The organism is Brevibacterium salitolerans (assembly GCF_039531405.1).
GTDB lineage: Bacteria > Actinomycetota > Actinomycetes > Actinomycetales > Brevibacteriaceae > Brevibacterium > Brevibacterium salitolerans.
Window position 1 is genome coordinate 171,624 of record NZ_BAAAPZ010000008.1, and the last position, 55,553, is coordinate 227,176.

55 protein-coding genes and 1 riboswitch (2 of these 56 cut by a window edge) are annotated in these 55,553 nt (G+C 71.1%); of the genes, 32 read left to right on the forward strand and 23 right to left on the reverse strand.

What is annotated here, in order from left to right:
• The 17 genes from ftsH to ABD240_RS10750 form a co-directional block, all read left to right on the forward strand.
• Positions 1-718 carry the 3' portion of an ATP-dependent zinc metalloprotease FtsH gene (gene ftsH / locus ABD240_RS10670; RefSeq protein ID WP_291797515.1) on the forward strand. 1,571 nt of this gene lie to the left of the window's left edge, so only the last 718 of its 2,289 coding nucleotides appear in the window; the start codon falls outside the window, past its left edge; its stop codon occupies positions 716-718.
• Positions 715-1,281 carry a GTP cyclohydrolase I FolE gene (gene folE, locus ABD240_RS10675; RefSeq protein ID WP_291797518.1) on the forward strand — a complete coding sequence of 189 codons (567 nt, stop codon included), beginning with the start codon at positions 715-717 and terminating at the stop codon, positions 1,279-1,281. Before ftsH ends, folE begins: the two co-directional genes overlap by 4 nt.
• A gap of 5 nt (positions 1,282-1,286) precedes the next feature.
• Positions 1,287-2,294, forward strand: coding sequence for a dihydropteroate synthase (gene folP / locus ABD240_RS10680; RefSeq protein ID WP_344337146.1), 1,008 nt, complete (start codon positions 1,287-1,289; stop codon positions 2,292-2,294).
• Positions 2,291-3,334 carry a 2-amino-4-hydroxy-6-hydroxymethyldihydropteridine diphosphokinase gene (gene folK / locus ABD240_RS10685; RefSeq protein ID WP_291797523.1) on the forward strand — a complete coding sequence of 348 codons (1,044 nt, stop codon included), beginning with the start codon at positions 2,291-2,293 and terminating at the stop codon, positions 3,332-3,334. Before folP ends, folK begins: the two co-directional genes overlap by 4 nt.
• A complete protein-coding gene (locus ABD240_RS10690) occupies positions 3,331-3,828 on the forward strand; it encodes a DUF3180 family protein (protein WP_291797526.1) in 498 nt (165 codons plus the stop codon). Before folK ends, ABD240_RS10690 begins: the two co-directional genes overlap by 4 nt.
• The gene (locus ABD240_RS10695; protein ID WP_344337149.1) at positions 3,825-4,610 is read left to right on the forward strand and encodes a PH domain-containing protein; all 786 of its coding nucleotides are present in this window, start codon (positions 3,825-3,827) and stop codon (positions 4,608-4,610) included. Before ABD240_RS10690 ends, ABD240_RS10695 begins: the two co-directional genes overlap by 4 nt.
• The gene (locus tag ABD240_RS10700; protein WP_291797529.1) at positions 4,607-6,466 is read left to right on the forward strand and encodes a PH domain-containing protein; all 1,860 of its coding nucleotides are present in this window, start codon (positions 4,607-4,609) and stop codon (positions 6,464-6,466) included. The genes ABD240_RS10695 and ABD240_RS10700 overlap by 4 nt, the downstream gene beginning before the upstream one ends.
• Positions 6,463-7,371 (forward strand): Rossmann-like and DUF2520 domain-containing protein, encoded by a 909-nt coding sequence (locus ABD240_RS10705; protein WP_291797531.1) that lies wholly within the window; start codon positions 6,463-6,465, stop codon positions 7,369-7,371. The genes ABD240_RS10700 and ABD240_RS10705 overlap by 4 nt, the downstream gene beginning before the upstream one ends.
• A gap of 69 nt (positions 7,372-7,440) precedes the next feature.
• Entirely contained in the window at positions 7,441-8,946 is a 1,506-nt protein-coding gene (gene lysS, locus ABD240_RS10710) for a lysine--tRNA ligase (protein WP_291797533.1), read from the forward strand.
• A 75-nt stretch (positions 8,947-9,021) separates the two neighbouring features.
• Positions 9,022-9,273 (forward strand): hypothetical protein, encoded by a 252-nt coding sequence (locus ABD240_RS10715; protein ID WP_291797535.1) that lies wholly within the window; start codon positions 9,022-9,024, stop codon positions 9,271-9,273.
• Entirely contained in the window at positions 9,242-9,583 is a 342-nt protein-coding gene (locus ABD240_RS10720) for a histone-like nucleoid-structuring protein Lsr2 (RefSeq protein WP_344337154.1), read from the forward strand. Before ABD240_RS10715 ends, ABD240_RS10720 begins: the two co-directional genes overlap by 32 nt.
• A gap of 199 nt (positions 9,584-9,782) precedes the next feature.
• Positions 9,783-12,395 carry an ATP-dependent Clp protease ATP-binding subunit gene (locus ABD240_RS10725; RefSeq protein ID WP_291797542.1) on the forward strand — a complete coding sequence of 871 codons (2,613 nt, stop codon included), beginning with the start codon at positions 9,783-9,785 and terminating at the stop codon, positions 12,393-12,395.
• 203 nt (positions 12,396-12,598) lie between these two features.
• Positions 12,599-13,165 carry an amino-acid N-acetyltransferase gene (locus tag ABD240_RS10730; protein WP_291797545.1) on the forward strand — a complete coding sequence of 189 codons (567 nt, stop codon included), beginning with the start codon at positions 12,599-12,601 and terminating at the stop codon, positions 13,163-13,165.
• Positions 13,166-13,200: 35 nt separating this feature from the next.
• Positions 13,201-13,902, forward strand: coding sequence for a hypothetical protein (locus ABD240_RS10735; RefSeq protein WP_291797548.1), 702 nt, complete (start codon positions 13,201-13,203; stop codon positions 13,900-13,902).
• A 165-nt stretch (positions 13,903-14,067) separates the two neighbouring features.
• On the forward strand, positions 14,068-14,646 hold the full coding sequence (locus tag ABD240_RS10740; RefSeq protein WP_291797550.1) for a dihydrofolate reductase family protein: 579 nt from the start codon (positions 14,068-14,070) through the stop codon (positions 14,644-14,646).
• Between the two features lie 278 nt (positions 14,647-14,924).
• Complete coding sequence (locus tag ABD240_RS10745; RefSeq protein ID WP_344337158.1) at positions 14,925-15,158, forward strand: hypothetical protein; 234 nt, start codon at positions 14,925-14,927, stop codon at positions 15,156-15,158.
• 6 nt (positions 15,159-15,164) lie between these two features.
• The gene (locus tag ABD240_RS10750) at positions 15,165-16,196 is read left to right on the forward strand and encodes a type 2 periplasmic-binding domain-containing protein (protein WP_344337159.1); all 1,032 of its coding nucleotides are present in this window, start codon (positions 15,165-15,167) and stop codon (positions 16,194-16,196) included.
• Positions 16,197-16,278: 82 nt separating this feature from the next.
• On the opposite strand, the gene udk is transcribed toward ABD240_RS10750, so the two are convergent.
• Entirely contained in the window at positions 16,279-16,887 is a 609-nt protein-coding gene (gene udk, locus ABD240_RS10755) for a uridine kinase (protein ID WP_291797555.1), read from the reverse strand.
• A 118-nt stretch (positions 16,888-17,005) separates the two neighbouring features.
• On the reverse strand, positions 17,006-18,052 hold the full coding sequence (locus ABD240_RS10760; protein ID WP_291797557.1) for an HhH-GPD family protein: 1,047 nt from the start codon (positions 18,050-18,052) through the stop codon (positions 17,006-17,008).
• 38 nt (positions 18,053-18,090) lie between these two features.
• Between ABD240_RS10760 and ABD240_RS10765 the strand changes: the two genes are divergently transcribed.
• Positions 18,091-18,909 (forward strand): hypothetical protein, encoded by an 819-nt coding sequence (locus ABD240_RS10765; protein ID WP_344337160.1) that lies wholly within the window; start codon positions 18,091-18,093, stop codon positions 18,907-18,909.
• A 107-nt stretch (positions 18,910-19,016) separates the two neighbouring features.
• Here the strand turns inward: ABD240_RS10765 and radA are convergent, their stop codons facing one another.
• Positions 19,017-20,390, reverse strand: a complete 1,374-nt coding sequence (radA, locus tag ABD240_RS10770) for a DNA repair protein RadA (protein ID WP_344337162.1) — start codon at positions 20,388-20,390, stop codon at positions 19,017-19,019.
• Between the two features lie 53 nt (positions 20,391-20,443).
• Between radA and ABD240_RS10775 the strand changes: the two genes are divergently transcribed.
• From ABD240_RS10775 to ABD240_RS10785, 3 genes are all read left to right on the forward strand, one after another.
• Positions 20,444-21,103, forward strand: a complete 660-nt coding sequence (locus tag ABD240_RS10775; protein ID WP_344337164.1) for a hypothetical protein — start codon at positions 20,444-20,446, stop codon at positions 21,101-21,103.
• A gap of 194 nt (positions 21,104-21,297) precedes the next feature.
• The gene (locus ABD240_RS10780; protein WP_291795862.1) at positions 21,298-22,164 is read left to right on the forward strand and encodes an enoyl-CoA hydratase/isomerase family protein; all 867 of its coding nucleotides are present in this window, start codon (positions 21,298-21,300) and stop codon (positions 22,162-22,164) included.
• Positions 22,165-22,205: 41 nt separating this feature from the next.
• Positions 22,206-23,399 carry an acetyl-CoA C-acetyltransferase gene (locus tag ABD240_RS10785; RefSeq protein ID WP_291795860.1) on the forward strand — a complete coding sequence of 398 codons (1,194 nt, stop codon included), beginning with the start codon at positions 22,206-22,208 and terminating at the stop codon, positions 23,397-23,399.
• Positions 23,400-23,591: 192 nt separating this feature from the next.
• Here ABD240_RS10785 and ABD240_RS10790 read toward each other — a convergent pair whose 3' ends face one another.
• The 3 genes from ABD240_RS10790 to ABD240_RS10800 form a co-directional block, all read right to left on the reverse strand.
• Entirely contained in the window at positions 23,592-25,157 is a 1,566-nt protein-coding gene (locus ABD240_RS10790; RefSeq protein ID WP_291795858.1) for a GMC family oxidoreductase, read from the reverse strand.
• Positions 25,158-25,172: 15 nt separating this feature from the next.
• Complete coding sequence (locus ABD240_RS10795; RefSeq protein WP_291795856.1) at positions 25,173-25,838, reverse strand: hypothetical protein; 666 nt, start codon at positions 25,836-25,838, stop codon at positions 25,173-25,175.
• 119 nt (positions 25,839-25,957) lie between these two features.
• Positions 25,958-26,761: an IclR family transcriptional regulator gene (locus ABD240_RS10800; protein ID WP_291795852.1), complete on the reverse strand. Its 804-nt coding sequence runs from the start codon at positions 26,759-26,761 to the stop codon at positions 25,958-25,960.
• 199 nt (positions 26,762-26,960) lie between these two features.
• Between ABD240_RS10800 and ABD240_RS10805 the strand changes: the two genes are divergently transcribed.
• Positions 26,961-27,281, forward strand: a complete 321-nt coding sequence (locus ABD240_RS10805) for a putative quinol monooxygenase (RefSeq protein WP_291795849.1) — start codon at positions 26,961-26,963, stop codon at positions 27,279-27,281.
• A gap of 207 nt (positions 27,282-27,488) precedes the next feature.
• Here ABD240_RS10805 and ABD240_RS10810 read toward each other — a convergent pair whose 3' ends face one another.
• Entirely contained in the window at positions 27,489-28,517 is a 1,029-nt protein-coding gene (locus ABD240_RS10810) for an AraC family transcriptional regulator (protein ID WP_291795847.1), read from the reverse strand.
• A 114-nt stretch (positions 28,518-28,631) separates the two neighbouring features.
• On the opposite strand from ABD240_RS10810, the gene ABD240_RS10815 reads away from it, so the two are divergent.
• Positions 28,632-29,897, forward strand: a complete 1,266-nt coding sequence (locus ABD240_RS10815; protein WP_344337170.1) for a type 2 periplasmic-binding domain-containing protein — start codon at positions 28,632-28,634, stop codon at positions 29,895-29,897.
• A gap of 41 nt (positions 29,898-29,938) precedes the next feature.
• On the forward strand, positions 29,939-30,991 hold the full coding sequence (locus ABD240_RS10820; protein ID WP_344337172.1) for an alcohol dehydrogenase: 1,053 nt from the start codon (positions 29,939-29,941) through the stop codon (positions 30,989-30,991).
• Positions 30,992-31,089: 98 nt separating this feature from the next.
• Here ABD240_RS10820 and ABD240_RS10825 read toward each other — a convergent pair whose 3' ends face one another.
• The 6 genes from ABD240_RS10825 to ABD240_RS10850 form a co-directional block, all read right to left on the reverse strand.
• Positions 31,090-31,926, reverse strand: a complete 837-nt coding sequence (locus ABD240_RS10825) for an energy-coupling factor transporter transmembrane component T family protein (RefSeq protein ID WP_344337174.1) — start codon at positions 31,924-31,926, stop codon at positions 31,090-31,092.
• On the reverse strand, positions 31,919-33,460 hold the full coding sequence (locus ABD240_RS10830) for an ABC transporter ATP-binding protein (RefSeq protein ID WP_344337176.1): 1,542 nt from the start codon (positions 33,458-33,460) through the stop codon (positions 31,919-31,921). The genes ABD240_RS10825 and ABD240_RS10830 overlap by 8 nt, the downstream gene beginning before the upstream one ends.
• Positions 33,457-34,209: an ECF transporter S component gene (locus ABD240_RS10835; RefSeq protein ID WP_344337178.1), complete on the reverse strand. Its 753-nt coding sequence runs from the start codon at positions 34,207-34,209 to the stop codon at positions 33,457-33,459. The genes ABD240_RS10830 and ABD240_RS10835 overlap by 4 nt, the downstream gene beginning before the upstream one ends.
• Positions 34,210-34,419: 210 nt before the next feature.
• The gene (locus tag ABD240_RS10840; RefSeq protein ID WP_291791346.1) at positions 34,420-35,019 is read right to left on the reverse strand and encodes an ECF transporter S component; all 600 of its coding nucleotides are present in this window, start codon (positions 35,017-35,019) and stop codon (positions 34,420-34,422) included.
• Positions 35,020-35,047: 28 nt separating this feature from the next.
• Positions 35,048-35,154: riboswitch (TPP riboswitch) on the reverse strand.
• 227 nt (positions 35,155-35,381) lie between these two features.
• On the reverse strand, positions 35,382-35,723 hold the full coding sequence (locus ABD240_RS10845) for a hypothetical protein (RefSeq protein ID WP_344337182.1): 342 nt from the start codon (positions 35,721-35,723) through the stop codon (positions 35,382-35,384).
• A complete protein-coding gene (locus ABD240_RS10850) occupies positions 35,689-36,297 on the reverse strand; it encodes a winged helix-turn-helix transcriptional regulator (protein WP_344337184.1) in 609 nt (202 codons plus the stop codon). Before ABD240_RS10850 ends, ABD240_RS10845 begins: the two co-directional genes overlap by 35 nt.
• Before the next feature lie 65 nt (positions 36,298-36,362).
• Between ABD240_RS10850 and ABD240_RS10855 the strand changes: the two genes are divergently transcribed.
• On the forward strand, positions 36,363-36,926 hold the full coding sequence (locus ABD240_RS10855) for a dihydrofolate reductase family protein (RefSeq protein WP_344337186.1): 564 nt from the start codon (positions 36,363-36,365) through the stop codon (positions 36,924-36,926).
• Positions 36,927-36,934: 8 nt separating this feature from the next.
• Here the strand turns inward: ABD240_RS10855 and ABD240_RS10860 are convergent, their stop codons facing one another.
• The 4 genes from ABD240_RS10860 to ABD240_RS10875 form a co-directional block, all read right to left on the reverse strand.
• The gene (locus ABD240_RS10860; RefSeq protein WP_291791336.1) at positions 36,935-37,474 is read right to left on the reverse strand and encodes a DUF4916 domain-containing protein; all 540 of its coding nucleotides are present in this window, start codon (positions 37,472-37,474) and stop codon (positions 36,935-36,937) included.
• 141 nt (positions 37,475-37,615) lie between these two features.
• Positions 37,616-38,194, reverse strand: a complete 579-nt coding sequence (locus tag ABD240_RS10865) for a hypothetical protein (protein WP_291791333.1) — start codon at positions 38,192-38,194, stop codon at positions 37,616-37,618.
• Positions 38,191-38,952, reverse strand: a complete 762-nt coding sequence (locus ABD240_RS10870; protein ID WP_344337189.1) for a response regulator — start codon at positions 38,950-38,952, stop codon at positions 38,191-38,193. Before ABD240_RS10870 ends, ABD240_RS10865 begins: the two co-directional genes overlap by 4 nt.
• Positions 38,949-40,412, reverse strand: a complete 1,464-nt coding sequence (locus tag ABD240_RS10875) for a sensor histidine kinase (protein WP_291798421.1) — start codon at positions 40,410-40,412, stop codon at positions 38,949-38,951. The genes ABD240_RS10870 and ABD240_RS10875 overlap by 4 nt, the downstream gene beginning before the upstream one ends.
• Before the next feature lie 112 nt (positions 40,413-40,524).
• On the opposite strand from ABD240_RS10875, the gene ABD240_RS10880 reads away from it, so the two are divergent.
• Entirely contained in the window at positions 40,525-41,136 is a 612-nt protein-coding gene (locus tag ABD240_RS10880; RefSeq protein WP_291798424.1) for a class I SAM-dependent methyltransferase, read from the forward strand.
• A gap of 78 nt (positions 41,137-41,214) precedes the next feature.
• The gene (locus ABD240_RS10885) at positions 41,215-41,862 is read left to right on the forward strand and encodes a GyrI-like domain-containing protein (RefSeq protein ID WP_344337193.1); all 648 of its coding nucleotides are present in this window, start codon (positions 41,215-41,217) and stop codon (positions 41,860-41,862) included.
• A gap of 12 nt (positions 41,863-41,874) precedes the next feature.
• On the opposite strand, the gene ABD240_RS10890 is transcribed toward ABD240_RS10885, so the two are convergent.
• The 5 genes from ABD240_RS10890 to ABD240_RS10910 form a co-directional block, all read right to left on the reverse strand.
• A complete protein-coding gene (locus ABD240_RS10890; protein WP_291798430.1) occupies positions 41,875-43,110 on the reverse strand; it encodes a cysteine desulfurase family protein in 1,236 nt (411 codons plus the stop codon).
• Between the two features lie 111 nt (positions 43,111-43,221).
• Positions 43,222-44,181 (reverse strand): carboxylating nicotinate-nucleotide diphosphorylase, encoded by a 960-nt coding sequence (nadC, locus tag ABD240_RS10895; RefSeq protein ID WP_291798433.1) that lies wholly within the window; start codon positions 44,179-44,181, stop codon positions 43,222-43,224.
• A 50-nt stretch (positions 44,182-44,231) separates the two neighbouring features.
• Complete coding sequence (nadA, locus tag ABD240_RS10900; protein WP_344337196.1) at positions 44,232-45,566, reverse strand: quinolinate synthase NadA; 1,335 nt, start codon at positions 45,564-45,566, stop codon at positions 44,232-44,234.
• A 77-nt stretch (positions 45,567-45,643) separates the two neighbouring features.
• Positions 45,644-46,597: an NUDIX hydrolase gene (locus tag ABD240_RS10905; protein ID WP_344337197.1), complete on the reverse strand. Its 954-nt coding sequence runs from the start codon at positions 46,595-46,597 to the stop codon at positions 45,644-45,646.
• A 124-nt stretch (positions 46,598-46,721) separates the two neighbouring features.
• Positions 46,722-47,780 carry an Lrp/AsnC family transcriptional regulator gene (locus ABD240_RS10910; RefSeq protein ID WP_344337199.1) on the reverse strand — a complete coding sequence of 353 codons (1,059 nt, stop codon included), beginning with the start codon at positions 47,778-47,780 and terminating at the stop codon, positions 46,722-46,724.
• A gap of 137 nt (positions 47,781-47,917) precedes the next feature.
• Between ABD240_RS10910 and ABD240_RS10915 the strand changes: the two genes are divergently transcribed.
• On the forward strand, positions 47,918-49,642 hold the full coding sequence (locus ABD240_RS10915; protein ID WP_344337201.1) for an ABC transporter substrate-binding protein: 1,725 nt from the start codon (positions 47,918-47,920) through the stop codon (positions 49,640-49,642).
• Here the strand turns inward: ABD240_RS10915 and ABD240_RS10920 are convergent.
• The gene (locus ABD240_RS10920; RefSeq protein WP_344337203.1) at positions 49,539-50,603 is read right to left on the reverse strand and encodes an Lrp/AsnC family transcriptional regulator; all 1,065 of its coding nucleotides are present in this window, start codon (positions 50,601-50,603) and stop codon (positions 49,539-49,541) included. The genes ABD240_RS10915 and ABD240_RS10920 overlap by 104 nt on opposite strands.
• A gap of 164 nt (positions 50,604-50,767) precedes the next feature.
• On the opposite strand from ABD240_RS10920, the gene ABD240_RS10925 reads away from it, so the two are divergent.
• From ABD240_RS10925 to ABD240_RS10940, 4 genes are all read left to right on the forward strand, one after another.
• On the forward strand, positions 50,768-52,366 hold the full coding sequence (locus ABD240_RS10925) for an ABC transporter substrate-binding protein (protein ID WP_291793172.1): 1,599 nt from the start codon (positions 50,768-50,770) through the stop codon (positions 52,364-52,366).
• Positions 52,367-52,487: 121 nt separating this feature from the next.
• Positions 52,488-53,516 (forward strand): ABC transporter permease, encoded by a 1,029-nt coding sequence (locus ABD240_RS10930; protein ID WP_344337206.1) that lies wholly within the window; start codon positions 52,488-52,490, stop codon positions 53,514-53,516.
• Entirely contained in the window at positions 53,509-55,206 is a 1,698-nt protein-coding gene (locus ABD240_RS10935) for a dipeptide/oligopeptide/nickel ABC transporter permease/ATP-binding protein (protein ID WP_344337208.1), read from the forward strand. The genes ABD240_RS10930 and ABD240_RS10935 overlap by 8 nt, the downstream gene beginning before the upstream one ends.
• Position 55,207: 1 nt before the next feature.
• Positions 55,208-55,553, forward strand: partial view of an ABC transporter ATP-binding protein gene (locus ABD240_RS10940; RefSeq protein WP_344337210.1) — the beginning only. It continues 452 nt past the right edge of the window; the window shows 346 of its 798 coding nt (coding positions 1-346); the start codon lies at positions 55,208-55,210; its stop codon lies off the right edge, out of view.

Genomic DNA, 55,553 nt, shown 5'->3' on the forward strand with positions numbered 1-55,553 from the left:
GATGGTCACCCAGTACGGCATGAGCGGCCGGATCGGCATGGTGAAGATCGGCGGCGACACCTCGGAGCCGTTCGCCGGACGCGGTGCCGGGGGCGGGGGAGACGGTGCCGCGGACGCCACCCGCTTCAGCATCGACGAGGAGATCCGCCTGCTCATCGACGCCGCGCACGAGGACGCCTACAACGCGCTCAACGCCAACAGGGACGTGCTGGACGCCCTGGCCTACGAGCTCCTCGAGAAGGAGACACTGGACCAGGCGGAGCTCTCCGCGATCTTCGCCCCCGTCGTCAAGCGCGCGCCGCGCGACGTGTGGCTGGCGCACGGCGACCGTCCCGTCTCCTCGCGCGGTCCCATCGACCCGCCCGCGCCGCGTGCGCACAACGGCGACGAGGCCGAGGCCGGGGGAGCCGCCGGGGTCGCCGAACGCTCCACTGCCGCTGAGCAGACCCCGGGCGCGGAGACCGCAGCGGCACCCGGGCAGGCTCCGGGCGCGGAGGCCGGCGCACCCGCGCAGGGCGCGGACGCTCCGGGGACGGCCCCGGACTCCGGGGCGGAGTCCCCGGACGACGACTGGCGGTCCAGGATCCTGGGCACCGCGGGCACCGGGAGCACACGGACCTTCGGTGAGCAGCCGCAGGATGCGGACGAGGAGCCGACCCAGGACGACCGGCACCCCGGTGACGGCCGTGACGACGAGCAGGAGGGCCCGCGCGCATGAGCGTCGACCACGCACGCATCGAGGCCGCCGTCCGGGAGATCCTCGCCGCGGTGGGCGAGGACCCGGACCGGGACGGCCTCCAGGACACCCCCGCGCGGGTGGCGCGCGCCTACGAGGAGGCCTTCTCCGGACTGGCCCAGGACGCGGGCGAGGTCCTCGGGACGCAGTTCGACATCGGCTTCGACGAGATGGTCCTGGTCCGCGACATCGCCATGTACTCCACGTGCGAGCACCACCTGGTGCCCTTCCACGGCGCGGCCCACATCGGCTACATCCCCGGTCCGGAGGGCAAGGTCACCGGCCTGTCCAAGCTCGCGCGTCTCGTGGAGGTGTTCGCGCGGCGCCCGCAGGTGCAGGAGCGCCTCACCACGCAGATCGCGGACGCGCTGGTGGAGCACCTGGACCCGCGCGGTGTGATCGTGGTGGTGGAGGCGGAGCACCTCTGCATGTCGATGCGCGGGGTGAAGAAGCCCGGCTCCTCGACCATCACGTCCGCGGTGCGCGGACAGCTGCGCGACGCCGCGTCCCGTTCCGAGGCGATGAGCCTCATCCTCCGGAGGTGAGTTCCGTGCCCCAGCCGCAGGCAGCCGTCGCCGCTCCCGCACCGGGGGAGCGCACGCAGATCATGGGCGTCCTCAACGTCACTCCGGATTCGTTCTCCGACGGCGGACGCTGGTACAACCACGCCGACGCCGTGGACCACGGCTTCTCCCTGCTGGCCGGGGGCGCTGACATCATCGACGTGGGCGGCGAGTCCACGCGCCCGGGGGCCGCGCGCGTCTCCGAGGAGGAGGAGCTGGGCCGCGTGGTGCCGGTGGTCCGCGAACTCGCCCGCGACGGCGCCGTCATCAGCGTCGACACGATGCGTGAGACGGTGGCGCGGGCAGCGCTGGATGCCGGGGCCGCGATCGTCAACGACGTCTCCGCGGGGCAGAGCGAGCCGGGTATGCTCGCGCTCGCGGCCGAGGCCGGGGTCCCGATCATCCTCATGCACTGGCGGGGGCATCTGGGGGACACCTCTGTGAAGCCGCACTACGCGGACACCGTCGCCGAGGTCGCGGGAGAGCTCGAGGACCGCGTGCGCGCGGCGCTGGCCCAGGGCGTGTCGCGTGAGCAGATCGTGCTGGACCCGGGACTCGGGTTCTCCAAGAACGCCCGGCACAACTGGGACCTGGTGAGCAGACTGGACGTGTTCGCAGGCATGGGCATGCCGCTGCTCGTCGCCGCCTCCCGCAAGCGCTTCCTGTCCGCGCTGGTCGCGCCGGACCCGTCCGAGACGGCTGCGCTGGAGGACAGGGACTCGGCCACCGCCGCGCTCACGGTGCTCGCCGCGCAGGCCGGTGCGTGGGCGGTGCGCGTCCACGAGCCGCGCTCCTCGCGGATCGCCGCGGACGCCGTGCACCAGGCGCAGCTCGCGTACGCCCGCACGGCCGCGAGCGCACGGGTGCGGGAAGCCGGCACACGCCTGGCCGGCTCGGAGGCGGGTACGGTGCCGGAGGCGGAGCCCGGACCCGCGCCGCGCGGTTCTGCGGCAGAGCGGGGTCCGGGAGCACAGCCGGGGGACGAGGCGCGATGAGCGACGATGTCATCACCCTCACGGGCCTGACCGCCCGCGGCCGTCACGGCGTGTTCGAGTTCGAGAAGCGCGAGGGCCAGGACTTCCGTGTGGACGTGGAGCTCCACGGCGATCTCTCCGCGCCGGCGGCGAGCGACGACCTGGCGGACACGGCGGACTACGGTGCCTTGGCCGACGCCCTCGTGGAGATCGTCACGGGGGAGCCCTACGACCTCATCGAGGCGCTGGCCGGGGCGCTGGTGGACAGGTGCCTCGAATTCGCGCCCGAGGCCCGGGTCACCGTCCACAAGCCGCAGGCGCCCATCGCCCACGAGTTCGCGGATGTGTCCGTGTCTCTGCACCGGCGGCGGGGGATGCGCGCGGGAGCTGCGGCCTCGGGCTCCCGCGAGACGACCGCGGAGGGCGTGGCACCGGCCGGGCCTGCCCCGGACGGCGGTCCGGCGCGCAGTGCGAGCGGCACGTCCGGGCACGTCTACGAGGCGGTCGTGGCCCTGGGTGCGAATCTGGGGGATGCCTGCGCCGCACTGCAGGATGCCGCGCACGCGCTCTCCCTCCACCCGCGCATCGACCTGCGGGCCGGCTCCTCCGTCTATGTGACGGCACCGGTGGGCGGAGTGGAGCAGCCCGACTTCCACAACGCCGCCGTGGTCGTGCGCACTGCGCTGCCCCCGCGCGAGCTGCTCTCCGTGTGCCAGGGCATCGAAGCGGCCGCCGGCCGGACGCGGGAGATCCGCTGGGGCCCGCGCACCCTCGACCTCGATCTCATCAGTGCGCGGACGCTCCCCGCCTCTGGTGCCGCGGAGGAACCGGTCACCTGGCGGGACGAGGTCCTCGTCCTGCCGCATCCGCTGGCCGGGGAGCGTGCCTTCGTGCTGGCACCGTGGGCGGAGCTGCAGCCGGACGCCGTCGTGGAGACGCCGGCCGGCGTGCGCACGGTGGCAGAGGCATGCGCCGCGGCTCCGGACGCGGCAGGGATCCGGCGCACGGGGGAGAGCGTGCTCGCGTCCGCCCGGCCGTTCACGGAGCAGGCGGAGACATGAACCGCACGCGCGTGAGCCAACTGGCCCTCTGGGGTGCGGTGGGCCTCGTCGCGGACCTCGGGGTCCACATCCTCCTGGAGCGCTCCGGAGCTGCGCTGCCGCAGGTGCCGTGGCCGGCGATCGTGGGGATGGTCGCGCTCTCGCTGGTCCTCCTCCTGCTGGGGTGGCCCATCAAGCAGTGGCGCGACGGGGACCGGGAGACGGAGATCGATCCCGTCAAGGCCGCACGTGTGGCGATGCTGGCCAAGGCGGCCGCTCTCGCGGGGGCCGTCCTCACGGGTTGGTACGCTGGCGCTTCCGTCTATCTCCTCGCCTCGGCCTCCGGGGTGCGCGCCGGGGAGGGGCTGGGGATGCTCGCCGCGGTGGGCGCGGCGGCCCTCCTCATGATGACAGGGCTCATCGTGGAGTCCTTCTGCTCCCTCCCGCCGGGCGGCCCGCGCTCCGGCGGCCCCGACGACCGACCGCACACAGACCCACCGGAGGTTCCGGCATGAGCACCCCGCAGCCCTTCCCGCAGCAGGGACCGCACCAGGGCGCGGTGCCGCACGGCGCACCGCAGAATCCGTCACAGCAGCAGGACCCGCCGCCGCACGGCGCACCGCAGCCGCAGCACGGCTCACCGCAGCCGCCGCTGGGACAGTCACCGCAGTTCAGCGCCGCGCAGCACGCAGGAGGTGTGCAGCCGCAGCACGCCGCACCGCAGCCGCCGCACGCGGCACCCGCGCAGCCCGCGGCACCACAGCAGCCGGCGGCACCACAGCAGCCGGCATCGCGGCCCCGGACGCCCGCCGGTACGGGCGCACTGAACCCGGTGAGCCCCGCGTACGTGAAGGTGAAGCTGCTCGGGTCCGCGATCGGCTCGGGGATCTGCGTGCTCGTCACGGCAGGGGCCGGAGTGGCCGGGATCATCGCCTCTCTCACGTGGCTCACCTGGCTCGGCTTCGCGCTGGCTGCGGCGTTCGTGATCGGCTTCGTCATCGAGGCCGTCGTCACCGTGCGCCAGGTGAAGGCGATCGGATACCTGCAGCGGCCCGGCGACCTCCTCATCCAGCGCGGCATCCTCTTCCGTCAGACGACGGTGGTGCCCTACGGCCGTCTCCAGTACGTGGAGGTGAGCGCCGGACCGCTCCTGCGCGCCGCCGGTCTCGCCTCCCTGGAGCTGCACACGGCCTCGGCCTCGACCGATGCCTCGCTCCCGGGCCTGCCGCGGGCGGAGGCGGAGGCGCTCCGCGACTCCCTCGCCGAACGCGGCGCATCGAAGCTGGCGGGGCTGTGAGCGCCGCGGCCGGGCCCCCGCAGAGCGAGGGGGAGTGGAAGCACGTCCATCCGCTCACGCCGGTCCTCAAGGGCGGAGCCGGCATCGTGGCGGCTTTCGGTGTGGCGTTCTACATCGTCCTGCAGAATCTGCAGGACATCGCCCAGTCGCTCGTGGTGGACGCCGTCGGAGGGGAGTCCGAGGACACCGGCTTCTTCGAGGGCATCGGCCTGCTCGGCCCGTTCTTCCGCGAGCACCCGGGCTATGTGCTCGCCGGCCTCGGTGTGCTCCTCCTCGTCCTGGCGGTCATCGGCCTGGGCCTCTGGCTCAGCTGGAGGGCCATGCGGTATCGCATCGACGCCGCCGGAGTGCACCTGCGCACGGGAGTGCTGTCCAAGAAGGAGAAGTCGGCCTCGCACGACCGGGTGCAGTCCGTGGACATCTCGCTCCCCTTCCTCCCTCGCCTGCTGGGGCTCGCGTCGCTGGTCTTCGACGTGGCCGGCGGCGCGGACTCGGACGTGACGATCTCCTACCTCAAGCGGAGCCGGGCGGAGGAGCTGCGGGAGGAGATCCTCTCCCATCTCCGCGGACTGCGCGCCGGTCCTCAGGGCACCTCGCAGCCGGGAGCCTCTTCCCGGGCCGGAAGATCTGCCGAGGCCGGAGCCGGTGCGGGGGCAGCCCCCGGCGCCGCGGACGGCACGGAGGGCGAACAGCCGGGCACGGGTCCGGTCGCCCCCGGGAGCGCGGGACCGGGGCACGAGGATGCGCAGACCCCGGGCGACGACGCGCGCGCCGCTGCTGCGGCGGACGCACCGCTCGGCCAGCGCCTCGTGAGCCGCCGGAGGCTGCAGGACCTGCAGCACGGTCTGCAGCACGAGGCCACAGGGGTGGCCGAGGACCTCAGCGCCACTCTTGCGGAGCTGCTCGCGCCCTACCGGCTGCAGCCGCAGGCGGAGGCGGAGGGCCGCCTGGTGCGGGTGCCCTTCCACCGGCTCATGGCCTCGGCGGCGCTGTCGACGGTGATGCTGATGAGCGTGCTGGGCATCGTCCTCCTCGCCGTGCTCGTCATTCTCCTCTTCGTGTTCGTGGGCCCGGAGGCGGGCGGGCCCACGCTGGGCGGTCTCATCCCCGCCGTGATCGCGATCGCGAGCGTCTTCCGCAGCGAGGCCTCGCTCGCGAACTTCTCCGTGGCCGTCACGCAGGACGGCCTGCGTGTGAGCCACGGGCTGGCCTCGACGACCAACAGGATCATCCCGCTGGACCGGATCCAGGCCGTCAAGCTCACCCAGCCCGTGCTGTGGCGGATCCCCGGCTGGTGGCGGGCGACCTTCACCCTGGCCTCGGAGGGCAGATCCGACGACCAGGCGCAGTCCGTGCTCCTGCCGGTGGGAGGCGTGGACGACGTCATGCTCATGCTCGGACTGGCGATGCCGGACCCCCGCACCGCGCCGGGTACGGATGCACGGGAGCTCGTGCTCGCGGGGATGCAGGGGCCGATGGCGGGGGAGGCGCCTGGCGGCGCCGAGTCGCAGTTCTGCGGACGGCCGCGGGCCTCCCGCTGGCTGGACCCGTTCACCTGGAGGCGGAACGCCCATGCGCTCACCGGGACCTTCGCGCTCATCCGCTCCGGGCGACTGACGCGGACGCTGGAGTTCGTCCCTCACGCCCGGGTGCAGTCCATGCGCCTGCACCAGGGCCCGCTGCAGCGGGGACTGGGGCTCTCGAGCATCCAGCTCCACATCTCTCCCGGGCCCATCACACCCCAGCTGTTCCACCTGGAAGCCGCGGACGCCGCCCGGCTGTTCGAGGAGCACGCCCAGCGGACGCGGCTCGCGCGTGAGGAGCTGGACACGGAACTGGAAGGACGGAAGCGATGAATCACGAGGACGGCACCCGCCTGGGCGTGGGGATCGTGGGCGTGGGCAGGGTGGGCGCCGTCATGGGTGCCGCCCTGCGCGAGGCCGGTCACCAGATCGTGGGGGTGAGCGCAGGCTCGGAGGCGAGCCGGGAGCGCGCGGACGCCCTGCTGCCCGGTGCGCCGATCCTGGACGTGGAGACCCTCGTGGGCCGGTCCGAGCTGATCCTGCTCACCGTCCCGGACGACGAGATCGCCCCGCTGGTGGAGGGCCTCGCCGCGCTGGGCCGCTTCAGCGCGGGGCAGATCGTCATGCACTGTGCCGGACGGCACGGACTCGACGTGCTCGCTCCCGCCGCCGCGGCGGGCGCGATCCCGCTGGCGCTCCACCCCTCACTGGCGTTCACCGGGACGAGCATGGATCTGCCGCGGCTGCGGGAGGCGACGATCGGTGTGACGGCGCCCCGGCACGTGCTGCCCATCGGGCAGGCGCTCGTCGTGGAGATCGGCGCAGAGCCGGTGGTGCTCAAGGAGGCGGACCGCGCCCTCTACCACGCCGCGATCGCCCACGCGGCCAATCACACGGCGGTGATCGTCGCCCAGGCGATGGACGTCCTGCGGGAGGTGGGGGTCGAGGACCCGGCCCGCGTGCTGAGCTCCCTGGTGCACGCGAGCGCCTCCAACATCCTGCAGTCCGGGCCGCAGGCGCTCACCGGCCCCGTGAGCCGCGGCGACGTCGGCACGGTGCGCGCCCACATGGAGGCCCTCGCGGAGTACGCCGTGAGCGCGGATTCTGCGGAGGTGAGGGACTCCTACGCGGCGATGGGCAGGGCGACCACCGCTCGGGCACTGGCCAACGGCACCGTGGACGAGCCGCGTGCGGCCGCGCTCATGGACGTGCTGGGCGAGGGCGGGCCCCGGGACTGAGAGCCCGCGCGGCTGCGTGCCCCCTCGCCGTTTACCGTGCGGAGGAGTCCGCGCGGTAGCCTTGGCCCCATGCCGGAGAACGTTCCCACACCTGAGACCCACGACGATCCTGAGCAGCTGCGGATCCGCAAGGAGAAGCGGGCGGCTCTCCTCGCGGAGGGCCGTGAGCCGTATCCGGTGGCAGTCCCCCGGACCCACACCCTCGCGCAGGTCCGCAGCGCGCATCCGGACCTGGAGCCGGGTGCGGAGACCGAGGACGTGGTGGGCGTCGCCGGTCGTGTGGTCTTCCAGCGCAACACCGGCAAGCTCTGCTTCGTCACCCTCCAGGCCGGCGACGGCACGCGGCTCCAGGGCATGCTCTCGCTCGCGGAGGTGGGTGAGGAGAGCCTCGACGCCTACAAGCGCGACGTGGATCTGGGCGACCACCTGTTCCTGCACGGACGCGTGATCATGTCCAAGCGCGGAGAGCTCTCCGTCATGGCCGACGAGTGGCGGCTGGCCGCCAAGGCGCTGCGCCCGCTGCCCACGCTCCACACCGAGCTCACCGACGAGACGCGCATGCGCCAGCGGTACATCGACCTCATCACGCGTGAGCAGGCGCGGGAGAACGTGCGCGTGCGCGCGGAGGTCATGAAGTCGCTGCGCCGCACCTTCGATGCGCGCGGCTACACGGAGATCGAGACTCCCATGCTCCAGACGATGCACGGGGGAGCCTCTGCGCGGCCATTCGTCACGCACATCAATGCCTATGACATCGATCTCTATCTCCGCATCGCCCCGGAGCTCTTCCTCAAGCGGGCGCTGGTGGGCGGCCTCGACAATGTCTTCGAGATCAATCGGAACTTCCGGAATGAGGGCGCGGATTCCACGCACTCGCCGGAATTCGCAATGCTCGAGGCCTATGAGGCGTACGGCGACTGCCATTCCATCGCGGAGCTGACGCGCACTCTCGTGCAGAATGCCGCGATGGACGCATTCGGTTCGCACGTGGTGACTTTGGCGGACGGGACGGAGTACGATCTCGGCGGCGAATGGCGCGTCATTCCTATGTACTCCTCCCTGTCCGAGCGCCTGGGTGCGGAGATCACGCCGGAGACCTCCGTCGAGGAGCTCGCCGCACTCGCAGAGGAGCACGGCATCGATCTGGGCGGCGTCTTCGCCGGCCACGGCAAGTACGTCGAGGAGATGTGGGAGCACTTCTTCGCGGACGACCTCTACGAGCCCACCTTCGTCACCGACTTCCCGGTCGACACCTCGCCGCTCACCAAGAGCCACCGCTCCGTGCCCGGGGTGGTCGAGAAGTGGGACCTCTACGTCCGCGGCTTCGAGCTCGCCACGGGATACTCCGAGCTCAACGATCCCGTGGTCCAGCGTGAGCGCTTCGAGGCGCAGGCCCGTGACGCCGCCCGCGGCGACGACGAGGCGATGGGTGTGGACGAGGATTTCCTCACGGCAATGGAATACGGCATGCCCCCCGCAGGCGGAATGGGAATGGGCATCGATCGTCTTCTCATGGCTCTCACCGGACTGGGCATCCGCGAGACCATACTTTTCCCGCTTGTGAAGCCCGTGTGATCCGAATGATCACTCGAATGGTCTTCCGGAAGGTCATTCGATTGCTCTTCCCTTCGACGACAAGGTAGTGTGACAGTGGAGTACATCAAGGTTCTATTGCCCTCCATCGGTGTCGGACTTCTGTTCTGGTATGTGATGCGAGGCATTCTCCGTTCGGATTCGACTGAACGTGAGGAGATGGAGAAGTACTACCAGCAGATCGACCGGGACGGTGCTCACGAGGAAGCCGTCGAGGGGCAGCTGCAGAATGCGCCCGCCGGTTCCGGAGGCCACAGCGAACAGGAGGGTGCAGCAGATGGCACGCGAGATGAAGGTCGTCCTGACTGACGACATCGACGGCTCCGAGGCGGCCGAGACCGTCCGCTTCGGAATCGACCAGGGAACGTACGAGATCGAGCTCTCCTCCGAGAACGCGGAGAAGCTCCGCGGGGTGCTGGCCCCCTACATCGCCAAGGGCCGTCGCGTCGCCGCCTCCTCCCGCCCGGCGCGCGCCCGGCGCAGCAGCGGTGCGGCAGCGGGCTCCGGCAACCTCAACGCGACGATCCGCGAGTGGGCCAAGGAGAACGGCATCGAGGTCTCCGAGCGCGGCCGCATCGCGCAGAGCGTGATCGACTCCTATCACCAGGCTCACGCCTGAGCGGAGCCGCAGCAGCGTCCCATGGCCGCGCGCTGAGCGGAGCGGCCTGCCCGCGCCCCGGAGGGAATCCTCCGGGGCGCGATGCGTTCCGTGCGTGAATTCGCTCGTGGCGAACACGTTTCGGCCCACGGCGAACAGCGCAATACATGCCACCGGCGCCTGGTTACAGTGCTAGGAATCAGACCACGAGGAGGGCCACATGTTCGAAAGGTTCACCGACAGAGCCCGGCGCGTCGTCGTGCTCGCACAGGAGGAGGCCAAGCTCCTCAAGCACAACTACATCGGCACGGAGCACATCCTGCTCGGCCTCATCCACGAGGGCGAGGGAGTCGCGGCCAAGGCGCTCGAGGGCATGGGCATCTCCCTGGAGCAGGTGCGCGCCCAGGTGACGGAGATCATCGGCGAGGGCCAGCAGGCCCCCTCCGGTCACATCCCGTTCACCCCGCGCGCCAAGAAGGTCCTCGAGCTCAGCCTGCGCGAGGCGCTGCAGCTCGGCCACAGCTACATCGGCACGGAGCACATCCTCCTCGGTCTCATCCGCGAGGGCGAGGGAGTCGCGGCGCAGGTGCTCGTGAAGCTCGGAGCGGATCTGGCGCGCGTGCGCCAGGAGGTCATCAAGCTGCTCTCCGGCTACCAGGGCAAGGAGCCGGCCTCCACCGGCGCCCGTGAGGAGGGCACGCCGTCCGGCTCGCTCGTCCTCGACCAGTTCGGCCGCAACCTCACCGCTGCCGCCCGTGAGGGCAAGCTGGACCCCGTGGTGGGCCGTGAGCTGCAGATGCAGCGCGTCATGCAGATCCTCTCGCGCCGCACCAAGAACAACCCCGTCCTCATCGGCGAGCCCGGTGTGGGCAAGACGAGCGTCGTCGAGGGGCTGGCACAGGCCATCGTCAACGGCGATGTGCCGGAGACGCTGCAGGACAAGCAGCTCTACACGCTGGACCTCGGTTCGCTGGTGGCCGGCTCCCGGTACCGCGGCGACTTCGAGGAGCGCCTGAAGAAGGTGCTCAAGGAGATCCGCACCCGGGGCGACATCATCCTCTTCATCGACGAGATCCACACGCTGGTGGGAGCGGGTGCAGCAGAGGGCGCGATCGATGCGGCGAGCATTCTCAAGCCCATGCTGGCGCGCGGCGAGCTCCAGACGATCGGTGCGACCACGCTGGACGAGTACCGCAAGAACATCGAGAAGGACGCCGCGCTGGAGCGTCGCTTCCAGCCCATCCAGGTGCCGGAGCCCACGCTCGCGGACGCGATCCTCGTGATGAAGGGGCTGCGGGACAAGTACGAGTCGCACCACAAGGTGACGATCACGGACGGTGCCCTCGCAGCCGCGGTCAACCTCTCCGACCGCTACGTGAATGACCGCTTCCTCCCGGACAAGGCGATCGACCTCATCGACGAAGCGGGTGCGAAGCTGCGCATCCGCCGCATGTCCGCCCCGCCGGAGCTCAAGGAGCTCGACGAGCAGATCGTCGCCGCGCGCCGCCGCAAGGAGGCCGCGATCGACGCGCAGGACTTCAACCTCGCGCAGTCCGAGCGCGACGCGGAGATGGCGCTGAACAAGCAGAAGGAGGAGAAGGAGGCCCGCTGGAAGTCCGGCGACCGCGGTGCGGCCGTCGTGGACGAGGAGCTGATCGCGGAGGTTCTCGGCGACGCCACGGGCATCCCGGTCTTCAAGCTCACGGAGGAGGAGTCCGCCCGTCTGCTCCGCATGGAGGACGAGCTGCACAAGCGGATCATCGGCCAGGATGACGCGATCAAGTCCGTCTCCAAGGCGATGCGCCGCACCCGTGCGGGCCTCAAGGACCCCAAGCGCCCCTCGGGCTCGTTCATCTTCGCCGGTCCCACTGGCGTGGGCAAGACGGAGCTGGCGAAGGCGCTCGCAGAGTTCCTGTTCGGTGACGAGAACTCGCTCATCAGCCTGGACATGTCCGAGTACGCGGAGAAGCACACGGTCTCCCGCCTCTTCGGTTCGCCCCCCGGATACGTGGGCTACGAGGAGGGCGGCCAGCTGACGGAGAAGGTCCGCCGCAAGCCGTTCTCCGTGGTGCTGTTCGACGAGGTGGAGAAGGCCCACTCGGACATCTTCAACTCGCTGCTGCAGATCCTCGAGGACGGCCGTCTGACGGATTCGCAGGGTCGTGAGGTGGACTTCAAGAACACCATCATCATCATGACCACGAACCTGGGCACCCGGAACATCTCCCAGGGCCAGCAGATCGGCTTCCAGGTCGAGGGCGATCCCACGACGGACTACACGCGGATGAAGCAGCGGGTGAACGAGGAGCTCAAGCAGCACTTCCGCCCGGAGTTCCTCAACCGCGTGGACGACACCATCGTGTTCCCGCAGCTGAAGAAGAAGGAGATCCTCGAGATCGTCGATCTCTTCATCACGCGTCTGGACAAGCGCCTCGCGGACCAGGGCATGAGCATCGAGCTCACGCAGGCGGCCAAGGAGCTGCTCGCGGATCGCGGCTACGATCCGGTGCTGGGCGCGCGTCCGCTGCGCCGGACGATCCAGCAGGAGATCGAGGACCAGCTCTCCGAGCGCATCCTCTTCGACGAGCTGCACTCCGGAGAGCGCGTCTTCGTGGACGTCGAGGGAGAGGGCCTGGACAAGACCTTCACCTTCCGGGGCGAGGAGGATCCGCGGATCCTCGAGCGCCTGGACGCGGCTGCGGAGGACACCGGATCCGGCACCGGGGCGTTCCCCGAGGCCGGTGCGGCGAACTCCTCCGCGAGCCTCCCGGACGCCGGCCCCGGCGGGGCGGAGGCCCACGCGGCCGTCGCCGAGTCCGCGGACTCTGAGTGAGGTAGCGCCCGGCTGAGCACGCAAGCGCCGCCGGCGAGGTTCTCCTCGCGGGCGGCGCTTCGTCGTGTGTGCGGGGGCCGGCAGACGAGAGCGGCCTCGACTTTCGTTCCCGTCTGCGGATTCGCCAGATTCCGCGGTGCTGTGCGGCGAATCCGCAGACGGGAGGCGAAACAGTCAGGGCTGACGTCTGGGAGAATGGGGGAATGCCTTTCGCAGACGATCTCATCAGCGCTCAGTACCGTTCGCACGAGCTCCCGCACGGTCTCGTGCTGCGCCGCGCCCGCGCCACGGACGTGCCTGCGCTCGTGAAGCTGCTGCAGCCCATGGTGGAGCAGAGGATCCTCGTGGCGAAGGAACGGGTGGACTACTACGAGGCCATCCACGAGTTCTGGCTGGTGGTGGACCCGCAGGCCGAGGGCGGGGAGGCACTCGTGGGCTGCGCCGCCTGCCACGTCATCTGGGAGGACACGGCGGAGGCCCGCACCATCGCGACGGACCCGGCATACCGGGGCCGAGGCGTGGGCCGGGTCCTCGTCGAGCAGGTGCTCGCGGATGCACGGGCACAGGGCGTGCGGCAGGTCTTCTGCCTCACCTTCGAGACGGACTTCTTCTCGGCCCTGGGCTTCGAGATCATCGAGGGCACGCCGGTGTCGCAGGAGGCGTACGGGGAGATCCTGCGCTCCCGCGACGAGGGCACGGCGGAATTCCTCGACCTCTCCCGGGTGAAGCCCAACACGCTCGGCAACACCCGCATGCTCCGCAGGCTCTGACGGACTGAGCTGATTGCGGACGAGGGAGCACGGTTGTGAGCGTACGAGGCGCCGTCCGTCGGCACCGCGACGAACTCGGCGAGGCACTGGCTGTCTACCGGGATCCTCCGGGTCCGCGGACGCTGGTCTCGTTCGGGCTGGCCTTCCTGATCGTGTGCGCGCTGAGCCTCATCAACCCGCCTGAGAGCCCGGTCATGATCGTGACCCTGTTCGCCGCCTACGCAGTGATGGCAGGGCTGCCGCTGATTCTGATGGGCAGCGAGACGCTGGTGGTCTGCGAGCGCGGGCTGATCCTGGGCGCCACCGCACTGGGCTTGCGCCCGTACGTGATCCGCTTTGACCAGATGACTCCCGGCGGGGTGGCACCGTTGCGCGCAGGCAGGTGGGCGGCGCGCCACCTCGGCCTGCCTCTGACCGGATCCAGTGTGCGGCCGTCGTGGTGGACGGACAGGGCTGTGTACCTCGTGGGGCCGAGCGCCGCTGAGGCGCGCCGTCACCGAGGGACATTCGCCAGGCTGCAGGACCTTCCGCCGCTGACGGTGGACCAGCGGTGGGTCTGGGTCGCAGGGGTGAACCGCGATCCCCGCGAGGTGGTGGGACGGATCGCCCAGGCCGCCCAGGCCGCCGGGTGCGAGGCCCTCGCCCGGGCGAGCTGGGCCGCGCGTGAGCCGGTGCGGGTGCTGACGAAGGATCCGCGTGAGGCGGCGGAGCGGCTTCCGGGACTCGAGCGCCGCTAGCCGGGGCGGCGCGGCGCGATCGTTCCGGCCGAGTCGTCGGCATCGTTCCCAGGCACCGCCGCGTGCGGATGCCGGTCATGATGCGCGCGCCGGAACCGTTGTGCCCCGGAACCCGTGGGCATACTCTGAGACGGCAGCGCCGCACGAGGCCGGAAGGGGCCAGCCATGGGAGAGCTCGTCGTCTGGAACGTCATGTCGCTCGACGGGCGGTTCGAGGGCCCCGAGAAGTGGGACCTGAGCTTCCACGAGCACATCTGGGGTGAGGACCTGCGGCAGCTGAGCCTGGGATTCGGTGAGAGCCTGGGCCTGCTGGTCTTCGGCCGCGTGACGTACGAGGGCATGGCCGCGCACTGGTCCTCGGACGAGGACGACCCGGAGATCGCCGCCTACATGAACGCCGCCCCCAAGCTCGTCGCCTCGCACACGCTCACCTCCGCCGCGTGGGAGAACACCGAGGTGACCGCGGACATCGTCGGCGAACTCCGGCGGCGCAAGGCGGAGCTGGACAGGCCGATCTACGTCTTCGGCAGTGCCGACCTCACGGACTCTCTGCTCGCCGCAGGACTGGTGGACGAGCTTCTCGTGGGCATCGCCCCGGTGCTCCTGGGCGAGGGGACGCCTCTGTTCCGGCCCGCCGGAGGGCTGCGTCCGCTCACACAGCTGGAGTGCCAGACACTGGACTCCGGCGGCGTGCTGCTGCGTTACGCGGTGCCGTGGGCCGGGGCCGGACTCGCGGCGGAGTGAGGCGCGTGCGCCTCGGCGGAGATCGTCCGTCCGGTCCTTGACACGTCTCCCGATGCTTCTATGATCGAGACAACCGGCCAGTGCTGATCGGTCGTTCGACAGGTCATGACTCCGCAGCTCTGAAGGCTCGCCGTCTTCCGGGCTGCGAAGACGGACGGCCACGGCGCGGACGGATCCCGTGCCGGTCCGGCGGCCGGACGCGGCCCCGCTCAGAGACGAGCGAGCCCGCGCCTGCCGCGGGAACGGATGTTCCGAACCTGTGAAGGAGAAGGCCGACGATGGTGTCGACGTTCAGGAGAGCACTCGTGTGTGCGGCTCCGCTGCTCATGGTGCTCTCCGCGTGCGGCGGAGCGGTGGGGAAGGGCGATGGCGGAGGCGGAGGCTCCGGCGGCTTCGAGTTCGGCGCCGCGCAGGAGGAGGTGGACGCAGCCGTGGCGGACCTGGATCCCGTCACCCTGACGATCCAGCCCTATGCCGCATCCCCGGACGCCGCGGCCGCCGTGGCGGAGTAGTCGTTCATGGACGCCGTCGAGGAGCGGTCCGGCGGCAAGATCGGCTTCGACGTGGCGTGGGGACAGTCCATCGCCGCATATCCGGAGGTGGACGATGCGCTGGCCGACGGGCGCCTCGACCTCGCATACACCGTGCCGGTCTACTTCGTCGCCGAATACCCGCGGATCGACGCGTACAACAAGCTGAGCCAGTACGTCTCCGGCAGCCCGCTCGCAGGGGAGGCCGCCATGCAGGCGCAGATGAGCGAAGCGGCCTGGAACGATCCGGAGCTGCTCGAGGAGTACACCTCCAAGGGGCTGGTGCCGCTCAACCCCATGGTGACGTCCGGCAACTACTGGACGGCCTGTGGCGACGAGGGCACCGCACTGGACGACTGGCAGGGGCGGCAGATCCGGATCGGCGGATCGGTGCAGACCCCCATCGCCCAGAATCTGGGGGCGAGCCCGGTCTCGATGGAGTACGGGGAGGCGTTCGAGGCGCTGCAGCGCAGCACCGTCGACTGCATCTTCGTCCAGGGGATGGTGGCGGGCTCCACGGGGCTCCTGGAGGCGGCGCCGCAGGTCTCGACGCTGGGAGACGAGCGGTTCACCGGGGCTGTGACGGCCGGCCACGTGGCGGGATCGAGCTTCGAGGCGCTGCCGCTGGCCTACCGCCAGATCCTCTTCGACGCCGCGGGCATCGACTGGACGCACGGGGTCACGGCCGCTGTCGTGGGCTCCAGCGTGGACGCGGTGGCGGACGTGCGCGCGGCCGGCGGTGAGTTCCGCGAGATGGACGCCGATGCCGCCGAGGTGATCCTCAGCACCCAGCGCGAGATCGCGGAGCAGCTGGTGGCGGACGGCGTCGTGGACGCGAGTGTCCGGGACGGCCTCGTCGAGAGCGGCGCCCGCTGGATGGAGCGCGCGGCGGAGCTGGGCTACGAGGACGGCGGAGAGCTCTCCGAACTCGACCGGTGGTACGACCCGGAGGACGTCGACTTCCGTCCTCTGGCGGAGGAGGCCTTCAGGGCGGGGGCACTCGCCCACCGGCCGGCCTGAGGCGTCCGGCCGTGCGGCTGGACACCGCGGGCGGCCGGGCACCGGTGCGGCGATGCTCCGGCGCCGCGGAGCCGGGGGCCTCTCAGAACTCCCGGCGGATGCGGTGGACGATCATGTCCAGCGCGACGGTGTTGTGGCCGCCCTCCGGGACGATGAGATCGGCCCTGCGCTTGGACGGCTCCACGTAGAGCTCGTGCATGGGCTTGACGGTGGAGAGGTACTGCTCCTCCACGGACTCCAGCGACCGCCCGCGCTCCACCACGTCCCGCCGGATCCGGCGGAGGATGCGCACATCCGCATCCGTGTCCACGAACAGACGGATGTCGAGCAGTTCGCACAGCCGCGGCTCCGCGAACAGCAGGATGCCCTCCACGAGGATCACCGGCGCGGGCTCCACCGTGAGCGTCTCCGCGGAGCGGTTGTGCTCCGTGAAGTCGTAGACGGGGCACTCGATGGGCACCCCGGACTTGAGCTGCCGGACCTGGTCGACCATGAGGTCGATGTCGAAGGCCTCCGGTGCGTCGTAGTTGAGCTGCGTGCGCTCCTCGAAGGCGAGGTGGTCGTTGCGCTTGTAGTAGTTGTCCTGGAAGAGGACGGTGGACCGGTTGCCGAACTCCTCCAGCAGCGCCCGCGTCAGCGTCGTCTTCCCGCTGCCGGATCCGCCTGCCACTCCAACGGCCAGAGCTCCCACATCGTCCTCCGTGCTCCTCGTGTACGTCGACGCCCCATCCTAGTGGGGTTCCCGCCGTGCTGAGCCGCGGGCGGAACCGCCGCCGAGGCCACAGGCGGGTGCGCGGTCCGGCCCGGTCTCAGTGCGGCAGGTGGAGTGCTGCGTCCGTCCGCTGGGCGAGGCCGTCGCTCAGCAGGTCCGCGACGAGCCGCGCGGTCCGCTCGCCCCCGGCGTCCAGGTTCCGCACCGCCATGACGGCGGAGTGCACCGGTGCGGGCAGCGCGGCCAGGGCCTCGGCCTCGTCATCGGTGAGTTCCGTGAGCGGAGCGGTGAGCAGCCGTACGGGCACGCCCTCCTGCTCCGCGGCGCTCGCCTCGCGCAGACAGCGCATGATCGCGCCGCGCAGCTGCCTGTCCGTGCCCGCCCACGCCTGGGTGCGCCGGGCCGCCGTGGGGTGGGCGGGCCTCCCGGCGGCGAGCCACACGCAGTGCTGGGCGAGCGGGCACTGCTCGCAGGACGGCGAACGCGAGGTGCACACGAGCGCGCCCAGCTCCATGAGCCCGGCGTTCCACTCCACGTGGTCCTCGGCGGGGACGAGCGCCTCGGCCCAGGCCCTCTCCCTCCGGGAGACGGAGGAGGGGCGGTGCTCGAGCCCCGCGAGGCTGCGTGCCAGCACGCGCCGCACGTTGACGTCCAGCACCGCGGTGCGCTGACCATGCGCGAAGCTCGTCACGGCGGCGGCCGTGTAGTCGCCCACTCCGGGGAGCGCGCGCAGGGCGGCCTCGGAGTCCGGCACTGAGTCCCCGTGCAGCTCGGCGATGGCGCGTGCGGTCTCCTGGAGCCGCAGTGCGCGCCGCGGATACCCGAGGCTGTCCCAGGCCAGGAGCACCTCCGAGGCCGGGGCGGCGGCGAGGTCGGAGGGCCTCGGCCAGCGCGCCATCCACGCCTCCCAGCGGGGCAGCACCCGCACCACCGGCGTCTGCTGGCTCATGACCTCGCACACGAGGATCGACCATGCAGTCGCCGCGCTCTCACGCCAGGGGAGGTCCCGGGCATGCGCGCGGTACCAGCCGACGACGGCACGCTGCGTCTCCGCGAGCACCTGCGCGTCGACCGGCGGAAGAGCGGACGGCACGTCGGTCACGGGGGAGACCGCAGGCTGCTGGTGCGTGGAGCGGTGTGTCATGTGGTCCTTCTCGTACGGTGCCGCGTAGGCTCATGCCGATGAGCAGTGACAGACGCGGTCCGGGGACACGGCCCACCACCGGAGCCGCAGGCGGGCGCACAGGTCGTCCTGCCGCGCGGCCGCAGAGCCAGCAGTACTCTACCGCCGCCTCCCGGGACGCCGCCCGCCGTGCGATGTACCGCAGGCGGCGGATCACCGTGTTCGTCCTCGCCCTCATCGTCGTGGCGCTGCTGGTGCTGGGCGTGACCCTCATGGTCAAGGCCATCGGGAAGGTGCGCGAGCAGGCCTCGCAGCCCGCGCCCGTGGAGGCGGTGGCAGAGCCCACGGCTCCGGGGCCCGAGGGGGACGCGGCCTCCGGCAACTGCCCGGCCGGAGAGGTGGGAGTGAAGGCCGCGGTGAACGCGGAGGAGTTCCCCAAGGGGGAGAAGCCGCAGTTCACCATCGAGGTCACGAACGGTCACGACGCGGACTGCCTCATCGACGTGGGCACCTCCCAGCAGGAGTTCGTCGTCCGGCACGACGGGGACACCGTCTGGTCGTCCGAGTACTGCCGCAGCGAGGACGACGACGCGGAGAGCCGGATCGTCTTCACCGCCGGGGAGTCGAAGAAGACCACGTTCACCTGGAACCGGATCCCGGTGGACGACTCCTGCCGCCAGGTGGGCGACGACTTCTCCGCCGGCGACTACGAAGTGGTGGTCAAACTGGGCGATCAGGAGAGCGAATCGGTGCCGTTCGTGCTCCAGGACGCGGACAAGGGCGCGGGCTCCGAGGACGACGAGAACGCTTCTCCGGAGCCGGCGGACGAACCCGAGGAGTCGGTGGAGCCGGCGGAGACGGCCGAGGCCGAGGGCTGAGCGGGCCGCTGCCCACACGGCGGTCCGTGACCGCACCCGCCCAGGAGCAGCCCGGCCCTAGGAGGAGCAGCCCGCCCCTCCTCCCACCGCCTGTCCCGTCGAGCGCCTCATTCCTCCTGCTCCGTCGTCACCTGGGGGAGAGGGATGCCCGCGATCTCGAGGGCCTCGAGCAGGTGTTCGGCCTCCCGCACGCGCATCTCCGGAGGAACCGGCAGGCCCTCGAGCGATCCCTTCGCGACGATCGCGTTGGTGATCCCCTGGCGTGCGGCCTCGGACAGGCGCTGCCCCATCCCCGGCACCTGCCGGACCTCACCGGAGAGGCTGATCTCCCCGATGGCCACGAGGCGTGAGTAGAGCGGCTTGTGCACGATCGCCGAGGCCGTCGCCATGGCGACCGAGAGATCGCTCGCCGGTTCGGAGATGCGCATGCCGCCCACCGTCGCCGCGAACACGTCGAGCTCGCCGGTGGGGAACTGCGGGGAGAGCACCGCGAGGATCATCGCCACCCGCCCCGAGTCCAGATCGCTCACAGTTCTGCGCGGAGTGCCCGGCGACTTGTCCGTGAGCGCCTGGACCTCCACCAGCATGGGGCGCTTGCCCTCCAGCGCGACGGTGAGGCAGGACCCCGGAGCCTTGGTGGCGGTCCGGGTGAGGAACAGCCCGGACGGATCCGGCAGGGACTCGATGCCCTTCTCCGTCATGTCGAAGCAGCCCACCTCGTCCGTGGGGCCGTAGCGGTTCTTCACCGCACGGAGCATGCGCAGGCGCGAGTGGCGCTCGCCCTCGAACGAGCACACCACGTCCACGAGGTGTTCCAGCAGCCGAGGCCCCGCCACGGAGCCGTCCTTCGTCACGTGGCCCACGAGCACGGTGGGGATCGCGTGGTCCTTGGCCGCACGGATCACCGCCGCGGCGACCTCGCGCACCTGGGCGACGCCGCCGGGGGCGCCCGCCACGTCCGCCGAGGCCAGCGTCTGCACGGAGTCGATGATGAGGAGGCTGGGCTTCACCTGGTCGATGGTGCCGAGGACCACGCCCAGATCCGTCTCCGCCGTGAGCAGGAGGGTCTCACTGAGGGCGTCCACGCGCTCAGCGCGCAGCCGCACCTGCGCCGCGGACTCCTCCCCCGTGACGTAGAGGACCTGTGCGCCCTGGCGTGCGGTCCAGGAGCCCACCTCGAGGAGCAGGGTGGACTTGCCCACGCCGGGCTCGCCGGCGAGCAGAACGACCGCGCCGGGGACCAGCCCGCCGCCGAGCACCCGGTCGAACTCCGGGATGTGTGTGGAGCGGGCCTCCGCCAGGGTCCGGTCCACCTCCGTGATGGGGGTGGCCCCGGTGCCCTGTGAGGCGGGTTTGGCCTGTGTGCGCACGGTGCGGTGCGCGGGCACGGACTCCTCGATGGTTCCCCATTCCCGGCACTGCGGACAGCGGCCCAGCCACTTGGCCGTCTTGTACCCGCACGCGGTGCATTCGTACTGCATGGTCGCCAGTCTGGCACGAGGCACGGACACGGCCCGTTCATTAGGCTTGTGCAATGGCAGAGAACAGGAATGAGGAGGTCCCCGAGCGGGTGCGCGCCATCGAGGCGGCCACGGGGCTTCCGTGGCAGGTCATCGTCGATGCGTTCGAGGCCGCGGGCGGTGAAGCGCTCACGCACGGCCGGCTCGCAGAGGCGATCCATCCCGTGATCGCCGAGCGCATCGGCAACGCCGGCTGGTGGGCGCAGGGCGCGACCGTGGCCTACGAGCAGCAGATCGGCCGGCGGGTGGCGGGGCAGTCGAGCCGCGGCGACTTCCAGGTGAGCGCCACCCGGACGCTGCCGGCGGAAACCTCGGACCGGGCAGAGCTGCGCGACCGTGCGGGGGCGGCGGTGCAGGCTGCGGCCGAGGCGGGCAGCGGCCTCGGCGCGCTTCGCCCGGACGGAGAGCCCCGGACCTCCGACACCCCCAAGCGGCTGTACTGGCGGTGCGGGCTCAGCGACGGGGCGAAGATCCAGGTCTCCGTCGAGGAGAAGGCGCCCGGAGGTGCGGCGCGCGGCGGGACCGGTGGAGCAGCCGCCGCGGCCGAGGCCGGGAGTGCGAGAGCTGCAGGCACCTCGCGTGCTCTCCTGGCCCTCACGGTCACGGGACTCGCGACCGCCGCACAGCGGGAGGCCGTCCGGACGGACCTCAAGAGGGTGCTGGCGGAGCTCTGAGGGGCTGCGGCCCTGGCGGTTACCCGGGCGGATGCGAGCGGGTTGCCGGGCGGACATGAGCGGGTTGCAGGGTGGCCCCGGCGGGTACCTGGGCGGATGCGAGCAGGTGCCCGGGCGGGCACCAGCCGGCATCTGGTCCCGCCTGGTGGTCAGCGGTCTGTGCTCCTGCGCCCGCATGGTGCAGAGTGAGAGCCATGAGCTCCGATCCCGCGTCTCCGCTCGTCACGCTGAGCGTGCGCGAGCACATCGCCGTCCTCACGCTGGACAACGGACCCGTCAACGTCATGAGCATCCCGCTGGCGCGGCGGCTGGGCGAGCTCGTGGACGTGTGCGCGGCCGAGCCCGAGATCCGGGCGGTGATCCTCACCGCTGCGGGGGAGAGGGCCTTCTGCGCGGGATCGGACATCACGGAGTTCCCGGAGCTGCAGGCGCCCGGGGCCGCAGTGGAGAGGAAGCTGCGGGTGCAGAACGAGATCCTCTGCACGCTCGCGGAACTGCCCAAGCCCACCGTCGCAGCACTGCAGGGTCTGGCCTACGGCGGCGGGCTGGAGCTGGCCCTGTGCTGTGACCTCATCGTCGCGGAGGAGCAGGTGAGCATCGCGCTGCCGGAGACCAACCTCGGCGTGTTCCCCAGCAGCGGCGGGACGTACCGGACGGCGAGGCGGAGCACGGCGGCGAGGGCGAAGGAGCTCATCTTCCTCGCGGAACCCATATCAGCGCGGACCGCGGCGGAGTGGGGGCTCGTCAACAGAGTCGTACCGCGCGGCGAGGCGCTGAGCACCGCGCTGGAGATGGGGCGGAGGCTCGTGACGAGGCCGCCGCGGGCGCTCGCCCTGGCCAAGCGGCTCGTCGACGAGGCGCACGCCTTCTCCGACCGGGAGATGGTCGCACGCTCGCTGCGCGCCAGTGACGAGGCGTTCAGCTCCGCCGAATGCGCGGAAGGCACGCGTGCCTTCCTCGAGCACCGGTCGCCGCAGTTCCATCCGGAGACGGCACTCGGCGGACCGGCCTCGCAGTCGCCGCCGCAGGACCGTACCGCCGGCGGGGACACACCGCCGTAGAGACCATCCATCGCAGAGACACGCACTGAGACAGGAGCATCATGAGAAGAGCAGCGATCGTCGCGCCCCGGCGCACACCCATCGGCGGCTTCGGGAAGTCGCTGAGGCCCGTGCCGGTGGAGAAGCTCGGCGCCGCAGTGGTCAACGCGGTCCTCGCGGACAGCGGCATGGATCCGGAGCGGGTCGAGGACGTGGTCTTCGCACAGTCCTATGCCAACAGCGAGGTCCCCTGCGTGGGGCGCTGGGTGGCGCTGGAGGCCGGTCTGCCCATCCACGTCGCCGGGATGCAGCTGGACCGCCGCTGCGGCGGCGGGCTGCAGGCCGTCGCGACCGCGGCGATGATGGTGCAGACGGGTGCCGCGGACGCCGTGGTGGCCGGCGGCGTCGAGTCCATGAGCAACGTGGAGTACTACTCCACGGACATGCGCTGGGGCTCCCGCGCGGGCAGTACCACGATGCACGACAGGCTGGAGCGCGGCCGCGAGCGCTCGCAGCCGGAGGAGCGCTTCGGCTACATCTCCGGGATGATCGAGACGGCGGAGAACCTCGCCACCGCCTACGGGATCAGCCGGGAGGAGTCCGACGCCTTCGCCGCCCAGAGCCATGCGCGTGCCGCGCAGGCGTGGGAGCGCGGCGCCTTCGACGAGGAGGTCGTGCCCATCGAGGTGCCGCAGCGCCGGGGCGAGCCGGTCCTGTTCAGCAAGGACGAGGGGATCAGGCCGGACACCACACCGGAATCCCTGGCCAAGCTCCGCCCGCTCATGGACGGCGTGGTCACCGCGGGCAATGCCAGCCAGCAGAACGATGCGGCGGCGGCCTGCCTCGTCGTCGCGGAGGACAAGCTCGAGGAGCTCGGCCTCGAGCCCCTGGGCTACCTGGTGGGCTGGACCGCGGCGGGCTGCGATCCGGCGCAGATGGGGATCGGTCCGGTGCCGGCGGTGGAGAAGCTCTTCGCCCGTACGGGGCTGGGCTTCGACGACATGACCCTCGTGGAGCTCAACGAGGCCTTCGCCCCGCAGGTGCTGGCCGTGCTCAAGGGCTGGGGCTGGTCGGACATGGACCGGCTCAACGTCAACGGCTCCGGCATCTCCCTGGGCCATCCGGTGGGTGCGACGGGTGCGCGCATCATGACGACGCTCCTCCACGAACTCAAGCGGCGCGGCGGGGGCTACGGTCTCGAGACCATGTGCGTGGGCGGCGGTCAGGGCGTGGCCGCGGTGTTCGAGTCCGCCTGAGCGCCGCGGCGGGATCGGCGACACGGTGGGGCGACGGCGTGGCCGGTGCGCGCAGCGAGCATCTGGACCATGCCGCCGTGCCGCATCGGTACGCCGCGTCTCCACACCGCGAAGCGGCTTGGACACCCACGCATATGTGGGTGTCCAAGCCGCTTCGCGGTGTGCGGTTCCGTCACTCGGGCCTCAGCGCCCTCACACCGTGCCCGCCTTCAGCTGGTCCGCGAGGTAGTCGGCCTGGCGCATCGCCAGCGCCACGATCGTGAGCGTGGGATTGGCCGCGGCGCCGGTGGTGAACTGGGAGCCGTCGGAGATAAAGAGGTTGGGCACGTCGTGGGCGCGGCCGAACGCGTCCACGACCCCGTCCTCGGGCCTCTCGCTCATGCGGCAGGTGCCCAGGTTGTGGGTGGAGGGGTAGGGGCGGGTGCGGTGCGTGGACACCGCGCCCACGGCGTTGTAGACGGCCTCGCCGCGGGAGTACGCGTAGCTGCGCATCGCGACGTCGTTGGCGTGGTCGTCGAAGTGGACGTTGGGCACCGGCAGGCCGTTGACGTCCTGCGCGGAGGAGTTGAGCGTGACCCGGTTGGACTCCTGCGGCATGTCCTCGCCCACGATCCACATGCCGGCGGTGCGCGCGTAGGCGTCCAGCTTCTCCGTGAAGGCCCGGCCCCATTCGCCCGGCTCCACGAAGCTCGCGAGGAACGCCGGCCCCAGCGAGATCGTCTCCATGTAGAAGCCGCCGGAGAAGCCGCGCGAGGGATCGTGCACGGACTCGTCCGCGATGAGCCCGGCCATCGTCTCGCCGCGGTACATGCGCACCGGCTGCTCGAACTGCGCGTAGACGGATCCCGTGAGGTGCCGCATGTAGTTGCGACCCACCTGGCCGGAGGAGTTCGCGAGCCCGTGGGGGAACTGCGAGGTGGCGCTCAGCAGCAGGAGGCGCGGCGTCTCGATCGAATTGCCCGCCACACAGACGACGGCAGCCGCCTGACGGTGCATGTTCCCGTCCGCGTCGAGGTAGATGACGCCGTCCGCGCGGCCGTCGCTGCCGTGGGTGATCTGCACCGCCGTGGACTCCGGGCGCAGGTCCAGCAGCCCGGTCTCCAGCGCCCGGGGGATCTCGCGGATCATGGTGGACCACTTGGACCCGTGCTTGTCGCCCTGGAAGTTGAAGCCGTCCTGGATGGAGGCGGGCCTGCCGTCGTAGGGCTCCGCGTTCGTGGCGTAGGGGCCGGTGGCGTAGTGCCGGTAGCCCACCCGTTCAGCGCCGTTGGCGAAGACCTTGTAGTTGTTGTTTGCGGGCAGCGGCGGGCGCCCGTGGCGGTGGGTGGAGCCCATCGCCTTCTCCGCCCTCTCGTAGTACGGCTCCAGGTCTGTGAGCGAGAGCGGCCAGTCGAGCAGATTCGCCCCGTCGATGTGTCCGTAGGTGGACCGCGCCTTGAATTCGTGCGCCTTGAAGCGGGGAGTGGCCCCGGACCAGTGCGTGGTGGTGCCGCCCACGGCCTTGACGATCCAGGCCGGGAGGTTGGGGAAGTCCCGCGCGATCTCCCACGAGCCCGAGGTGGTCCGCGGATCCAGCCAGGCCATCTGGTTGAAGGCCTCCCACTCGAGGTTCATGTAGTCCTCGTTGCGGAGGTAGGGGCCGGCCTCCAGGACGACGACCGGGATGCCCTTCTTCGTGAGTTCGTAGGCGAGTGTCCCGCCTCCGGCGCCGGAGCCGATGACGACGACGCTGGGCTCGGTGTGGTCGATGCTCTTCATGATGATGCTCCTGCCTCAGCGTGCGCTCTGGTCTGCGGACGTGTCAGTCGGGTCTGTCGCACCGATCGCCGGCGCGGCGGCTGCCGTGCCCGCCTCCTCGGCCTCGGCCGCGGCCTCGTGGGCGGTCCCGGACGCCGAGGTGCCCGCCGACCGTCCGGTGCCCGTGTCCGTCCCGGCCGGTGCGGTCAGCCCCACGATGTCCGGCAGGGGCTCCCCGTCGTACTCCTCCACGCGCGGGTCCGGCAGCCAGTCGAGGTCGTCGAAGCCGCGGTCGATGTACCCGCCCTTGTCATAGGAGGGCCCTTCGTATCCCAGCGCCTCCCAGACCTCCTCGTCCTCGTACATCTCCAGGACGGTGGTGCGGCGGATGTAGTCGAAGAAGTCCGTGTGCTGGACCTGCTTGAGCGTGGCGAGGGCGGGGGCGTCGTCGAGCGCCGTGAAATCCCCGCCCGCGGAGGTGTTGAGCGTCTCGACCCCCTGCAACAGGCGGATGCGGAACCAGGTGGCGTCGTCGGCCATCGCGATCAGCTTGTCCGCCATCCGCTCGTACGGGCCGTCCGGCACCGTCTCGTGGGGGAAGGCCACCTTGATGATCCGGACGAGCACCTTCCGCGCGTGCTCGGTGAACTCCATCTGGTTGAGCTGGGGGTACTTGGACGGGAGCGGCCTGAAGTCCGACATCGTCCCTCCTTCGCGTCGTCATCGACAGCGGTCGTCACTGACCGTGTGAGGTCAGGCTAGGGAGGGGAGTGCCGGCGAGGTAAGGGGAGCGTATCGGCCAGTGAGAACGGCGGGGACGCTCAGTCGCGGCCGAGGCGGTAGATGCGTCCGGCCCTGCTCGCGGCCGAACGGACGAGGTGTTCGACGTGCCGTTCCTGCCCGCGGTACGCCGTCACGGGTGCGGAGACGGCCACGGAGCCCAGGAGCGTCCCGGACGCGGAGCTGAAGGAGGCGGCCACGCAGGCCGTCCCGGACTGGAACTCCTCCCGCTCCCAGGCGAGCCCGGCCTCGGCGACGGTCTGCAGCTCCGCTGCCAGTGCGCGCGGATCCGTGAGCGTGTGCGGCGTGAGCGGGCGGAGGGGCAGCGCCTCCAGCGCGTCCTCACGGCCGCCCGCGCAGGCGGCGGCGAGACCGAGCTTACCGAAAGCCGTGGCGTGCGGGTTCTCCCGGAAGCCGAACCGCATGGGCCGCAGCCGGGGCGCCTGCGGTGAGTCGACCACGTGGACGAGGACGAAGTCCGCGCCGCGGTGCAGGGCGAGGTAGGAGGCCATACCGGTCTGGGCGTGGAGGTTGGCGATCTCGCGGCGCACCTGCGGGTCCAGTCCCAGGTCCTCGTGGAGGCGCACGGCCAGCCGGTGGAGCTGATAGCCGAGGGCGAAGCGGCTCTCCTCGCGCAGGTGCACGAGGTACTCGACCTCGCACAGCTCGCGGGTGATCCGGTAGACGGTGGGCAGCGGCAGGCCGGTGGCGGCGGAGATCTCCCGTGCGGTGGAGCTGCCCTCCGCGACGGCGTCGATGACGGCCACGGCCCGCTGGAGGGTGCCCGGTGCGCTCGCCTTCTGCGCATCCGCGGTGGGGGAGGGCCGCTCTGCCGTGTCGTGCATATCGGGATTCTCGCACAGCCCCGCCTTCTCACTGGCCGAGAGGCGGGGAATGACAGGGCGCTCAGGGGTGTGGTGGAGTGGAGGCGTTCAGATCCCGGACGGGGCGGAGAGCTCCGGCCAGGATGCAGAGCGTGTCGTCAGCGTGCTTCTGGGAGGCCCGGTGTCTCCACGATCCGCGCGAATACAGGGAAGGAGCCCCATGTACTTCATCGTCGTCAAGTACCAGGTCAAGCCGGAGTCCGTGGAGAACTGGCCAGAGATCGTCCGCGAGTTCACGGAGGCCACCCGGGCGGAGCCGGGCAACATCTTCTTCGAGTGGTCGAAGAGCCTCGAGGCGGAGGACGAGTACGTCCTCGTCGAGGCCTTCACGGACGAGGGCGCAGAGCCGCACGTCACGAGCGATCACTTCGCCAAGGGCCTCGAAGCGATGCGCCCGCATCTTGTGCACACCCCCAAGATCGTCTCCCGGCAGGTGGACGGCGAGGGCTGGGACGCGATGGGCGAGCTGCAGATCGACTGAGTCCCTTCGCGTCCACCCCGGAAGCACGCTCAGCCACCCACGCATATGTGGGTGGCTGAGCGTGCTTCCGGGGTGCTCCACGTCGCAGCCCGGTGACGCACTCTGCCGCCCACGAAGACGTGGGCGGCAGAGTGCGTTCGCGGTGGGTGACAGGAGCGGCACGTGGCCGAGTGCCGCGGCAGAGATGCCGCCGTCCCACACCCCGCATCACCCCAGCAGCGCCGCGGCCTCCGGATCCTCACGCAGCCGCCGGCGCACCGCGAGCGGTGTGAGCGAGAACCACCGGCGGCAGCTGCGGGTGAGCACGCTCTGCTCCGCGTAGCCCAGCTGCTGGGCGATCACGCCGATGGGCAGCTCCGGACTGCGGAGAAGCTGCAGGGCCGCGTCCTTCCGCACAGCGTCCACCAGCGCCGCGAACGTCGTGTGCGACTCCGCCAGACGGCGCTGCAGGGCGCGGGGATGCAGGCCCAGTGACTGCGCCACGCGTGCGAGCGTGGGCGAACCCTGCGGCAGGAGCCGGGAGATCTGGGTGGAGACGACCGCCGCATAGGAGCCGGTGAGGGTGCTCATCCGCATGTACTCGATGGCGAGCCCCGCTGCGGAGCGGTCTGCGCTGTGCAGGCGGCGTTCGAGCAGCTGGGTGGGGAACACGAGGGAGTCCTCGGCGCAGTCGAGTCCCACCGGGCAGTCGAATGCTGCGCTGTACTGCGCAGCAGGCAGTCTGTGCGCGTGGCTGAAGGTGACCTCCAGCGGCCGGAACCCGCGGCCGGCGATCATCCTGAACTTGCTGAGGATGATGCGCAGCCCCAGCTCGGCGATCTGCGCGCGGTGCGGCAGACCGGGGACGAGGGTGCGGAACACGTAGGCGGTCCTGCCGTCGCCGTGGTCCTGCAGTGCGGTGCCGAGGGCCGGACTGTAGTGGTGGACGAAGTCGATGTTGTTGCGCAGCGCCTCACCCACGGTCGCCGAGTGCCGGATGGCGACCGCGAGCGGCCCGAGCACGTCCGTGCCCTGCTTGGCGGCCAGGCGCAGTCCGAAGTCCGGTGTGTCCAGCTCCGCGGCGCACTCGCCCACCACCCTGCACAGCAGGGAGAAGGGAATGAACCGGCTCTCGCGGTTCACGGTCTCCGGCGCGATCCCGCAGCGGCCCAGCAGGGTGTGAGGATTCCCTCCCAGCTCTGTGATGAGCTCCGGTGCCCAATGCAGCGACGTCGCCCGTACGAGATCGGCAGTCATGGTCTGAATAGTCAATTCTGCGGTGTGTGATGTCAATTCTGCACACCGGGAAACGGCGATCCTCATCGAGGAGCTGCTCACAGGGGAGACGCTCACGGGAGAGAAGAGACCACCATGAAGACGAAGAAGTCGATCACCGCGGTCTCCGCGACGGCCCTCGGAGCACTGGTGCTCAGCGGGTGCGCAGGCGGAGCCGGCGGCGGCCAGGACACAGCGGCGGGCGAGGGCGTGGAGCCGCGTGCGGACTTCAGCGCCTATCAGGAGGCGCTGGCGGACATGCCGGAGACCACGCTCGTGTACCAGGCCTCGGCACAGTCGCCGGAGGGCCCCGACGCACTCCGGTCGGAGGAGTTCAAGAAGAACGTGGAGGAGGCCTCGGGCGGGAGGATCGAGGTCGAGCTGGTGCACGGCCAGGCCATCGCCGCCTACGGTGAGGTGCCGGCGGCGCTGGAGGACGGGCGCATCGACATCGCCTACATGCTCAACATCTACGATCCGGCCAACTTCCCCGTCACCAGCGCGTTCTCCGCGGGCACCACGCTGGCGGGCGGGTCTCCGCGGGCGGCGGAGATGGCGGCCAACGCCGCGTTCCTCGAGGTGGGCTGGGACTCGCCGGCGCTCATGGCGGAGTATGAGGAGCACAGCATGGTGCCGCTCGTACCCGTGCACGCGATGGGCGGCATCCACGCCGTCTGCGCGGAGCCCGTGGACACGCTGGCTGACTGGAAGGGCAAGCAGCTGCTGGTGGGCACCGCCGGCATGGTCCCGCAGGCGGAGTCGCTGGGCGCCACCCCCGTGTCCCTGTCCTACCTCGAGGCGTACGAGGGCCTGCAGCGCGGGACGGTGGACTGCATGGCCACGAGCCCCGTGGGCGCGGCCGCCGGCGGCGTCGTGGAGGTGGCACCCTACCTGCGGCTGGCGGAGGAGGCGAACTTCGCCCGCGGGATCGGCGCCATCGCCGCCGGCCCGTCGTTCGAGACGCTCCCGCTGGCGGCGCAGCAGCTCGTCTTCGACCAGCTGACGGAGGTCTTCAACAACTCGCTGCGCTCCGACCTGGAGTCGAACATCGGGGTGGCGGAGACGGCGCTGGCCAACGGCGGTTCCATCGCACCGATGGACGCGGAGACGGAGGCGAAGATCAAGGAGTCCTCCGCCGCGCTCATCCAGGAGCAGGTGGACAAGGGGCTGGTTCCGGAGGACTTCGCAGACACCATCACGGAGCGCCTGGACTACTGGACCGGCGTGACGGAGGAGATGGGCTACGGCGACGAGGGCGACTTCGAGACGCTCTCCGAATGGCATGACACGGACCCCGAGTTCCTCATGCCGTTCTCCGAGCGCGTCTTCGACGAGGTGATCTCCCAGCACCGGCCGGAGTGAGCCGGCCCGGGATGAAAGACAGAGAACAGAGGAGAACACGCATGTTGCAGTACGCAGTGAAGGGTCCGGGAGAGCGGGCCGAGGCCGTGGAGAAGCCCGCCCCGGAGCTCACCGGGCGGGAGGTGCTGGTCCGGGTGGAGCGCTCCGGCGTGTGCCATTCGGACGTGCACTGCCAGGACGGCTACTTCGACATGGGCAGCGCGGGCCGGCGTGCGCTGAGCTCCGAGTGGCCGGCCGTGTTCGGCCACGAGATCGTGGGTGAGGTCGTCGCGACCGGGCCCGAGGCCTCGGCGGAGATCCTGGGGCGCTCGTTCATCGTGTTCCCCTGGATCGGCTGCGGAGCGTGCGCGCACTGTCTGGAGGGGCGTGAGAACTACTGTCTCAGGGACACCATCATCTCCGGCTCCCTGGACGGCGGCTTCGCCGACCACGTGTACGTCCCGGATGAGAAGTACCTCGTGGACTATGCCGGCATCGAGCCCTCCCGGGCGGCCACCCTCGCCTGCTCCGGCGTGACGGCCTTCTCCGCGGTGGCGAAGGTGCTTCCCGCCGGGCCGGAGGATCCCATCGTGGTGATCGGCGCAGGCGGCCTGGGGCTCAACGCCGTCGCGATCCTCGCAGCCCGCGGGCACGGCAACATCGTGGCGGTCGACCGCAGGGCGGAGAGCCTCGAGTTCGCCCGGAAGGCAGGCGCGCACCGGACCCTGGAGTTCCGCGAGGACCAGCCGGCCACCCAGATCGCGGAGGCGCTGGGCGAGGACCGCGCCCACGGCGTGATCGACTTCGTCAACAGCGGTGAGACGGCCAAGGCCGCGTTCCTCTCCCTGCGCAAGGGCGGGACGATGGTGCCGGTGGGGCTCTTCGGCGGAGAGGTCACGCTGCCCACCGTGGCGCTGCCCTTCGGCTGCCAGACGATCTCCGGCAGCTTCGTGGGCAGCCAGCCGGAGCTCGAGGCCCTTGTGGAGCTGGTGCGTGAGGGCACGCTGCCGGAGGTGCCGCTCAACGAGCAGCCCATGAGCGAGGACACCCTCAACGACGCGCTCGAGGCCCTGCGTGCAGGCACGGCCCGCGGCCGGACCGTGCTCGTCGCCTGAGCGTCCTCGCGTCCACCCCGGAAATGCGCTCTGCCGCCCACATATGCGTGGGTGGCTGAGCACGTTCCCGGGGTGCGTGCGGCACGGAGAACGGCTCCTCACGTGAGGATGAGCCGCCACGTGCCCGCGGCCACCGCCGCGCCCACCGCTGCCGCGCTGAACGCGAACGCGCAGAGCACCAGCCACGCATCCCGTGCGTGGAAGCGGGAGATGCGCGACCACGTGCGTGACTGGGTGCCGAAGCCGCGCCCCTCCATCGCCATCGCCAGCCGTGTGCCGCGGCGGATGGCCTGCACGAGGAGCGCGAATGCGAGCGGGACCAGAGCCACCACGCGCGCCCACGGCGAATCCGCGCCGGAGCCGCGGGTGCGGCGGGCGAGGACGAGGGTCTTCCACTCCTCGACGAACAGCGTCACCAGCCGTGCTGCGGCCAGGGCGGAGAGGACGAATCGCTCCGGCAGGCGGAGGTGCTGGACGAGGGCGTCCGCAAGGTCCGTGGGGTCCGTCGTCGCCGCGACGCAGATGCCCGGCAGTGCGAGCGCGAGCGCACGCATGGAGATCGCCGCGCCGGCGGCCAGGGAGTCCGTGGTGACGAGATACGGTCCCAGGTCCAGGAGCACCGCTCCGGTCTTCTCCGCCATGATCGCCGTCGCCCAGCCTGCGAGCAGTGCGGCGACCGGCAGGAACCACAGCCGGCGCAGCATGGCCCCGGCGTCCAGCCCGCTGAGAGGCAGGGCGATCACCAGCAGCAGTGCCAGCATGACGCCGGCGGAGACGAGGTCGATGCTCAGCAGCACGCCCAGCATGAGGACGAGGACCGCGGCGAGCTTGGCGACGGGGTTCGCGCGGGAGACGGCAGTGTGCCGGCGCAGCGGGATGAGGAGATCCTGTGTGGTCCCGCCTGCGGGTGCCGCGAGGCTCTGTGCCTCAGCCACGGGCGTCCTCCTGTTCCTGTGCGGCACCCGCCCTGGCGACGGTCCCACCTGCAGCACTCGCAACGGCCCCGGCACCAGCCGCATCTGCGGCAGGCCCGAACTCCAGCCGGTCCGCACCCAGGACACGGACGAAGGGCTCGTCGTGGGTGACGGCGACGACCGCGCGCCCCTCGTCCAGCTGCTCCGCGAACATCGCCGCGAGCTCCTTCCACGTCACTGCGTCCTGACCGAACGTGGGTTCGTCCACCACCAGCACCCGCGGTGCGGCACTCAGCATGCACGCCACGGACAGCCGCCGCTTCTCACCGCCGGAGAGCGTCTGCGGGTGCGCCTGCGCCAGGGAGGTGAGCCGCAGCCGCTCGAGCATCGCGTCGACCCGTGCGGTGGTCTGCGCCTGCGACAGTCCCGCACGGCGGGGTCCCCACGCGAGCTCGTCCGCGACGGTGTGGCGCAGGAACTGGTGCTCGGCCTCCTGGAAGACCATGCCCACGCGGGACACGAGCGCGCGCGACCTCCAGCGCGAGGGCTGCGCGGAACGGGGGCGGTGCGGGCCCGCCAGCAGGGACTCGGAGGCGCGGACCGCTCCCGAGGCCTCGGGCACCAGGCCTGCCAGCGTGAGCGCTGCCGTGGACTTGCCTGCACCGTTGGGCCCGGTGAGTGCGAGTGCGCGCCCGGGGTGCACCTCGGCGGAGATGACCGCAGCGGGGTGTGCGCCGGGGCGGGCGACGGCGACCTGCTCAGCGGTGAGCACTGCCTCGCCGGCGGGCCGGGGCACGTAGGCCGGGTCAGGGACGACACCCGGCAGCCAGAGCCCCGCCGCTTCCAGGGAGGACCGCAAGCGTGCGTCCTGCAGCACGGCCTCGGGCGTGCCGTCGGCGACGAGGCCGTGGGGACCCATCACGAGGACGCGGTCCACGTGATCGGCCCAGATCTCCAGGCGGTGCTCCACCACCACGAGGGTCGCCTCGGAACGCTCCTGGGCGGCGAGCACGGCATCGCGCACGGAGGGCACGGCGGCGGGGTCCAGGTTGGCGGTGGGCTCGTCGAGCACGATGACGCCGGGATCCATCGCCAGCACCCCGGCGATCGCGAGCCGCTGCTTCTGCCCGCCGGAGAGTGCGCGGGTGGGATGGTCGAGGCCCACCGGCAGCCCCACCGTCTCCAGCGCCTCCCGCGCGCGGGCCGGTATCCGTTCCGCGGGGACGCCCAGGTTCTCCATGCCGAAGGCCACGTCGTCGCCCACCCGGGCGAGGATCACCTGCGAGTCCGGGTCCTGGAGCACCAGCCCCGTCACCCCGCGCGCGGCCGCAGGAGGGGCATCGCCCACCAGCAGCGTGCCCTCCGCATCGCCGGACTCCTCCGGGAGCACGCCGGCGATGGCGTGGAGGAGGGTGGACTTGCCCGCGCCCGAGGCCCCCACGAGGAGCACGCGCTCGCCCGCCTCGATGCGCAGGTCCAGGCCGGAGAACGCTGGCTGCGAACGGCCCGCATGGGTCCAGCCGAAGCCGTGCGCGGTGATGGGCAGGGGGCTCACGCCGCTGCATCCCTGGTGGGTCGTGCGTCCCTGCCGGAGGCGAAGGAGGAGAGCGCACCGGTGGGCAGGATCGCCCGGTAGATGAGCCAGGAGAGACCGCCGGCGAGCACTACGGCGCTCACCCAGCCGAGAACGGCGTAGACGAGCTTCTGGTCGAAGGACCAGGCGGCGTAGAGAAGGACGGTGTCGCCCACAGACATCGCCACGCCGGCACCCAGCCCTGCCAGCAGTGTGGTGGTCAGGGTGTGGCCGGAAGTCGCGGGGAGTCCGCGGCGTGCCTGCCTGCGGCGCAGCCACCAGAACACGAGCTCCGCGCCCAGGCCCTGGAGCGCGCCGGTGACGAGGATGATGAGGCCGAACCGGGAGCCCAGCGCGGCCTCGGTGGCGGCCGCGATCATCTCACAGAAGAGCGCGGCACCGGGCTTGCGGATGAGGAGTCCGCCCAGGGGAGCGGCGAGGACCCACATGCCGGCGACGAGGCCGAACAGCGGCGGGTAGACGGCGAACCACGTGTCGAAGATCGGTGAGAGCACGGACCAGCCCAGGAACACCACGCCCACGGCCACGCCCAGGATCGCGCAGACGACGATGTCGACGACCCGCCAGCGGGTGCCTGTGCGTCCGGGAGTGGTCCCGAGCGTGTGTGTGCTCCCCGGCACGGGCGAATGTCCTGCGCCGGGAGCGCGGCCGGAGGTGCCGGCGGCGGCGGGGCCGTCAGCGGAGGGGCTGGGGTTCATGTCGTGCGGCACGTGGTCCTTCTTCTCTGCGTGCGGTGGGCTCTGTGGGCGGGGCGGGCCGGCGCTCGCCGGTACAAGTGTGGAGCAGGCGGCACGGTTCTCGGAAGCCGGGGTGCGGGGAAGTGCCCGCCGCACCCCGGTCCGGGGTGGTGACCGGAGTGCGCACGTGCGCCTCTGGAAGCACGTGCCCGCCGCACCCCGGCCACAGGTCGTACGCTCCGCCTAGATCCTGCGCGCCGTCCGGCCGGAGGCCAGCGAGGACAGCGCACCGGTGCGTGCGAGCGCCCGCATGAGCAGCCAGGAGCCCAGTCCCGCGATGAGTACGGAGCTGGCGATGCCGAGCACGGCGTACACGCCCTGGAACACCGGGGACCAGGCGGCGTAGTACATGACGATCTCGCCCACTGTGAGGCCCACCCCGGCGAGCAGTCCGGAGAGCAGCGCCGTGCCGAGGCCGAACCTGCGATAGCGCAGCAGTGCGAAGGCGAGTTCCGCGCCGAGTCCCTGGATCGCGCCGGAGATCAGCACCGTGGCGCCGAAGTGCGAGCCCAGGACGGCCTCGGTGACGGCGGCGAGGAGCTCGCAGAAGAGCGCAGCGCCGGGCTTGCGGACGATGAGCGCGGCGAGCGGTCCGGCGAGCACCCACACCCCGCCGAACAGCCCCATGAGCGGCGGGAAGGCATTCGTCCAGAGTTCGAAGACGGACCATGCCGCCGCCCAGGCCCAGAAGATGAGTCCCACGGCGAAGCCGAGGACGGCGGTGACGACGATGTCGACCACGCGCCAGCGGGTGGATGCAGATTCCTGCATGGTTTTCTGCATGGTGCTCCTCCTGAAAGATGACAGGAGGGGATGAAGAGTCTCGACTTCCTTCGGCGGTACGAGCCGCATCAGGTTCGAGGGTCTGCGATGTTCGCACTCTCAGCGCCCCTGTGCGGCGCTCCCCTGTCGTGTGCCTCCGATGGTAGCCGGTTCGCGGGAAGGTGCAAGGACGCGCACCCCGGAGGGGCCGGGCACGGGGTCACGGGTGCGGCCGGTATCCGCCTGTTGGCGCGGAAGGGCCCGACCAAAGGGCCCGGCCCAGGGCCCGGCTCACGGTCCGGCCCAAGGCCCAGACCAAGGCCTCGCCCAAGGCCCAGCCCAAGGCCCAGCCCAAGGCCCGGCCCACGGGCCGGTCGGTCCTGTCAGTCCTGCTGGTTCCAGTCCTCCAGCGGCCAGACCTCGACGACGCCGTGCGCGACAGAGCACGGGGACTCGGCAAGGAGTGCGGCGGCTTCCTCGAGGCTGTCCGCCTCGAGGAGTGAGAACCCGGCGACCGGAAGCGCGGAACGCAGGTAGGCACCCGGCTCCTGCCGGAGCTCCTTCAGCTCCGTGTTCCTCACCTGTATGGGTTCTCCGGCCCGGCTCATGCGCACCCCGCGTTCGCGCAGCCGCTCGTCATGGGCATGGGCGTGCCTGCGCACCTGGATCGGTGTGCTCTCATACCCTGCTTCATCCCCGTAGCCGATCGCGAGGAACATGGACATGGCCTGTCTCCTTCTCTCTGCGCGGCGGGGCGACTGCATCGGCGCCCCGCCGCTGTTCATGGGCGGCGGTCAGTTCTGCGAGGACCCCGTCCGCCGGGGGTGGCTGGTTCTCGAGGTGGATGCTGCGGAGTTCTTCCATGAACCGGTCCCACAGCGGAGGCCCGCCGGCGGCGAGGAGTTCGGCGCGGACGGCCAGCTCCGGTGTCGTGGGCATCCATCGTGCTCCCCACGCTCCCAGCTGTGCGAAGAGGGGGATGAGCTGGATCGCCGGCTCTGTGAGCCGGTAGTCGATCTTCTGCCGGTGGTGCGGATCCGCGTGTGTGCTGAGCAGGCCCGCCGCCGTCAGCTTCTTCAGCCGTGCGGCGAGGATGTTCGAGGCGATCCCCTCCAGGGAGTTGTCCAGCAGTTCTCTGAAATGCCGGTGCCCGCCGAAGACGATGTCCCGCAGCACCACGAAGCTCCACCGGTCGCCCAGCAGTTCGACGGTCATGTTGATGGGACATCCGGATTTCCCCGCGGGCACGGTGAGCGTCTCTGTGCGGTCCGGGGGAACTGCGGAAACTGATTGTGACATGCATGCAGTCTATGTTAGCGTCATTCCAGTTGCAGAATGCAACTGGAATGAGCGGAGGGGTCGAGATGGCGCAACTGGTCTATTCGATGATCGTCTCGCTGGACGGATTCGTCGCGGACGGGAGTGGAGGGTTCGAATGGGCCGTTCCGGATGAAGAGGTGCTGGACGCGGTCAACGGCGACATCGCAGAGGTGGGCACCTTCCTCACGGGTCGGCGCATGTACGAGATGATGGCCGTGTGGGAGACCGATCCGGCCGTGGCGGACCAGTCGCCGCAGTCGCAGGTCTTCGCTCAGTTGTGGCGGGAGAGGGACAAGGTGGTCTATTCCCGCACGCTCGAGGCTGTGCCCACCAGCCGCACGCGTGTGGAGCGGCAGTTCTCTCCCGCCGAGGTGCGCCGGCTCAAGGAGCACGCGTCGGCCGATCTCACGGTGGACGGTCCCACCCTGGCGGCGGAGGCGCTGCGCCACGGTCTGGTCGACAGGATCGTGCCGCTGGTGTGCCCCGTGGTGGTCGGCTCCGGCCTGCGGTTCCTGCCCGATCTCAGGATCGGGCTGCGCCTGGAGAGCGAGCGCCGTTTCGGCAATGGAATGGTCAGGCTCTCCTATGCGGTGGACTCCTCGGGGTGAGGGCTGTATCAGGGGAGGAGGCCGAGGTGCGCCAGGGCCGCCCGGACGATGTGCTCCTGGCCGTGCACCATCTCGGCCACGACATCGGCGCGGACGGCCTCGGCGGGAGTGAGCCAGTCGAGTGCGAGCGCATCGCGCCGCGGTTCGCATTCGCCGATCACCGGCAGGATGTAGCACAGGGCGATCGCGTGCTGGCGGGGATCGACGTAGCGCGAGGTGCCCTCCGTGGGGAAGTACTCCGCGATGTGGAACGGGGTGAGCGCCATCGGGAGCGTCGGCAGGGCGAGGGTGCCCAGGTCCTTCTCCGCGTGACGCAGCAGGGCAGAGCGGATGGACTCGTGGTAGCGCACGCGTCCGCCCACGATCTCGCGGCCGAGCACCCCGTCCGGCAGGGTCCGCAGCAGCAGGCCCACCTTCTCGACGGAGCCGTCGTCACCCAGTTTCACGGGGACGCCGTGCACGTAGGGCAGCGGCATACGCCTGCGGATGTGGGCGATCTCGTCCGGCTCGAGCCAGTTCTCGTCGAAGTCGAGGGCGGTGCGCGTCATGTGCTCAATCGTGCCACAGCCGAGGCCGCGGCCAGTGACGTGGGCAACAGTGGTCCGGGGTGTTCGGGATCGCCGGAAAGCCTGCGGTCCGGAGCGAGCGACCCGCTCGGCCTGGCCGGTCCGGTGCCGGCCAGGCCTGTGTCAGGCTGCCGGCTTCGCCCGAGTGAGACGCACGATGCCGACGATCACGAGGACCACCCCGAGTGCGGAGACGACGAGGCCTCCGGCGGTCCACCAGGCCAGCGGCCCCAGGAGGGACCCCATCTCGAACGGGGGAGCGGCGATCACCCGTGGCTCGGTGTCACAGGTGAGAGTGTGTGCGCCGTCAGTCTGTGCCGTGACGCGGGCGAATGATTCGTATCGCGTGCCGCTGGAGCGGGTGTTGAGGGTGCTGGCGGGTTCGAAGGTGACCGCGGCCGCGGTCCCGTCTGCGGCCTCTGCCGAGCACTGCGCGTGATCGGCAGAGGCGAGTTCGGCCACGGGTGCCAGGAGCAGCACGGACTCCTCCGCCTCGAGCCGGACGGTGCCGCTCGGAGCCAGCTCGACCGTCCTGTCGGCGTAGCCCAGAGCACCGGGCACCATCGCGAAGCTGCCGATCACGGCGCCGAGGAACGGTCCGCCGACGGTGAGCAGGGCCCCGATGATGAGCATGGCGAGCGGCGCGGACCGGGAGCCTCTGCCGGAGGCATGCCCGGCAGCGAGTGCGGGGGTGGGTGTCATGATGCGCTTCCTTCCTCAGTGCTGTTCGACGGTGAACGGAGGGGGAGTGAGGGGGTCCCGGCGGCGCGGCGGTGGACCCAGATCGCGGCCTGGATCCTGTCGCGGACGCCCAGCTTGGCGATGATGCGTGAGACGTGGGTCTTCACCGTGCCCACCTCCACGAACAGCGCCTCGGCGATCTCTGCGTTGCTGAGCCCTTCTGCGACCGCCGCCAGCACCTCCTGCTCGCGGGCGGTGAGCTGCGGCGGAGGCGCAGCGTCGAGATCCGTCCCGCCCGCCTCGGAGGGAGGGGCTCCGCCCGGGGCAGGGGGGGCCTCGGGAGCGGTGGGTCTGCGCCGCACGAACTCGCGGATCACGCGGCCGGTGACGGCGGGGGAGACCAGGGCGTCACCGCGGGCCGCGGCGTGGACGGCGGTGACGAGCTGCTGCGGGTCGGTGTCCTTGAGGAGGAACCCCACGGCACCGTTCTCCAGCGCGCCGAACACGTACTCGTCCAGGTCGAAGGTGGTGATGACGACCACGGGCAGCGGAGAGTCCACGCCCGGTCCGGCGAGTTCCGCCGTGGCGGTGAGCCCGTCTCCGCCGGGCATGCGCACGTCCATGAGGACCACATCCGGGCGCGAGGCGCGGGCCAGCCTCACGGCTTCCTCACCGTCCGCGGCCTCGGCCACGACCTCGATGTCCCCGGCGGTGGCGAGGAACATCCGCAGGGAGCGGCGGACCGTGGGCTGGTCGTCGGCGATGAGCACGCGGATCATGAGTCCTCCTGGGCGGTGAGCAGGGTGGGGGAAGCGGTAGGTGTTGCGGGACTGTGGGCCGAGTCGGGCGGGACCGAGGCGGGGCGTCCGGTTTCGGCCCCGTCTGCGGCTTCGGCGGGAACCGGCAGCAGCAGCGTCGCTGTCCAGTGCCCCTGCCCGTCCGGGCCCGCATGGAAGCTCCCGTCGAGGAGTGCGGCCCGTTCCACCGCTCCCACCAGTCCGTATCCCGTGCCGGTCGTGCCGGTGGCGTGGGCGGTCGGTCCCAGCGGATTGCTGACGGTCAGGCGCAGTGTGAGTCTGCTGTCGGAGCCCGTGCCCGAGGCCTCGGGCACGGTCCGCCCCGGTGCTTCTTCCCGGTCCACCGGTGCTGCGTCCCGGCCCCGGGCCCGGTCCCCCTCACCAGCGGAAGGCGGGAGCGTCTCGAGCACGACGGTGAGGGGCTGGCCCGGTGCATGCGCGTGGGCATTGAGCAGGGTCTCCTTCAGCACGCTCAGCACGGCCTGTGCGGCCGCCGGCGGGACGGGCGCGGCCAGGTGGAGGCGGGTGTCCACGTGCAGGCCGCGTTCGGCCGTGAGCGTCTCGATCAGCCGCTGCGCGGTCTCCTCCAGCGGTGCGTGCTCCGGCGCCTCACTGTCGTCCTCACGGAGGGTGCGGACCACTGTGCGCATGTCGTTCAGGGCCCGTGCGGTCTTCTCCTCGACCTCAGAGAGAACGGGGTCGTCGCTGGTGATCCGCAGCGCGCGCACGGAGAGCAGCACGTCCATGAGCTCGTGGGCGGCGAGGTCGTGGAGTTCGCGGGCCATGCGATTGCGCTCGCGTGCCACTGCCTCGGCGTTGCGCGCGTGTGCGCGGTCCTCGACCAGACGGGTCCGCTCCTCGAGGAGGCGGGCGCGTTCCGCGGCATCCCGGGCGCGCTGTCGCTGCAGCCGGAATCCGGTGCCGAGGGCGAAGCAGGTGAGGAAGAAGAAGCCCGGATCCAGGGCGGACAGGCCGATGGCAGGAAGCAGAGCGCCCGGCGGGTATTCGGCGAGCCTGCCGTCGGCCACGGCTGTGCCGATCCGCAGCGCGGCGCTGACCAGCCAGCCGGTGCCCACGAGCGCGAGGCCCGCACGCTGCGGTGCATGGGCGGCGACGGCATAGACGCTGAACCACAGGGGCAGCGTCATCCCGGCATTGCCCGTGTGGCCAGCGAGCAGTGAGCTCAGCGCGAAGACGAGGAGGACGGCGGTGCACACGCGCAGAGGATGAGTGCGGTGCCACCACAGGAAGCCGGCGGCGAGCGAGTTGGCCGCGACGAAGACGAGGTAGGTCCACAGCGCGGGTTCACCGGTGAATCCACCGCCCGCGGCGGTCGCCGTGATCGCCCAGACGAAGAGTGCGCCGGTGACCAGGCTCAGCCCGCCCACCACGAGGACGACGGTGCGGGTCTGCCGGGGGTCGTCAGCCAGTTCGGATTCCATGCTCCTCATCATGGAGGGCAGCAGGCGGTGAGCGCGTCTGCCTGTGGACGGATCTTGCGGTGGGGAAGGCGCGCGAAGACCAGCGCACAGCGCGGCACCGTAGCGTGGAGGGATGGAGATCCCCGCTCATCCGTGGAATCACAATATCCACTACCACCGGCTGATCCTCGACGCTGTGCCTGCGGGTGCCCATTCCGCTCTGGACGTGGGCTGCGGCAACGGCCTGCTCACTGCGGAGCTGAGCCGTACGGTGCCGGATGTGACGGGTCTCGATGCCGATGTCGCGGTGCTCGACAACGCACGGCGGCACTGCGCACAAGCCGGTTGCGAGCGGACCTCGTGGGTCCACGGCGACGTCATGACGCACGCGTTCGACCACCCCTTCGATGTCGTCGCCTCGGTGGCGACCCTGCACCACCTGCCGGACCTCGAGGCAGCACTCCTGCGGCTGGCGGATCTGACGGCTCCCGGGGGCGTGCTCGCGGTGGTGGGCCTCGCCCGGTCGCGCAGACCGGCTGACCTGCTGTTCGATCTGGCAGGCGCCGTGCAGCACCGGTGGCTGGTGCGTCGGCACGGGTTCTGGGAGCACACCGCACCGATGGTCTGGCCGCCTCCGCATGACTATGCGACGGTCCGCCGCACTGCACGGCGCGTGCTGACGGGAGTGCGGTGGAATCGGCTGCCGCTCTGGAGGTACGCGCTGGTCTGGCACCGGCCGCTCTGAACCGGGGCGCTGCGCTCGGCCGCCGGCTGTAGCCTGGGAGGCACGGAGCGCAGCGCGGGGGAGTGCGGAGGGCACGGCATGGGCGAGAAGATCGACTTCAAGCGCACACTCGAGCACTACCGAGCCTCCGGCGGCACGTTCCGCATCCTCGATGTGCCCGCGCAGCGCTACCTCATGATCGACGGCCACGGCGACCCCAACACCTCCCCGGAATTCGCGGAGGCGCTCGCCGCTCTCTATCCCGTGGCCTACTCGCTGAAGTTCGCCAGCAGGCAGGAGCTGGGCCGGGATTACGTGGTGCCTCCGCTGGAGGGCCTCTGGTGGGCCGAGGACATGGACGCCTTCACCACCGCTCGCGACACATCTCAGTGGGACTGGACGATGATGCTCCTCGTCCTCGGCTGGATCGAAGCACCCCTCCTCGCCGAGGCCGTGGCCCGCGCCGGTGCCAAGGGCCGTTCCAGCGCCAAGAGGCGTCCCGCGCGCCTGGACGACGTCCGCCTCGAGCGGCTCGAAGAGGGCAGATGCGTCCAGACGCTCCACGTGGGCCCCTTCGATGAGGAGGGTCCTGTCCTCGCAGAGATGCACCACAGCTTCATTCCGGACAACGGCCTGCGCATGACCGGCACGCATCATGAGGTGTACTTCAGCGACCTCCGCCGGACCGCCCCGGAGAAGCTGCGGACGCTGCTCCGCCAGCCGGTGGAGGAAGCGGATCCCGCCTGACCGGCACCGTCCTCACACCCCCAGGTCGGTGACGGCGCGGACGGCACCGGTGACGGCCTCGGCGACGGCGGCGAGGTCCTCCTCCGCGAACTCCGGGCCGATGCTCATGCGCACCGCACTGCGCGCCTCGTCCGCGTTCAGTCCCATCGCCTGCAGCACATGGCTGGGTTCCGTGGAGCCGGCGTGGCAGGCGGAGCCGGAGGAGCACAGCACGCCGCGTTCCTCGAGCTCCAGGAGCAGGGTCTCGCCGCCGAGGCCGGGGAAGGTGAAGGAGGCGATGAATGGCGAGCGCCGCGCAGGATCAGTGGGGCCGGTGGCCCGCGCCCGCCCGTCCGCGGCGTGGAGCACGGTCGCCTCGAGCCGTGCGCGGAGCCGATGCTGTTCGCTGTGCGCGGCCCGTTCGAGCGTGTCCTGCAGCGCCGCCGCCACGCCCAGGGCAGAGGCCACGCCCGGGGTGCCGGCGCGCCGCCCGCTCTCCTGCGCGCCGGGCATGAGCGGCACGAACGGCGTACCGGGTGCCAGCCGCAGCAGTCCTGCCCCCTGCGGCCCGGAGAGCTTGTGGGCGGAGAGCGTGAGCGCATCGGCATGGCGTGCGATCTCTGCCAGCTCCACCGCTCCCACCGCGGCCACGGCATCGACCATCACCGGGGCGCCGGCTGCATGGGCGAGTGCGGCCACCTCGGCGATGGGCTGGAGTGTACCCACCTCGTTGTTCACCGCCTGCACGGCCACAAGGGCACACTGTCCGCGCAGGTCGTCCCGGTGGGGCGGGGCGTTCCGGTCGCCCTCCGCGTCCATCTGATCCCCGAGGCCCAGCTCCTCGGCCAGCACATCCGGACGTACGGCCCCCGTGCCGTCCACCGGCAGGGTGACGAGCTCGAAGCCCTCGCGTTCGGCCAGCTGGGCGGCGGGGTCGAGCACGGAGGAGTGCTCCACCGCGCTCACCAGCAGGCGGGTGCGTGCGGGATCGCGGTCGCGGGCGGCGCGGGCGAGGCCCAGGACGGCCATGGCGTTGGACTCGGATCCGCCGGAGGTGAACACCACCTCCTCGGCAGTCACCCTGGCATCTGCGGGAGTGCTGAGCAGCTCCGCCACCAGCTCGCGGGCCGCCTCCAGGGCCGCCGCCATCTGCTTCCCGGCCCCGTGGACGCTGGCCGGATTGCCGAGTCCGCCGGTGAGCCACGGGTGCATGGCATCCAGCGCCGCCTGGGACAGGGGTGCCGAGGCCGCATGGTCGAGGTACAGCATGAGAGTGCTCCTTCGTGCGGGTGCCGCCGGATGGCTGCGACGCCATCGTGCGGTCGCGGGTCGCCACCTGCTGCGTGGCACTCCACCACCGGTGCCGTACGTATGGTGGTGCTATGCGCCGCAGGCGGCGTGGGAATCGCGATCCACCGTGTCCAGGCCCAGATCCAGGTTGCGGACGGAATGCGTGAGCGCCCCCACGGAGATGACGTCCACGCCGGTTTCTGCAATTGCGCGGACCGTCTGCAGGCTCACGCCGCCGCTGGCCTCCACGAGCGCTCTGCCGTCCACCAGGCGGATGCCCTCGACCAGTTCTGCAGGGGAGAAGTTGTCCAGCATGATCGTGTCGATGCCCGCGTCCGCCACGGCCTCGATCTGGTCCAGGCGGTCCACCTCGACCTCGACGTGCACGGTGTGTCCCAGACGCGCCCGTCCCGCACGCAGCGCGGCGGTGAGCTGCTCGCCCTCGCCCAGCAGAGTCACGTGGTTGTCCTTGAGCATCACCGCATCGGAGAGCCCGTCGCGGTGGTTGGCACCGCCGCCGCAGCGCACGGCGTACCGCTCGAGGATGCGCAGGCCCGGAGTCGTCTTCCGGGTGTCGGCGATGCGCACCGGCCGGCCCGTCGCCGCGGAGACGCAGCCGCTCACGGCATCCGCGTACTGCCAGGTGAGCGCGGCGACGGCGCACATGCGCTGCAGGAGGTTGAGCGCGGTGCGCTCGGCCAGCAGCAGCGTGTGCGCCGGTCCCTCCACGGTGAGGAGGACGTCACCGGCGGAGAAGGGGGCGGCCTCGGACACGGTCTGCTGCACCCGGCACTCCCCGGTGCCTGCATGCGCGGCGGCCTCGCGCACCACCGCGGCGAACACCTCTCCGCCGGCCATGACGCCGGCCTCCCGGGCGACGACCGCCGCCCGGGTGCGCATGCCGGCCGGCACGAAGGTCGCAGCCGTCACGTCGCCCCGGGGCGCGTCCTCCTGCAGCGCCGCCTGCGCGATCCGCCGCACGGCCGCGGCCGGGACGGGAGCCGCGGGGACCGGAGCCGCTCTGTCAGCCGCAGCCGGGCCGGGAGCCATTGCCCCAGCTCCAGCCACTGCCTCAGTCACTGGCACAGACATCGCCCTGCTCACCTCGGCACCGCTTCCAGCATGCGGTCCAGGGCCAGGCGGGCATCGGCGGCCTCGGCCTCGGGCACCGTGATCCGGTTGACGACCTCGCCCGCCACCAGCGATTCCAGCACCCAGGCGAGGTAGGCGGGGTGGATGCGGTACATCGTGGAGCAGGGGCACACCACGGGATCGAGGCAGAAGATCGTGTGCTCGGGGTGCTCTGCCGCGAGCCTGCTCACCATCGTGATCTCCGTGCCGATGGCGAACGTGGATCCGGCGGGAGCGGACTCGATCGCGCGGCGGATGTGGTCCGTGGAGCCGGATTCGTCGGCGGCGTCCACCACCTCCATGGGGCACTCCGGGTGCACGATCACCCGCACGTCCGGGTGCTCCGCGCGGGCGGCGGAGATCTGGTCCACCGTGAAGCGCTTGTGCACGGAGCAGAAGCCGTGCCACAGGATCACGGCCGAGTCCTCCAGCGAGGCGACTGTGTTGCCGTTGCCGCCCAGCGGCTTCCCCGGCGACCACAGGGGCATCCGCTCCAGCCCGATCCCCATCGCCCGCGCCGTGTTCCGGCCCAGGTGCTGATCCGGGAAGAACAGGACGCGGTGGGCCTTCTCGAACGCCCTCTCCAGCACCACGGCGGCGTTCGAGGAGGTGCACACGATCCCGCCGTGCCTGCCCACGAAGGCCTTGAGCGCGGCCGAGCAGTTCATGTAGGTGATGGGCATGACCGGCACCTTCCCGGTCTCGTCCGGGGTGTCGAGGGAGCCGCCCTCCTCGGCGAGCACCCGGGTCAGCTGCGCCCAGCAGTCCTCCACCCCTGCCACGTCTGCCATGTCCGCCATCGAGCAGCCCGCCGCCAGATTGGGCAGGATGACGGCCTGGTCGTCGCGGGAGAGGACGTCGGCGGTCTCGGCCATGAAGTGGACGCCGCAGAAGACGATGTACTCGGCCTCCTCACGGCCGAGCGCGGCCCTCGCCAGCTGGAAGGAATCGCCCAGGAAATCCGCGTGGGTCACGATCTCGTCGCGCTGGTAGAAGTGCCCCAGCACCATGACGCGCTCGCCCAGGGCCTCCTTGGCGGCGGTGATCCGGGCGTGGAGCTGATCCTCGTCGAGGTTCCGGTACTCCTCCGGCACGGGTCCCTGCACCGGGGCCGAGGCCGGGGCCCGGTCCTCCTGGGAGGCACCGGGGCCATAGCCGGGGCCGCGGCGATCGATGGTCCAGGGGGCGGTGGTGAGCTCCGGACTGCAGGACGAGGCCGAGGAGGCTGCTCCGCCCGTGCGGCGTATGCCGGGAGCACGCAGGCCGGGGGCGGGAAGGGTGGGGGTGGGCAGAGAGGTCGTCATCGTCACTCCTGGGCGGTCATGGGTGGGCACGTCGTTCTGCGGTGGGCGCGCAGCAGGCCGGGCGCGGCTGCGCGGCCTCATGCGGTGGTCGTGTAGAGGCGGGGAGGTCTGTGCCGTCCGCCGGTGAGGAACTCCTCCGTGGGCACGATCTGCGGATCGGCCTTCGCCTGCCGCTGGAAGTTGCCGGGATCCAGCCGCCGGCCGGCGACGCACTCTCCCGCCTCCCGCAGCTGGGCGAGGGTGAAGCGGGTGCCCAGCACGTCCCGCGCCAGGCGTCCCCAGCTCACGGAGCTGCGCAGCCGCCGCAGCGCGTAGGCGATGATCTCCGCATGGTCGAAGGCGAGGTCCGGCAGGGCCCCGGCGGGGAACCACGCCACGTTCTCCGCCTCCTCCGTCCGGTCCAGTGCGGCGGCAGTGGCCGCCAGCGGGAGCACCGCCCAGTAGACGACGGAGACCACGCGGAGCCCGGGGGAGCGGTCGAGTCCGCCGAACGTGTGCAGCTGTTCGACGGATCCCGGCTCCAGCCCGGTGGCCTCGCGGAGGTGCTGGACGGCGACCTCCTCCAGCGACTGGTACATCCGCAGCGGTCCGCCGGGCAGGGCCCAGCAGCCGCGGAACGGCTCGCGGACGCGGCGGACGAGCGGGAGGAGGAGTTCGAGAGCGGGGGCCTCACCTGCTTCCGGGGCCGGCGCCCCCGGCCCGCCGGTGCGGTCGTCGTCCGCACCTCCGCCGCTGCCGCCTCCTCCGCTGCCGCCGGCACCTGTGCCCCTGCGGCTCTCCCCGTCGCGGTCTGCGAGCGCGAAGACCACCGAGGACACCGCGAGGTCCGGTGAGATCTGCGCGCGCTCACGCACGTTCGCGCGGCTGAGCGGGGTGACGGGCCCTGCCTGGCCGAGGGCGCCCGCGGCACCGGGCCGGCCGCCGAGGCCGTGCACGGACCCTGCGACGGAACGGCCGTCTGCGCCGCGCAGAGCGTCGGAGCCGTACGGCTCGTCGAGGCCGCGCACGGGTTCCCGGGCTGCGGTGGGCACGACTGCACCTCCTGTGGCGTGGTCGCCGGCCCCGGCCCGGGAGAGGGAGCCGAAGGCGGGCGCACATGGATATTGTGCCCACGACAATAACAGGTGCGGGGGATTGGGCGAGCCCGCTGTCCCCTCAGCGGACGCCGGACGCGAGGGGAGAGGCTCCCAGCTCCGCCGGGAGCGGTGCCGTCCACGGGAGGTGGGAGGTGCGCCGGCCGTCCTCGTCGAGGATGCTGCCGCCCCGCTTGTGGTAGTGGAGGACCACGCCTCGGTGGGCGACCTGGACCTCGTGCGAGGCGGTGATGCGCGCCTCGAACTCCACCGCGTCCCGCACGTGGCTGAGCCACACGACCGCATGGAGGTTGTGCGGCCCTCCGGAGAGCGCGAGGCAGAGCCGCGTGCGGGGCAGCGCGGAGACGGCTGCCACGGTGCGGTCGAGTGAAGCGGCCGGCGCGGTCATCTGGAGGACGAGTGCGTACGGCCAGCCCGTCGCGGGCTGGGCCACGTCGATGTAGCTCGAGAGCACCCCCAGCTCGAACAGGGAGCGCGTGTACCTGCGCGCATGCGCCTGGCTCACGCCGAGTGCCTGTGCGAGGGCCGTGCTCGGTGCCCGCCCCTCGGTCTCCAGGGCGCGCAGGACCGCGCGCGGACGCGCATCCTGCAGGGTCTCGCGCGAGGCCGCGTTCGGCGGTGCGCTGCCGGACGTCCCCGGGAGCGCACCCGTGCGCATGTGCGAACCGTCGCGGTACACCACGGTCCCCACGCTGGGCCGCACCTGCTCCACGCCGGGGACCTCCGCGACCATGCGCAGGAGCCTGCGCAGGGCGGGGAGGTCCGGGGTGAGGGCGATGAGCGAGAGCGCGAAGCTCCCCGTCACCTCGGCGATCTGGATGATCTGGGGGTGCACGGTCAGCGCCGCGCCCACGTGGGCGACGGAGTCCGAGCCGCACGCGAGGTCGATGATCGAGACCACGGTTCCGGAGGCGCGTCCGGGCTGGGTGACGATCCAGGCGAGCCCACTCCCGGAGAGCCGTTCCCAGCGCCGGCGGGCCGTGGCCGCCGAGGCGCCGATCCGCCTGCCCACGTCCGACCAGGCGGCGCGCGGTCCCTCCTGCATCGCGTCGATGAGCGCCAGATCCGATTCGGTGAATGCGGGCACCTCGGTGCGGCCTCCGGGATCCGATCCGAGCACGGGCACCCTCCCCATCTGCGAAGTGAGCAGACCGGCAGGATCATCCGGACCGCTCAGTACAGTCCACACTGTAACCGCGCTCACAGTCCTGCAGCGTCGCAGGAAGGTCCGCGGGACCGCACATTCGAGGAGGAACTGTGGGAGACGGGAAGATGGAGGCAGGGCGAGATGCGAAGGTGCCGCGGAGGAGGTGCTGGGCGGGAGCCGGCGCCTCGGCGGCCGCGGTCTCGCTCGTGCTGAGCGGCTGCACCACGGGCGGCGGCGGGCCGGACGGCGAGGACGGGTACTCGACGGACACGATGCGCGTGGCGCTGATGGCGGATCCGAACAGCTTCCTGCCCACCGAGTACACCGCGCTGAGCTCGCTGATCACCGGCCACCTGCTCTACGCCACGCTGCTCTACGGAGACGAGGACAACACCACCGTGCCGGGCCTGGCCTCCGAGTACGAGGTCGATCCGCACGGCGGCGAGTTCACCATCCGGGAGGACGCCACCTGTGCGGACGGCACTCCCCTCACCCCCACGGTCGTCGCGGATTCGCTCGAGGCGTTCGCGGCGGCCTCCACCGTCAAGGAGGTCGTGTTCGGCAAGGGCGATCCCGTCATCGAGGCCGACGACGAGGCGGGCGTCGTCTCGATCAGCCTCAGCGAGCCCTGGGCGGACATGGAGAGGGGCCTCGCGCTGACGCAGACCGGCATCGTCTGCCCCGCCGGCCTCGCGGACCCGGAGGGCACCGCCGCGGGCGAGGTCGAGGGGGCGTTCTCCGGCGGATACGTCCTGGCCGGACATCAGCCGGGGGTGAGTGTGGACCTCGAACTCCGCGAGGAGGGCTTCACCTTCCCGGAGTACGCCGTTCCGCTCGAGGGGGTGCCGCCGCAGAAGGTCGCCTACTCGATCATGAGCGACTACAACGCCGTCGCCAACGGCCTGCTCACGGACACGCTCGACTACTCGACGGTCAACGGCGAGGCGATGGCGAGGGTCACCGAGGAGGAGGGCTTCACCACCTCGCGGTACGCCGGCGCCTCCATGTTCATCGTGTTCAACCAGCGCGAGGGCATGCCCATGGCGGATGCGGAGACCCGCCGTGCGGTCGCGCAGGCCGTGGGCCGCGAAGCCTTCAACGATGCGGCCACGGACGGCGAGGGTGAGCTGCTCTCCAGCTACGTGCCCGCAGGCGTGCCCTGCGCCCACACCGGGGACGAAGGGCTCATCGCCCAGGATGCGGAGGCGGCCTCGGCGGTGCTCGACGGCCTGTCGCTGAACGTGTTCGGCACCACCTCCAGCGGTCCCAACGGCGCCGGGAACTCCTACGTCGCGCAGGCGCTCGAAGCCGCCGGGGCGGAGGTGAGCGTGCGCAGCGTGGACGACACCACGTGGGCGACCGAGCTGGCGACGAGGCCGGAGAGCTGGGACCTCACCGTCTACCCGCAGCTCAACCTCCCGCGGACCCAGTACAGCGGCCTCGCGCAGCTCATCGGCCCGCTGCCGGAGCAGGGCGGACAGAACTCGTCCGGAGCCGAGCGGCCGGAGACGGAGGCCCTGGTGGGCGAGGCCATGGCCCAGCCCGATGAGGAGGCGCGGTGCGCGGTCTACGAGGAGATCCAGACGAGCCTGCTCGACGACGCCGCTTTCGTGCCGCTGGCCACGCTGCCCACCCAGGTCACGACGCGTGAGGGCTTCAGCATCCGGCAGTACCGCGGCTATGTCCCCACCATCTCCATGCGGATCACGGGCTGGGCAGGGCATGCCGGGCTCAGGGCGACGGAGGTGCGGGATCCTCCGCCACGGCTGCCGCCCCGTCCGCTCCCGGCGGCTGCCAGGGGACGAGGCCGGCGTCCCGCCCGTGCTCGTCGATGAGGTGGCCCATGCGCTTGTGAGCGTGGAGGATGAGGCTGCGGTGGAGCACCTCCACGGTGAGGGATCCGGTGATCCGGGCCTCCACCTCGACGGCCTCGTGCACCCCGTGCATCCAGATGACGGCGTAGAGGTTGTGGCGTCCTCCGGCCGTGGCCGTGCACAGTCGCGTGCCGGGCATGCCGGAGATCGCCGCGGCGGTCGCGGCGAGCTCGCCGGCGGGGGCGGACATGTGCAGCGCGAGCGAGTGGGGCCACTCGGAGACGCCGGGCGCCATGTCGACGCGCTGCACGAGGACCTTCTGCCGCAGCAGCGCCTTCACGTACCTGCGGGCGTGGGTCTCGCTCATCCCCAGGACCCCGGCGAGGTGTGCCGGGCTCGCGCGTCCGTCGCGTTCGAGTTCGCGCAGGACCGTGAGGGCGCGGTCGAGCTGGGCGGGGTTCGGCGCGGCGGCCTCCTCCGACCCGGCGGAGGACGTGCGCGGAAGCGCTCCGGTGCGCCACCGGGAGGCCTCCCGGTAGACGGTGCTGCCGGTGCTCGAGCGCACGCGGATGACTCCGGGCGCCTGTGCGACGGCGTGGAGGACGCTGCGCAGCTGCCGGACGTCGAGCGTCACCGTCTCGAGGAGGAGGTCGACGTCCCCGTTGGTCTCGTAGACGTTCAGGACGGCAGGGAGCAGCCGCACCGCGGCACACACCTGCGGCACGGCACCCGCGGTGCACTCGACCTCCACGATGGAGAGGAAGACCCCGGCGCCCTTGCCCAGATAGGTCACGATCCAGGCGTCGCGCTGCGAGCTGATCCGCTGCCACTGCCGCCGGACGGTGCTGGGGGAGACCCCCACGCGTCGTCCGATCTCCGTCCACGGCCCGCGGGGGTCGTCCTGCATGGCGTCGAACAGCTCGAGGTCCGATTCCGTGAGTGAATGCGGCGCAGGCCCGGCGCTCATGTCTGTTCTGGTCATATGCGGCTCCGTCGATGTGTGAATCGTGCATCTGTGAGACACCTGAGTGTCTGTGAATAGGATCACAACTGCAAGCCGAAGAACGACTGATCGATCAGAGGGCCGAGAGGCCTCGCCGCCGGCTGCGGTGCGCGGTGAAGACAGGCGACTCTCCAGGAGGAACGATGAAGACCAGCTCCACGGCGGCCGGCGGCCGCATGCCGGCGAAGCGGCGGGCAGCGGCGCTCGCCGCCCCGGTCCTCGCCACCGCCCTGCTCGCCAGCGCGTGCACGACAGGGGGCGGGAGCGCGGGCGGCGAGGGCGAGTACTCGACCGACACCGTCCGCACGGCGATGATCGCCGATCCCAACAGCTTCAGCCCGCTCAACGCCTCCGGCGTGAGCGCCAACACCGTCTCCGCCATGCTCTACACGACGCTCCTCTACCAGGACGAGGACAACACCACCACGGGCGGCCTCGCGAGCGAGTACGAGCTCGACCCGAACGGCGGCACCCTCACGATCCGGGACGGCGCCACCTGCGCCGACGGCACGGAGATCACGCCCACCGTGGTGGCGGACTCCCTGCAGGCCTTCGTGGAGAACTCCCGTGCCAAGGAGATCGTGTTCGGACCGGGAGACCCCAGCTTCACGCCCGACGACGCCGCGGGGACGCTGAGCATCGAGCTGGAGCAGCCGTGGGCGGACGTGGAGCGCGGTCTCACCCTCACGGAGACGGGCATCGTCTGCCCGGCGGGCCTCGAGGACCTCGAGGCGACGGCGGCCGGTGAGGTCGAGGGCGCATTCTCCGGCGCGTACACGCTGACGGCGAACCAGCCGGGCGTGACGATCGACTTCGCACTGCGGGAGAGCGGCTACACCTTCCCCGAGTACGCGACCCCGGTCGAGGGCGTCCCGGCGGACAAGGTCACCTTCGCGATCATGGCCGACTACAACGCCATGGCCAACGGCCTCCTCACGGACACGCTCGACTACGCCACGCTCGTGGGCGAGTCGAAGTCCCGTGTGGCCGGCGAGGAGGGCTTCGAGACCTCCATCTACCCGGCGACGGCGATGTTCGTGATGTTCAACCAGCGCGAGGGCATGCCGATGGCGGACGCAGACACGCGCAGGGCGGTGGCCCAGGCCATCAGCCGCGAGGCGTTCAACGACGCCGCCACGGACGGCGAGGGGGAGATCCTCTCCAGCTATGTTCCCTCCGAGGTCGCCTGCGCCTACACCGAGGACGACGCGGTGATCCCGCAGGACGCGGAGGCTGCGTCCGAGGTGCTCGACGGGCTGGAGATCAGCCTCACGGGCACGCAGTCCACCGGCCCCAACGGCGCCGGCAACTCCTACATCGCGCAGGCGCTGGGCGAGGCCGGCGCGGAGGTCGACCTCCGCAACCTGGACAACACCACCTGGGCCACGGAGCTCGACTCCAAGCCGGAGAGCTGGGACGTCACCGTCATGTCGCTGCTGAACATGTCGCGGACCCAGTACGGAGGCCTCAGCCAGATCACCGGCTCCTCGCCGGAGGACGGCGGACGCAACTCCACGGGTGTGAAGCGTGAGGACATCCAGGAGAAGGTCGACGCGGCGATGGCGGAGACGGACGAGGCCGCACGCTGCGGCATCTACGAGGAGATCCAGAAGGAACTCCTCCAGGACGCCGCGATCGTCCCGCTGAGCACGCTCCCGGCACAGCCCTCCACGGCCGAGGGCTTCAGCATCCGGCAGGTCAACGGCACGGTCTCCATGATGACGCTGAGGATCACCGGCTGACGCACACCGCCGGTGCCGGGCGGACGGACTGCGGTCCGTCCGCCCGGTGCCCGTCCCGCGGCCGGTGCCGAGGCTCCCGGCCGCCCGAGAACCGGCCCACCGAGAAGAGGGGTGAGATCCGATGACAATGGTGAACTCTGCTGTCACGCAGATTCCGCATCAGGTGTCGTTCAAGGCGTCCACGCGCCTGGCGCACCACCCGTGGGTGAGATTCGCCCTCCGCCGCGGCGGGGGCTTCCTCCTCTCGGTCGCGATCCTCGTGGTCGTGACCTTCCTCATCGTCCCCCTGCTGCCGGGCGACCCGGCCGTGGTGGCGGCCGGCGAGGGGGCCACCCAGGAGCAGATCGCCCAGACGCGCGAGGCGCTGGGGCTCGAACAGCCCCTGCCGGTCCAGTTCTGGCAGTACCTCGTGGGGATCTTCACCCTGGACATGGGGTACTCCTTCGCCTCCGGCACCACCGTGACCGCCGCGGTATTCTCCCGGCTGCCGTTCACGGCGGAGATCGCGCTGCTGGCGATCCTCGCCATGTTGGTCATCGCCATCCCGCTGGGCATGGGCGTGGCCATCCTCACCCGCGGCGGCCGCAATGCGTGGGTCGACCACGTCTTCAACGCCGTCACGAGCCTCGTCTACGCCGTCCCCAACTACGTCCTCGCGACGCTCATGATCTTCGTCCTCGCCATCAAGCTGGGATGGTTCCCCGCCGGCGGGGCGGTGACGCTGAGTGCGCTCGTGCTGCCCACCGTCGCCATCATGCTCGGCCCTGCCTGCGTCATCGCCCGCGTGGTGAGGCGCGAGGCCGTGACGATCCTCGAACAGGACTACGTGCGCACCGCCCGCGGCTGGCGGCTGAGCCCGTGGAGGGTGAACCTGCGCTACGTCTTCCCCAACCTCATGACGACCACCCTCACGCTCTCCGGCCTCATCCTCGCCGGGATGCTGGGCGGTGCCGTCGTCATCGAGACGGTGTTCGGCTGGCCCGGGCTGGGCAAGGGGGTGGTCGATGCGATCCTCATGCGCGACTACCCCGTGATCCGCGGGATCGTGCTGCTCCTCGGCGTCCTCGCCACACTCCTCATCATCCTGGTCGACGTGATCCTCGCGATCGTCGACCCCCGCAACCTCAGCGGAGGGAACGCCAATGGCTGAGACACGACGCCGCGCGCTGCGCCCGGGCCTGGTCATCGGGCTCGTGCTCTTCGCCCTCACGATCGCCGTCGCGATCATCGCACCGCCCCTGGTCGCGGATGCGGCCAACACCCTCAGCGACGACAGGAGCCTGCCTCCCTCCGGGGACGCGTGGCTGGGCACCAACGCCTTCGGCCAGGACAACGTGTCACGTGTGCTCATCGCCACGCGGCTCACCCTCATCATGACCGTCATCGCGGCTGCGATCTCCGTGGTGCTCGGGGTGGTCGTCGGCGTGTCCATCTGGCTCGCCCCGCCCCGCGTGCGCGAGTGGTGCCTGCGGATCCTCGAATCGGCCGTCGCCTACCCCACGCTCATCACCGCCCTCATCATCGCCGCGGTGCTGCTGCCCGGGGCCTCCACCGCCGTCATCGCCATGGGCCTGGCCGGCATCCCCGGCTTCGCGAGGGTGACCGCCAACCTCGCACAGCAGGTCTCCAACAGCGACTACTTCGTCACGGCCAGGTTCCTGGGCGTGCCCGCGCGCCGGCTCGCCACCCGCCACATGATCCCGGCGATGGCGGAGCCGCTGCTCATCCTCTCCACCACGGTGTTCGCCACCACGCTCGTGGAGATCTCCGCGCTGTCCTTCGTGGGCCTGGGCGTGCAGGTGCCGCAGTACGACCTCGGCTCGCTGCTCAACGACAGCCTCGACGCCCTCTACACGCAGCCCATCGAGGCGGTGGGGCCGGCGATCATGATCGTGGTCATGTCCGTGGCCGCCATGTTCGTGGGCGACGGGCTCGCGGCCAGCGCGAATCCGCGGGCTGCGCGGAGCTGGACGCCCCGAAGGCCCGAGTCGAACCCCACTGCGCAGCCGGCCGAGGGCGACACCGCACTGGTGCGGGTGGAGGACCTGCGCGTCACCGGCGCCCGCGACGGCGAACCGGTGGAGCTCGTCCACGGCATCGACCTGCACATCGACCGGGGGGAGATCCTGGGCATCGTGGGCGAGTCCGGCTCCGGCAAGTCGCTCACGGCCATGTCGATCGCGGGTCTCGCCGCGGACGATCTGGACGTGCGGGGCAGGACCGTGCGCGTGGGGACCATGAACATGCTGGGCACGCCCGCACCCGCGGAGCTCGCCCAGTCCATCAGCATCATCTACCAGGATCCCGGCACCACCTTCAGCCCCTCGCTGAGGATGGGCGGACAGCTCACGGAGGTCCTCCGCACCCACATGGGGCGCAGCCGGGCGGAGGCCAGGAGGATCATGGTCGAGGCGCTCGCGAGCGTGGGCGTCACCATGCCCGCCAAGCGCATGAGGCAGTACCCGTACGAGCTCTCCGGGGGCATGCGCCAGAGGGCGATGATCGCCGGCGCGGTCGTCACCACCCCGGACCTCATGATCGCCGACGAGCCGACCACCGCGCTCGACGTCACGGTGCAGGTGGACGTGCTGCGCCAGTTCCGCCGCCTCCGCGACGAGCACAGCACGGCGATCCTCTTCATCTCCCACGACATCGGCGTGGTGCAGGAGCTGTGCGATCGCGTGCTCGTGATGCGCGGCGGTGAGGTGGTCGAGGAGCTGCGCCCGGAGCAGATCCGCAGTCGCGAGGTGACCCACCCCTACACCCGGACCCTCCTGGACGCGGTGCCGGTGCTCACCGTCGCCGGGCAGTCCGGTGGACGACGGGAAGAGGAGGGCTGAGATGACCGATCAGGGACAGCACGGGACCGGGGCGGACCGCCCCATCGTCAGCTGCCGCGGCCTCTGCGTGGACTTCGGCGCGGTCAGGGTGCTCAAGGGAGTGGACGCCGAGGTGGCGCAGGGCCGCGTCGTGGGACTCGTGGGCGAGTCCGGCTCCGGCAAGTCCACGCTGGCGAAGGCCATCGTGGGCATGAACCGGATCTCCGAGGGCGAACTCTGGGTGGAGGGGGAGGAGGTCTCCCGGGCGAGCAGGGCGCAGCGGCACCGGCTGTACAGGAAGGTCCAGTACGTGCCGCAGGACCCCTACTCCTCGCTCAACCCGCGGCGGACCATCGGGCAGACGCTGG

Coding starts and splice junctions, on each gene's coding strand:
- folE (WP_291797518.1), top strand. CDS start 715: ATGAGCGTCGACCACGCACGCATCGAGGCCGCCGTCCGGGAGATCCTC.
- folK (WP_291797523.1), top strand. CDS start 2,291: ATGAGCGACGATGTCATCACCCTCACGGGCCTGACCGCCCGCGGCCGT.
- ABD240_RS10690 (WP_291797526.1), top strand. CDS start 3,331: ATGAACCGCACGCGCGTGAGCCAACTGGCCCTCTGGGGTGCGGTGGGC.
- ABD240_RS10695 (WP_344337149.1), top strand. CDS start 3,825: ATGAGCACCCCGCAGCCCTTCCCGCAGCAGGGACCGCACCAGGGCGCG.
- ABD240_RS10705 (WP_291797531.1), top strand. CDS start 6,463: ATGAATCACGAGGACGGCACCCGCCTGGGCGTGGGGATCGTGGGCGTG.
- lysS (WP_291797533.1), top strand. CDS start 7,441: ATGCCGGAGAACGTTCCCACACCTGAGACCCACGACGATCCTGAGCAG.
- ABD240_RS10720 (WP_344337154.1), top strand. CDS start 9,242: ATGGCACGCGAGATGAAGGTCGTCCTGACTGACGACATCGACGGCTCC.
- ABD240_RS10725 (WP_291797542.1), top strand. CDS start 9,783: ATGTTCGAAAGGTTCACCGACAGAGCCCGGCGCGTCGTCGTGCTCGCA.
- ABD240_RS10730 (WP_291797545.1), top strand. CDS start 12,599: ATGCCTTTCGCAGACGATCTCATCAGCGCTCAGTACCGTTCGCACGAG.
- ABD240_RS10740 (WP_291797550.1), top strand. CDS start 14,068: ATGGGAGAGCTCGTCGTCTGGAACGTCATGTCGCTCGACGGGCGGTTC.
- ABD240_RS10745 (WP_344337158.1), top strand. CDS start 14,925: ATGGTGTCGACGTTCAGGAGAGCACTCGTGTGTGCGGCTCCGCTGCTC.
- ABD240_RS10750 (WP_344337159.1), top strand. CDS start 15,165: ATGGACGCCGTCGAGGAGCGGTCCGGCGGCAAGATCGGCTTCGACGTG.
- ABD240_RS10760 (WP_291797557.1), bottom strand. CDS start 18,052: ATGACACACCGCTCCACGCACCAGCAGCCTGCGGTCTCCCCCGTGACC.
- ABD240_RS10765 (WP_344337160.1), top strand. CDS start 18,091: ATGAGCAGTGACAGACGCGGTCCGGGGACACGGCCCACCACCGGAGCC.
- radA (WP_344337162.1), bottom strand. CDS start 20,390: ATGCAGTACGAATGCACCGCGTGCGGGTACAAGACGGCCAAGTGGCTG.
- ABD240_RS10775 (WP_344337164.1), top strand. CDS start 20,444: ATGGCAGAGAACAGGAATGAGGAGGTCCCCGAGCGGGTGCGCGCCATC.
- ABD240_RS10780 (WP_291795862.1), top strand. CDS start 21,298: ATGAGCTCCGATCCCGCGTCTCCGCTCGTCACGCTGAGCGTGCGCGAG.
- ABD240_RS10785 (WP_291795860.1), top strand. CDS start 22,206: ATGAGAAGAGCAGCGATCGTCGCGCCCCGGCGCACACCCATCGGCGGC.
- ABD240_RS10790 (WP_291795858.1), bottom strand. CDS start 25,157: ATGAAGAGCATCGACCACACCGAGCCCAGCGTCGTCGTCATCGGCTCC.
- ABD240_RS10795 (WP_291795856.1), bottom strand. CDS start 25,838: ATGTCGGACTTCAGGCCGCTCCCGTCCAAGTACCCCCAGCTCAACCAG.
- ABD240_RS10800 (WP_291795852.1), bottom strand. CDS start 26,761: ATGCACGACACGGCAGAGCGGCCCTCCCCCACCGCGGATGCGCAGAAG.
- ABD240_RS10805 (WP_291795849.1), top strand. CDS start 26,961: ATGTACTTCATCGTCGTCAAGTACCAGGTCAAGCCGGAGTCCGTGGAG.
- ABD240_RS10810 (WP_291795847.1), bottom strand. CDS start 28,517: ATGACTGCCGATCTCGTACGGGCGACGTCGCTGCATTGGGCACCGGAG.
- ABD240_RS10815 (WP_344337170.1), top strand. CDS start 28,632: ATGAAGACGAAGAAGTCGATCACCGCGGTCTCCGCGACGGCCCTCGGA.
- ABD240_RS10820 (WP_344337172.1), top strand. CDS start 29,939: ATGTTGCAGTACGCAGTGAAGGGTCCGGGAGAGCGGGCCGAGGCCGTG.
- ABD240_RS10840 (WP_291791346.1), bottom strand. CDS start 35,019: ATGCAGAAAACCATGCAGGAATCTGCATCCACCCGCTGGCGCGTGGTC.
- ABD240_RS10845 (WP_344337182.1), bottom strand. CDS start 35,723: ATGTCCATGTTCCTCGCGATCGGCTACGGGGATGAAGCAGGGTATGAG.
- ABD240_RS10850 (WP_344337184.1), bottom strand. CDS start 36,297: ATGTCACAATCAGTTTCCGCAGTTCCCCCGGACCGCACAGAGACGCTC.
- ABD240_RS10855 (WP_344337186.1), top strand. CDS start 36,363: ATGGCGCAACTGGTCTATTCGATGATCGTCTCGCTGGACGGATTCGTC.
- ABD240_RS10860 (WP_291791336.1), bottom strand. CDS start 37,474: ATGACGCGCACCGCCCTCGACTTCGACGAGAACTGGCTCGAGCCGGAC.
- ABD240_RS10865 (WP_291791333.1), bottom strand. CDS start 38,194: ATGACACCCACCCCCGCACTCGCTGCCGGGCATGCCTCCGGCAGAGGC.
- ABD240_RS10870 (WP_344337189.1), bottom strand. CDS start 38,952: ATGATCCGCGTGCTCATCGCCGACGACCAGCCCACGGTCCGCCGCTCC.
- ABD240_RS10875 (WP_291798421.1), bottom strand. CDS start 40,412: ATGGAATCCGAACTGGCTGACGACCCCCGGCAGACCCGCACCGTCGTC.
- ABD240_RS10880 (WP_291798424.1), top strand. CDS start 40,525: ATGGAGATCCCCGCTCATCCGTGGAATCACAATATCCACTACCACCGG.
- ABD240_RS10885 (WP_344337193.1), top strand. CDS start 41,215: ATGGGCGAGAAGATCGACTTCAAGCGCACACTCGAGCACTACCGAGCC.
- ABD240_RS10890 (WP_291798430.1), bottom strand. CDS start 43,110: ATGCTGTACCTCGACCATGCGGCCTCGGCACCCCTGTCCCAGGCGGCG.
- nadC (WP_291798433.1), bottom strand. CDS start 44,181: ATGGCTCCCGGCCCGGCTGCGGCTGACAGAGCGGCTCCGGTCCCCGCG.
- nadA (WP_344337196.1), bottom strand. CDS start 45,566: ATGACGACCTCTCTGCCCACCCCCACCCTTCCCGCCCCCGGCCTGCGT.
- ABD240_RS10920 (WP_344337203.1), bottom strand. CDS start 50,603: ATGACCAGAACAGACATGAGCGCCGGGCCTGCGCCGCATTCACTCACG.
- ABD240_RS10925 (WP_291793172.1), top strand. CDS start 50,768: ATGAAGACCAGCTCCACGGCGGCCGGCGGCCGCATGCCGGCGAAGCGG.
- ABD240_RS10930 (WP_344337206.1), top strand. CDS start 52,488: ATGACAATGGTGAACTCTGCTGTCACGCAGATTCCGCATCAGGTGTCG.
- ABD240_RS10935 (WP_344337208.1), top strand. CDS start 53,509: ATGGCTGAGACACGACGCCGCGCGCTGCGCCCGGGCCTGGTCATCGGG.